This window comes from Ruegeria sp. BA2 (genome assembly GCF_056539605.1).
This window is the reverse complement of the sequence record NZ_JBQFVE010000005.1, coordinates 283,363-329,839: the sequence shown is the minus strand read 5'-3', so window position 1 is coordinate 329,839 and position 46,477 is coordinate 283,363. Positions and strand designations below refer to the sequence as shown.

General features: G+C 59.3%; 49 protein-coding genes and 1 pseudogene (1 of these 50 cut by a window edge). 18 read left to right on the top strand and 32 right to left on the bottom strand.

The features are described from left to right. Nucleotides 1–127: pseudogene (locus tag ACR0NN_RS13900) on the bottom strand (5-aminolevulinate synthase); the annotation flags it as partial. Between the two features lie 301 nt (nucleotides 128–428). On the opposite strand from ACR0NN_RS13900, the gene ACR0NN_RS13895 reads away from it, so the two are divergent. Then, on the top strand, nucleotides 429–1,817 hold the full coding sequence (locus ACR0NN_RS13895; protein ID WP_170724199.1) for a dipeptidase: 1,389 nt from the start codon (nucleotides 429–431) through the stop codon (nucleotides 1,815–1,817). Between the two features lie 137 nt (nucleotides 1,818–1,954). On the opposite strand, the gene lpdA is transcribed toward ACR0NN_RS13895, so the two are convergent. Beyond that, complete coding sequence (lpdA, locus tag ACR0NN_RS13890) at nucleotides 1,955–3,349, bottom strand: dihydrolipoyl dehydrogenase (RefSeq protein ID WP_170724196.1); 1,395 nt, start codon at nucleotides 3,347–3,349, stop codon at nucleotides 1,955–1,957. 211 nt (nucleotides 3,350–3,560) lie between these two features. Between lpdA and ACR0NN_RS13885 the strand changes: the two genes are divergently transcribed. Next, nucleotides 3,561–3,992: a hypothetical protein gene (locus tag ACR0NN_RS13885; RefSeq protein ID WP_170724191.1), complete on the top strand. Its 432-nt coding sequence runs from the start codon at nucleotides 3,561–3,563 to the stop codon at nucleotides 3,990–3,992. Here the strand turns inward: ACR0NN_RS13885 and ACR0NN_RS13880 are convergent. The 4 genes from ACR0NN_RS13880 to ACR0NN_RS13865 all read right to left on the bottom strand — a co-directional run bounded on the left by ACR0NN_RS13880 (nucleotide 3,989) and on the right by ACR0NN_RS13865 (nucleotide 10,527). Beyond that, nucleotides 3,989–4,567, bottom strand: a complete 579-nt coding sequence (locus ACR0NN_RS13880) for a DUF924 family protein (protein WP_170686129.1) — start codon at nucleotides 4,565–4,567, stop codon at nucleotides 3,989–3,991. The genes ACR0NN_RS13885 and ACR0NN_RS13880 overlap by 4 nt on opposite strands. Nucleotides 4,568–4,674: 107 nt before the next feature. Continuing rightward, nucleotides 4,675–5,946, bottom strand: a complete 1,272-nt coding sequence (locus ACR0NN_RS13875; protein WP_170724187.1) for an MFS transporter — start codon at nucleotides 5,944–5,946, stop codon at nucleotides 4,675–4,677. A 100-nt stretch (nucleotides 5,947–6,046) separates the two neighbouring features. Then, nucleotides 6,047–7,099, bottom strand: a complete 1,053-nt coding sequence (gene queA, locus ACR0NN_RS13870; protein ID WP_170724185.1) for a tRNA preQ1(34) S-adenosylmethionine ribosyltransferase-isomerase QueA — start codon at nucleotides 7,097–7,099, stop codon at nucleotides 6,047–6,049. A gap of 44 nt (nucleotides 7,100–7,143) precedes the next feature. Further along, nucleotides 7,144–10,527, bottom strand: a complete 3,384-nt coding sequence (locus tag ACR0NN_RS13865; RefSeq protein WP_480684894.1) for a YhdP family protein — start codon at nucleotides 10,525–10,527, stop codon at nucleotides 7,144–7,146. Nucleotides 10,528–10,595: 68 nt separating this feature from the next. Here ACR0NN_RS13865 and ACR0NN_RS13860 point away from each other — a divergent pair, with 68 nt between their 5' ends. The 7 genes from ACR0NN_RS13860 to ACR0NN_RS13830 all read left to right on the top strand — a co-directional run bounded on the left by ACR0NN_RS13860 (nucleotide 10,596) and on the right by ACR0NN_RS13830 (nucleotide 16,593). Then, a complete protein-coding gene (locus ACR0NN_RS13860; protein WP_170724179.1) occupies nucleotides 10,596–11,057 on the top strand; it encodes a peroxiredoxin family protein in 462 nt (153 codons plus the stop codon). Nucleotides 11,058–11,142: 85 nt separating this feature from the next. Then, on the top strand, nucleotides 11,143–11,961 hold the full coding sequence (locus ACR0NN_RS13855) for a ferritin-like domain-containing protein (RefSeq protein WP_170724267.1): 819 nt from the start codon (nucleotides 11,143–11,145) through the stop codon (nucleotides 11,959–11,961). Between the two features lie 178 nt (nucleotides 11,962–12,139). After that, entirely contained in the window at nucleotides 12,140–13,465 is a 1,326-nt protein-coding gene (locus ACR0NN_RS13850) for a DUF5930 domain-containing protein (RefSeq protein ID WP_170724176.1), read from the top strand. After that, the gene (locus ACR0NN_RS13845) at nucleotides 13,455–13,955 is read left to right on the top strand and encodes a polymer-forming cytoskeletal protein (RefSeq protein ID WP_170585092.1); all 501 of its coding nucleotides are present in this window, start codon (nucleotides 13,455–13,457) and stop codon (nucleotides 13,953–13,955) included. Before ACR0NN_RS13850 ends, ACR0NN_RS13845 begins: the two co-directional genes overlap by 11 nt. A 119-nt stretch (nucleotides 13,956–14,074) precedes the next feature. Beyond that, the gene (locus ACR0NN_RS13840) at nucleotides 14,075–14,854 is read left to right on the top strand and encodes a HalD/BesD family halogenase (protein ID WP_170724174.1); all 780 of its coding nucleotides are present in this window, start codon (nucleotides 14,075–14,077) and stop codon (nucleotides 14,852–14,854) included. Between the two features lie 106 nt (nucleotides 14,855–14,960). After that, entirely contained in the window at nucleotides 14,961–15,650 is a 690-nt protein-coding gene (aqpZ, locus tag ACR0NN_RS13835; protein ID WP_170724171.1) for an aquaporin Z, read from the top strand. A gap of 100 nt (nucleotides 15,651–15,750) precedes the next feature. Further along, nucleotides 15,751–16,593, top strand: a complete 843-nt coding sequence (locus ACR0NN_RS13830) for an alpha/beta fold hydrolase (protein ID WP_170724166.1) — start codon at nucleotides 15,751–15,753, stop codon at nucleotides 16,591–16,593. Nucleotides 16,594–16,632: 39 nt separating this feature from the next. Here the strand turns inward: ACR0NN_RS13830 and ACR0NN_RS13825 are convergent, their stop codons facing one another. Next, nucleotides 16,633–17,181, bottom strand: coding sequence for a peptidylprolyl isomerase (locus ACR0NN_RS13825; RefSeq protein ID WP_170724164.1), 549 nt, complete (start codon nucleotides 17,179–17,181; stop codon nucleotides 16,633–16,635). Beyond that, nucleotides 17,174–17,680 (bottom strand): peptidylprolyl isomerase, encoded by a 507-nt coding sequence (locus ACR0NN_RS13820; RefSeq protein ID WP_170686140.1) that lies wholly within the window; start codon nucleotides 17,678–17,680, stop codon nucleotides 17,174–17,176. Before ACR0NN_RS13820 ends, ACR0NN_RS13825 begins: the two co-directional genes overlap by 8 nt. A 136-nt stretch (nucleotides 17,681–17,816) precedes the next feature. Here ACR0NN_RS13820 and ACR0NN_RS13815 point away from each other — a divergent pair, with 136 nt between their 5' ends. Further along, on the top strand, nucleotides 17,817–19,007 hold the full coding sequence (locus ACR0NN_RS13815) for a phosphoglycerate kinase (RefSeq protein ID WP_170724162.1): 1,191 nt from the start codon (nucleotides 17,817–17,819) through the stop codon (nucleotides 19,005–19,007). A gap of 122 nt (nucleotides 19,008–19,129) precedes the next feature. Continuing rightward, nucleotides 19,130–19,429 carry a septum formation initiator family protein gene (locus ACR0NN_RS13810; protein ID WP_170724160.1) on the top strand — a complete coding sequence of 100 codons (300 nt, stop codon included), beginning with the start codon at nucleotides 19,130–19,132 and terminating at the stop codon, nucleotides 19,427–19,429. 45 nt (nucleotides 19,430–19,474) lie between these two features. On the opposite strand, the gene ACR0NN_RS13805 is transcribed toward ACR0NN_RS13810, so the two are convergent. Then, complete coding sequence (locus ACR0NN_RS13805) at nucleotides 19,475–20,161, bottom strand: sulfotransferase family 2 domain-containing protein (RefSeq protein ID WP_170724158.1); 687 nt, start codon at nucleotides 20,159–20,161, stop codon at nucleotides 19,475–19,477. A 204-nt stretch (nucleotides 20,162–20,365) separates the two neighbouring features. On the opposite strand from ACR0NN_RS13805, the gene pdhA reads away from it, so the two are divergent. The 4 genes from pdhA to ACR0NN_RS13785 are packed head-to-tail and all read left to right on the top strand — an operon-like array spanning nucleotide 20,366 to nucleotide 24,306. Further along, on the top strand, nucleotides 20,366–21,355 hold the full coding sequence (pdhA, locus tag ACR0NN_RS13800; protein WP_170686143.1) for a pyruvate dehydrogenase (acetyl-transferring) E1 component subunit alpha: 990 nt from the start codon (nucleotides 20,366–20,368) through the stop codon (nucleotides 21,353–21,355). A gap of 14 nt (nucleotides 21,356–21,369) precedes the next feature. Then, nucleotides 21,370–22,743 (top strand): pyruvate dehydrogenase complex E1 component subunit beta, encoded by a 1,374-nt coding sequence (locus ACR0NN_RS13795; protein WP_170724155.1) that lies wholly within the window; start codon nucleotides 21,370–21,372, stop codon nucleotides 22,741–22,743. Further along, nucleotides 22,743–23,003 carry a hypothetical protein gene (locus ACR0NN_RS13790; protein WP_170724153.1) on the top strand — a complete coding sequence of 87 codons (261 nt, stop codon included), beginning with the start codon at nucleotides 22,743–22,745 and terminating at the stop codon, nucleotides 23,001–23,003. Before ACR0NN_RS13795 ends, ACR0NN_RS13790 begins: the two co-directional genes overlap by 1 nt. A 1-nt stretch (nucleotide 23,004) precedes the next feature. Then, nucleotides 23,005–24,306 (top strand): pyruvate dehydrogenase complex dihydrolipoamide acetyltransferase, encoded by a 1,302-nt coding sequence (locus ACR0NN_RS13785; protein ID WP_170724138.1) that lies wholly within the window; start codon nucleotides 23,005–23,007, stop codon nucleotides 24,304–24,306. Nucleotides 24,307–24,377: 71 nt separating this feature from the next. On the opposite strand, the gene cysE is transcribed toward ACR0NN_RS13785, so the two are convergent. Then, nucleotides 24,378–25,187, bottom strand: a complete 810-nt coding sequence (cysE, locus tag ACR0NN_RS13780; protein WP_170686147.1) for a serine O-acetyltransferase — start codon at nucleotides 25,185–25,187, stop codon at nucleotides 24,378–24,380. An 86-nt stretch (nucleotides 25,188–25,273) separates the two neighbouring features. On the opposite strand from cysE, the gene ACR0NN_RS13775 reads away from it, so the two are divergent. Continuing rightward, nucleotides 25,274–25,612 (top strand): TraR/DksA C4-type zinc finger protein, encoded by a 339-nt coding sequence (locus ACR0NN_RS13775; RefSeq protein WP_170686148.1) that lies wholly within the window; start codon nucleotides 25,274–25,276, stop codon nucleotides 25,610–25,612. On the opposite strand, the gene ACR0NN_RS13770 is transcribed toward ACR0NN_RS13775, so the two are convergent. The 17 genes from ACR0NN_RS13770 to ACR0NN_RS13690 form a co-directional block, all read right to left on the bottom strand. Continuing rightward, on the bottom strand, nucleotides 25,593–25,889 hold the full coding sequence (locus ACR0NN_RS13770) for a DUF7742 family protein (protein ID WP_480684888.1): 297 nt from the start codon (nucleotides 25,887–25,889) through the stop codon (nucleotides 25,593–25,595). The two genes, ACR0NN_RS13775 and ACR0NN_RS13770, sit on opposite strands and share 20 nt — an antisense overlap. Next, complete coding sequence (locus ACR0NN_RS13765) at nucleotides 25,886–29,872, bottom strand: baseplate multidomain protein megatron (RefSeq protein WP_170724135.1); 3,987 nt, start codon at nucleotides 29,870–29,872, stop codon at nucleotides 25,886–25,888. Before ACR0NN_RS13765 ends, ACR0NN_RS13770 begins: the two co-directional genes overlap by 4 nt. After that, nucleotides 29,872–30,312, bottom strand: coding sequence for an NlpC/P60 family protein (locus ACR0NN_RS13760; RefSeq protein ID WP_170724126.1), 441 nt, complete (start codon nucleotides 30,310–30,312; stop codon nucleotides 29,872–29,874). Before ACR0NN_RS13760 ends, ACR0NN_RS13765 begins: the two co-directional genes overlap by 1 nt. Continuing rightward, nucleotides 30,312–31,196, bottom strand: a complete 885-nt coding sequence (locus ACR0NN_RS13755; RefSeq protein WP_170724123.1) for a baseplate hub domain-containing protein — start codon at nucleotides 31,194–31,196, stop codon at nucleotides 30,312–30,314. Before ACR0NN_RS13755 ends, ACR0NN_RS13760 begins: the two co-directional genes overlap by 1 nt. Then, nucleotides 31,196–31,828, bottom strand: a complete 633-nt coding sequence (locus ACR0NN_RS13750; RefSeq protein ID WP_170724121.1) for a DUF2460 domain-containing protein — start codon at nucleotides 31,826–31,828, stop codon at nucleotides 31,196–31,198. Before ACR0NN_RS13750 ends, ACR0NN_RS13755 begins: the two co-directional genes overlap by 1 nt. Nucleotides 31,829–31,840: 12 nt before the next feature. Further along, a complete protein-coding gene (locus tag ACR0NN_RS13745) occupies nucleotides 31,841–32,503 on the bottom strand; it encodes a phage tail tape measure protein (RefSeq protein ID WP_170724087.1) in 663 nt (220 codons plus the stop codon). Continuing rightward, on the bottom strand, nucleotides 32,490–32,699 hold the full coding sequence (locus ACR0NN_RS13740) for a rcc01693 family protein (protein ID WP_170724079.1): 210 nt from the start codon (nucleotides 32,697–32,699) through the stop codon (nucleotides 32,490–32,492). Before ACR0NN_RS13740 ends, ACR0NN_RS13745 begins: the two co-directional genes overlap by 14 nt. Continuing rightward, on the bottom strand, nucleotides 32,696–33,010 hold the full coding sequence (locus ACR0NN_RS13735; protein ID WP_170724073.1) for a gene transfer agent family protein: 315 nt from the start codon (nucleotides 33,008–33,010) through the stop codon (nucleotides 32,696–32,698). The genes ACR0NN_RS13740 and ACR0NN_RS13735 overlap by 4 nt, the downstream gene beginning before the upstream one ends. Further along, nucleotides 33,010–33,423, bottom strand: coding sequence for a phage major tail protein, TP901-1 family (locus ACR0NN_RS13730; RefSeq protein ID WP_170374021.1), 414 nt, complete (start codon nucleotides 33,421–33,423; stop codon nucleotides 33,010–33,012). Before ACR0NN_RS13730 ends, ACR0NN_RS13735 begins: the two co-directional genes overlap by 1 nt. A gap of 20 nt (nucleotides 33,424–33,443) precedes the next feature. Then, nucleotides 33,444–33,857 carry a DUF3168 domain-containing protein gene (locus tag ACR0NN_RS13725; protein WP_170724071.1) on the bottom strand — a complete coding sequence of 138 codons (414 nt, stop codon included), beginning with the start codon at nucleotides 33,855–33,857 and terminating at the stop codon, nucleotides 33,444–33,446. Further along, nucleotides 33,854–34,192, bottom strand: coding sequence for a phage head closure protein (locus tag ACR0NN_RS13720; RefSeq protein WP_170724055.1), 339 nt, complete (start codon nucleotides 34,190–34,192; stop codon nucleotides 33,854–33,856). Before ACR0NN_RS13720 ends, ACR0NN_RS13725 begins: the two co-directional genes overlap by 4 nt. Further along, entirely contained in the window at nucleotides 34,189–34,788 is a 600-nt protein-coding gene (locus tag ACR0NN_RS13715; RefSeq protein ID WP_480684883.1) for a head-tail connector protein, read from the bottom strand. Before ACR0NN_RS13715 ends, ACR0NN_RS13720 begins: the two co-directional genes overlap by 4 nt. A 172-nt stretch (nucleotides 34,789–34,960) precedes the next feature. Next, on the bottom strand, nucleotides 34,961–36,139 hold the full coding sequence (locus ACR0NN_RS13710) for a phage major capsid protein (protein WP_170724053.1): 1,179 nt from the start codon (nucleotides 36,137–36,139) through the stop codon (nucleotides 34,961–34,963). Nucleotides 36,140–36,168: 29 nt separating this feature from the next. Beyond that, nucleotides 36,169–36,714, bottom strand: coding sequence for an HK97 family phage prohead protease (locus tag ACR0NN_RS13705; protein ID WP_480684881.1), 546 nt, complete (start codon nucleotides 36,712–36,714; stop codon nucleotides 36,169–36,171). Between the two features lie 26 nt (nucleotides 36,715–36,740). Then, nucleotides 36,741–36,959 carry a GTA head formation protein, RCAP_rcc01685 family gene (locus ACR0NN_RS13700; protein WP_170724052.1) on the bottom strand — a complete coding sequence of 73 codons (219 nt, stop codon included), beginning with the start codon at nucleotides 36,957–36,959 and terminating at the stop codon, nucleotides 36,741–36,743. Continuing rightward, nucleotides 36,952–38,112 (bottom strand): phage portal protein, encoded by a 1,161-nt coding sequence (locus ACR0NN_RS13695; RefSeq protein ID WP_170724051.1) that lies wholly within the window; start codon nucleotides 38,110–38,112, stop codon nucleotides 36,952–36,954. Before ACR0NN_RS13695 ends, ACR0NN_RS13700 begins: the two co-directional genes overlap by 8 nt. A 120-nt stretch (nucleotides 38,113–38,232) precedes the next feature. Beyond that, nucleotides 38,233–39,036, bottom strand: coding sequence for a methyltransferase domain-containing protein (locus tag ACR0NN_RS13690; protein WP_170724050.1), 804 nt, complete (start codon nucleotides 39,034–39,036; stop codon nucleotides 38,233–38,235). A 359-nt stretch (nucleotides 39,037–39,395) separates the two neighbouring features. Between ACR0NN_RS13690 and ACR0NN_RS13685 the strand changes: the two genes are divergently transcribed. Next, nucleotides 39,396–39,647 (top strand): hypothetical protein, encoded by a 252-nt coding sequence (locus tag ACR0NN_RS13685; RefSeq protein ID WP_170724049.1) that lies wholly within the window; start codon nucleotides 39,396–39,398, stop codon nucleotides 39,645–39,647. A gap of 32 nt (nucleotides 39,648–39,679) precedes the next feature. Here ACR0NN_RS13685 and ACR0NN_RS13680 read toward each other — a convergent pair whose 3' ends face one another. From ACR0NN_RS13680 to ACR0NN_RS13670, 3 genes are all read right to left on the bottom strand, one after another. Then, nucleotides 39,680–41,050, bottom strand: a complete 1,371-nt coding sequence (locus tag ACR0NN_RS13680) for a DNA-packaging protein (RefSeq protein ID WP_480684879.1) — start codon at nucleotides 41,048–41,050, stop codon at nucleotides 39,680–39,682. Further along, on the bottom strand, nucleotides 40,959–41,303 hold the full coding sequence (locus ACR0NN_RS13675; protein ID WP_039536221.1) for a hypothetical protein: 345 nt from the start codon (nucleotides 41,301–41,303) through the stop codon (nucleotides 40,959–40,961). The genes ACR0NN_RS13680 and ACR0NN_RS13675 overlap by 92 nt, the downstream gene beginning before the upstream one ends. Before the next feature lie 180 nt (nucleotides 41,304–41,483). Then, on the bottom strand, nucleotides 41,484–42,383 hold the full coding sequence (locus ACR0NN_RS13670; RefSeq protein WP_170724048.1) for a DMT family transporter: 900 nt from the start codon (nucleotides 42,381–42,383) through the stop codon (nucleotides 41,484–41,486). A gap of 316 nt (nucleotides 42,384–42,699) precedes the next feature. Here ACR0NN_RS13670 and ACR0NN_RS13665 point away from each other — a divergent pair, with 316 nt between their 5' ends. Then, the gene (locus ACR0NN_RS13665; RefSeq protein WP_170724047.1) at nucleotides 42,700–43,959 is read left to right on the top strand and encodes a DEAD/DEAH box helicase; all 1,260 of its coding nucleotides are present in this window, start codon (nucleotides 42,700–42,702) and stop codon (nucleotides 43,957–43,959) included. Nucleotides 43,960–44,072: 113 nt separating this feature from the next. Here ACR0NN_RS13665 and mltG read toward each other — a convergent pair whose 3' ends face one another. Together mltG and fabF are read right to left on the bottom strand one after the other, a co-directional pair. Further along, nucleotides 44,073–45,230: an endolytic transglycosylase MltG gene (mltG, locus tag ACR0NN_RS13660; RefSeq protein ID WP_170724046.1), complete on the bottom strand. Its 1,158-nt coding sequence runs from the start codon at nucleotides 45,228–45,230 to the stop codon at nucleotides 44,073–44,075. Next, a protein-coding gene (fabF, locus tag ACR0NN_RS13655) for a beta-ketoacyl-ACP synthase II (RefSeq protein ID WP_170724045.1) crosses the window boundary here: on the bottom strand, nucleotides 45,231–46,477 show its 3' portion. The gene runs 19 nt beyond the window's last position; only the last 1,247 of its 1,266 coding nucleotides appear in the window; the start codon falls outside the window, past its right edge; it ends in the stop codon at nucleotides 45,231–45,233.

Sequence of the window (46,477 nt, the reverse complement as noted above, 5' to 3'; positions counted from 1 at the left end):
CGTCCGGACAGGTCCGCACCGCATGCGGGAAATGACCGTTGCGACGTTCAATGTCGATAAAGGTCCGGTAACGGCCTTCGTCATGCAGCCTAGCAATCGCTGTATCGAGCTGAGCAGTATAGTCCAACGGACCCTCCTTGGATGCCCGGTTACTATAGCTCCGGGCGGCTATTTTCGCCACCTTGCTGGCTTGCCGCAAGAATGACGCCGCGTTCATCTGTCCGACCTGCCTACAGCCGAACCGCTGAACCCAACTTTGATTTGCATCAAATAACGTCTAACGCCCAGACCGACAAGCAAAGTTACGGCCAATAAACGCGAGGAAACGACGCAGGTAGATTCATCAGATCGGTTGGTCAAATCGGGCTGGACGGCCCTACCAACGCTGCTAGGCTCTGCGCAAAATCCAGACCTAGTAGGAGAGCCCCATGTCGCTTGATGCCGTACTCAGCCGGATCGACACCGATCTGACCACCTCGATTGACCGCCTGATGGAGTTTCTGCGCATTCCGTCAATCTCAACTGATCCCGCCTACAAAGAACATGTGGACAAGGCGGCCGACTGGTTGGTCGCCGATCTTCAAAGCATCGGTATTGCGGCCGAGAAGCGCGAGACGCCCGGCCATCCCATGGTCGTTGGCCATGTCGGTGAAGACAGCGATGGCCCGCATGTGCTGTTCTACGGACACTACGACGTGCAACCGGTTGATCCGCTGGAGCTGTGGAACCGCGACCCGTTTGACCCGGCCCTGGAGGACACAGCACACGGACAAGTGATCCGGGGACGTGGGTCATCCGACGACAAGGGCCAGTTGATGACCTTTGTCGAGGCCTGCCGTGCTTGGAAAGCAGTCCACGGCTCCCTGCCCTGTCGCATCACCTTCTTCTTCGAGGGTGAGGAAGAATCGGGCTCGCCCTCGCTCGTGCCGTTCCTGGAGGCAAACAAAGCCGAACTTCAGGCCGATCTGGCGCTGGTCTGTGATACCTCGATGGTCTCGCGCGGCGTGCCGTCGATCGCGTCGCAGCTACGTGGTATGCTGAAAGATGAGTTCACCATTATCGGCCCCCGCATCGACCTGCACTCGGGTCACTATGGCGGGCCTGGCCTGAACCCGCTGCGTGAACTGTCACGCCTCGTCGCGTCATTCTATGACGAAGAGACCGGTCGCGTCGCTGTCGAAGGGTTCTACGAAGGTGTGCACGAAGTCCCTGCGGATCAGTTGCGCCAATGGCAGAACTGCGGCTTTGACGAAGCGGAATACCTGAACTCCGTCGGCTACACCGAACCTCATGGCGAAATGGGCTATTCCACACTGGAACAACAATGGGCACGCCCGACGCTCGAAGTAAACGGCCTTTGGGGTGGCTACAATGGTGCTGGCTCTAAAACCGTGATCCCGTCCGAGGCACATTGCAAAATCACCTGCCGTCTTGTCGGCGACATGGACCCGGACGCGCTGCGCGACAAAATTCGCAAACATGTCGAAGACCGCTTGTCGACGGATGCCAAAGTTGTTTGGGATAATGACCTTGAAGGATCTCCTGCGTCGGTCATGAATCTCGACCGCCCCGAATTCGAAGCCGCACGCGGCGCATTGTCTGATGAATGGGATCGCGAAGCCGTCTTTACCGGCATGGGTGGCTCAATTCCCGTCGTTGGATACTTCAACACGGTTCTGGGCCTGGATTCGATGCTGGTCGGCTATGCCAATGATGACGATGCGATCCACTCACCGAATGAGAAATATGACGTCAAAAGCTTCCACAAAGGCATCCGCTCATGGGCGCGTATACTGGAAGCTTTAACCAAGAAATAAACCTGGAATTTTGCGAGGCTCTGCCTCGCGCTCCGGGATATTTTCGGCCAGATGAAGTTCGGATCCCCTGCTTCATCTGGCTATAAATATCCCGGGGGAGTCGCGGTCTGCCGCGGCGGGGGCAGAGCCCCCTTCCCTTACATGTGGATCACGCGCCCATAGGCATCCAGCACACTTTCATGCATCATTTCTGACAGCGTTGGGTGCGGGAAGACGGTGTTCATCAGATCTTCTTCCGTGGTTTCCAACTGGCGGCCAACCACATAGCCCTGGATCAACTCGGTTACTTCGGCGCCGATCATGTGTGCGCCCAGCAACTCTCCGGTCTTGGCATCGAACACAGTCTTGATCAGCCCCTCGGGCTCACCCAATGCGATGGCCTTGCCGTTGCCAATGAACGGGAAGCGTCCGACTTTGATGTCATAGCCCAGCTCTTTGGCCTTGGCTTCGCTGTAACCGACTGAGGCGACCTGCGGCTGGCAGTAGGTACAGCCCGCGATGCTTTCGGGTTTGACCGGATGTGCGTGCTTGCCGGCGATAAGTTCCGCGACCATGACGCCCTCGTGGCTGGCCTTGTGCGCCAGCCAAGGCGCGCCGGCGATGTCTCCGATCGCATAGAGCCCGTCCACACCGGTGCGGCAGAACTCATCCGTTACAACATGGGTGCGGTCGATCTTGACGCCCAGAGCTTCGAGCCCAAGGTTTTCGACATTGCCAACAATACCCACTGCCGAGATTACGGTGTCAAAGTCGTGTTTCTCGACCTTGCCCTTCACCTCGATATGCGCGGTGACTTTGCATGTGGCGCGATCCAGCTGTTTGACCATCGCCTTTTCCATGATGGTCATGCCTTGCTTGGTAAAGGCCTTCTTGGCAAAGGCGCTGATCTCGGCGTCTTCGACCGGCAAAACGCGATCCATAACTTCGACAACGGTCGTGTCCGCGCCTAAGGTATTGTAGAAGCTGGCGAATTCGATGCCGATTGCGCCCGAGCCGATGACCAGCAGTTTCTTTGGCATCCGAGGCGGCTGCAACGCGTGCTTGTAGGTCCAAACCAGATCGCCGTCGGCCTCTAACCCTGGCAATTCGCGCGCACGGGCACCTGTGGCCAGCACGATATTCTTCGCTGTCAGCTCTTCTGTGCCCTTGTCGGTCTTGACGCTAACCTTGCCTTTGGCCGGGATCGATGCTTCACCCATCACAACGGCAACTTTGTTCTTTTTCAGCAAGTGACCGATGCCGCCCGAAAGCTGCGCGGCAACACCGCGTGAGCGTTTAACGACAGCGTCCAGATCATATCCAACCTTGTCCGCCTTCAGACCAAAGTCTTTCGCACGCTCCATCAGATGGAACACTTCTGATGATCGCAGCAGCGCTTTTGTCGGAATGCAGCCCCAGTTCAGACAGATGCCACCCAGATGTTCGCGCTCTACTACGGCGGTTTTCAGCCCCAACTGTGCCGCGCGAATTGCAGCAACATAGCCACCGGGGCCAGCCCCGATTACGATCAGATCATAGGATTGTGCAGCCATGTTTCCCTCTCGGCGCAGGTCGATTTAAAAACTAGTTTACCGTTAAACTATTTTTCTCAGCGCATCAACATGGCAACCCGCGACATATATGACGCAGGGTCAAATCACATGTATCAAGCTGATTTCAGCCTATACCCACTCTTGAACAAAGGCTAGAACCGGGGTTTCAGGACCATCTGATTTTGAATTTCCGATTTCCGAAAGGCGTCTCATGGCTAAAACGCTCAAAGACCTGCTTCTTGCCCTTTTGAATGCGACATTGATATTGCTGGCGATATGCCTCTTTCTGGGCTGGAAGCTGGCGCAATCCGTAGATCAGATCCGATCCGGGTTTGCTGAAAACCTGCAAGTCGTGGCGCCGTTACGCGAAGAGGCGCAAGGAATTCGCGGAGAACTGACCGCGCTGCGCAGCGATCTTGCCTCCCTAAGCGCGGGATCATTGCTAGACGCGACAATGCGACAACAGGTGAATGCCGCCCTGCAACGCCTTAATAATTTGGAAGGTAAACTCGAAGACACACAGACCCGGTTGGCGAAGCTTGTTGAAGAACCGGAAGACCTGATCAACTATGCGATCACGACATCCGCAGACAGCTTCACCGACCGGATTTTGGTCATCAAGGGATGCGAGCCCGCGACCTAAGTCGCGGCCTGCAATTCGCGCACTGTGGAACCATAGCCGCCGTTGCTGACATATGCGGCTTCGTGTTCAGTTGTGGCGCGTTCCAAAGCATCGTTGCGATATGGGAAACGACCAAACTTTCGGATCACCTCGCGATGAGCACGCGCATGCAGCAGGTTGCTATCGCCACCTTCCGGCATCCGTTCGAGCATCAGGCGCACACAACGCTCCTGATCACACAGATTTTCCGAATGCATCATCGGCAAGTAAAAGAACTGCCGCGCCGGTTCATCGATTTTCAGATCCCAGCCTTTGTCGACCGCGCATTTCGCGGCTGCCAACGCTGCCCTATCCGATGCAAAAGCTTGTTTGCTGCCCCGGAACATGTTGCGAGGCAACTGATCCAAAAGGATAATATATGCCAGCGATCCGCTGGGATATGTCAGCCAGAGCGAGAATTTCCCCTCGCACGCATCTTCCCATGTCTTTAGGAATTTTTCCCGGATCCGCGCATCCAGCGCGTCATCCTGTAGGTACCACCCGTCGGGGCCAACCTCATCTAACCAAAAACTCAATACTTCTTCAGGACCTGCCATTGCCCTAGACTCCGTAATTGTCCTCCCCAGGACGTAACGTCATTAAAATCACTTTTACAGATTTGTGACAGTAACATATTGCAACACAAAAGTCACAATTCCGGCGCTCAGGCGGGATCTTGCGTATCCTGCTCATCCTGCGCGGCTTCGATGGCAACCTCTTGCGCTACTTCCAGGGCAACGGGCGACGATGTCGGATAGATCGGCGCAATCGTTCCGGTCTCATCAACGGGTTTGTAGACGCGCTGGGTCATGCGATAGGCGGCATATGCCGCCATCGTAAACATCAGTGCGGCGATGAACAAGAAGAAGCCAGACGGACCGACCACGCCTGCCCCCATCAGCCAACCGGTGATAATCGGACCGGCAATTGCACCAAGCCCGTTGATAAAGATCAACCCGCCCGAGGCCGCAGACATATCGTCATACTCAAGATAGTCGTTGGTATAGGCGATCAGCAGTGAATAGAGCGGGCTTGTCATCCCACCGATGATGAATGCCGCGACCAGAAGCATGGTAAAGGTGACACCGTAAATCATGCCAATCAGCGCGCCCGCGCCACCAACCGCTGCCGTCAGCAAAATCAGCAAACGCCGGTCCATCCGGTCAGAAATCCATCCGATCGGAAACTGTAGCAAAACAGCCCCGATGTAGAACACAGCCACGAAGGTCGAGATCTCGACAAGGCTCAGGCCGACCGATGCGCCGTAAACCGCGCTCATCCCGAATTGCGCCGAAAATATGCCGCCCAACAGGAACATGCCAACACAGCCCAGAGGAGAGGTATCCATCAGCTTGCGCAGGGTCATCGGTTTGGTGGTGTCAAATGCGGGCGTCGGAGAGATCGACAGCAGAATCGGCGCAAAAGAAACCGAAACCAGGATTGATGCGATGACAAAGGTTTCGTACCCGGCTGGATCGCCCACCAACAGCAGGGCCTGTGCGCTGACAACGCCCAACATCTGCACTATCATATAGAGTGACAGTGCCTGCCCCCGGTTCTCATTGTTTGCAGCGTTGTTCAACCAGCTTTCGGCGGTCACATACACGCCCGAGAAACAAAATCCGATGATCACACGGCCCAGCGACCAAGCAATTGGATTGGTCAGCATGGGATACATGATCATGACGGCCGAGATGAACGAAGCGAGCGCCGCAAACACGCGCACATGGCCCACACGGCGGATCATTTCAGGTGCCAGACGCGAGCCGCCCAGAAATCCAAGGAAATAGGCAGACATCACAAAGGACATCTCGAGGGTTGAGAACCCTTCAATCTCTCCGCGCACACCCAGCAACGTGCCCTGCAGGCCGTTGCCAACCATCAGCAACCCCATCCCAAGAAGAAGCGCCCAAGCGCTGGAAAGTACCTGAAGCATTCTGCCTATCCAAAATTGCTGATGTGTTTTGTCCGCTTTGCAATCTTTCCCCAATAACATCGCGCCTGTCTACGACATCATGAAGACGTGGATGGCCAAGTTACGACGATGGGATCAGCAAAGACGCATCTCCATACGAGAAAAAGCGATACTCGCCCGCAACGGCATGGTCATATATTGACTTGACCCGATCTTGCCCCATCAGCGCCGAAACCAGCATCAGCAGGGTGGATTTTGGCAGGTGAAAATTCGTCATCAGCGCATCGGTCACGTTGAATCGGAATCCGGGGTAAATGAAGATATCTGTCTCGCCTTCCCAAGGCTCGATCTGTCCACCACGCGCCGCACTTTCGATCAAGCGCAAAGCAGTCGTTCCCACGGGAATAACCCGTCCGCCTGCTTCTTTGGTTGCCGCGATCTCGGCTGCAGCCCGCGCGCTGACCCGTCCCCATTCAGCATGCATCTTGTGGGTGGTCACGTCTTCGACCTTAACCGGCAGAAAGGTTCCTGCACCTACATGCAGCGTGACATGGGTGAAATCGACGCCGCGCGCCGACAGTGCCTCCAACAACTCGTCGTCGAAATGCAACGACGCCGTTGGGGCCGCAACAGCACCAGAGTTTCGCGCCCAAACGGTCTGGTAGTCGGTTTTATCCTGTTCGTCCGCCGCACGTTTTGCCGCGATATAGGGGGGCAGAGGCATCGCGCCTGCTTGCTCCAATGCCTGATCGAAATCCTCTCCGGTCAGGTTGAAGCGCAAATAGGCCTGGCCATCCGCTACTTTCTCCAAGGTCGCGCTCAGATCATCCGAGAATACGATTTCTTCTCCTGGCTTGACCTTTTTCAGAGGCTTGATCAGCGCCGCCCAGCATCCATCAGATTGCGGGTCAAGCAATGTTGCCTCGATCGCAGCCGAAACCGGCCCCTGCGCGCTGTCCCGGTGTCGCCGACCGCTCAGCCTCGCGGGGATGACACGGGTATCGTTCAGAACCAATCGATCACCGGGCTGCAATATGTCCGGCAGGTCGAACACGTGCCGATCCTGAACAGCTTCGCCTTGAGCAAGCAGCAGCCGTGCTGAGGAGCGTGGGCTGGCAGGCCGCGTGGCAATCAAGTGATCCGGCAGATGGAAGTCAAAATCGCTGAGTTTCATGGCCGCGCCATACATCGGCCCGATAGATTCGGCCACCACTCAGATCAGCGATCCTCACCCCGGGTCTGGAGTGCTGGGTGCTCTTCGTCAGGTCGGTCCGGCGTGGCATTCGGACCATCCGAAACAGTTGGGGCAGGTTCGCGTAGGAGATTGCGAAGGAATAGAGGTGCAAGGCCCGAAAGCGGATTGACGGAAACCTTTGGGTCGCTCAGCGGGCCAGTCAGAGTATAATTGAAGGCAAATATACCTTCGCCCTTTTTAGACAGCACACTGCCAATCGCATTGACCAAGTAGATCGGTGAAATCGCGCCGCGCAGATTCAACATGCCAGCCACCGTATCGATGGTGCCATCAAAGGAAATCCCCATCGACGGCCCTACGGCGCTGCCGCTCAACACCTTAACCTCGCTCGGCGTGATGCGCATCTTGCTGTCGATTGCGGAAAAGAAGATACCCTGCCCCGCCATTTCATCCAGCAAACCAACCAAGCTGATCGCGTTCAAAATCGCCGCCATGGCCGGGGCGTCGGTGATCCGCGTGTTCTTGATCTTTAGATCAACATCATAATTTCCGGGCTCAGCGATCGGATCGAGTTGCAATTGCATCGTTCCACCGCGCGCCTGTGTCAGAACCCCGGCCGAGCGCAGAACTGCACCCGCGTCCTCAGAGGTCAGTCCAACCGCAGATCGCGATGCGCGCGGCGTGACCTGCCCTCTGATCGAAGCACCGCCGTTTACTTGAGCGCTAAAGTCGCCGCTCAGCCCGCCAGTCGTTTGAAACGATCCTTTAAGTCCGGTCAGAGCAACGGTTTCGGTGACCTGCAACCGGTCGAGCGCCACGTCCAGCCTTGGCCCGGGCCCCGCAGCGCCGCCACTGCTGCTCCCTTCGCCAATTGTGGATTTCCCAAGATCGAGCACGCCGCCCAACACGCGGATATCTGGCAGTGCAGAACCGCGTCCAATCAGTTCCGCCGGAACCGCCAACCAATTACCCAACTCGAACGAGCTGAAACGCACTCTGTCAAACCCGCCGTCCCGGAAAGAGATCGCCGCACTTGTCCGCAATCCCGCCGCATCAATTCGCAGTGAATCAACGCTGAGATCCGCACCCAAAGTCGCCTCGGCGGTCAAATTGCCGCTGGTACTAGCCGATTTTCGCCATCCAAGTTCCGGGATTGCCAGCGCAACACCGACCAGATCGGATTCCGCTGACAAACGCGGCGGTTCGCCAGCGCCAAGGCTCAGGCTGAAATCGGCTAACCCTTCTCCGGTTAGCATCCCGCGCGGCAGCCCGGCGTTGATCTGCTCCATCAGACGCGGAGAAAGCTCGATCTGTCCGGTCAATTCGCTTTGCTGCGGAGTTTCTCCGCCAATCGGCTGACGCCACACGGCCTCGACCGGGACAACACCAAACAGACCATCGCCCTGAATCGCCACCTGCGTCTGATCCCCGATCAGATCCAGGCGGTCGGCGCTGACTTCAAATCCTGGGACCAGCCTGCTGCTCTCCAAATTCGATAACTCGCCCGTATAATGGAACCTTGTGTCCTCCAGCTTCAGGCCTTTGATCAGAGGCAAGGAAAGCGTCCCGGTCAGACTGACCTGACCATCGGCCAGATCGACGGGCAGGTTCGCCTTGGTAAGCAATTGCAGCGGCGGTCGATCCAGCAACGACATAGCCGCGGTCACGCTGCCGCTCGCCTCAACCCGCGCAATGGCTGGTGTGGTTTTCTTAATGCCGGTGTCGGGAATGATGAATGACGTGCCCGAGGCATCAACCACTCCGCCTTCATCCGCGATCACGATCCCTTTTTGCGCCGAAACAGTGAAGCGCCGGTTGAGCAGACTAGCCTGTCCTTGTGCATCCTGAATAGGCGGCAAGGTCTTGGCGAACCGAATTTCGGCCTTGTCGAATTCGAAATCCACGTAGATGTCGGGCTTTTCGTCAGGCCGCAAACGCAATGCGAAATCCAGATCCGACATCTCTCCGTAGTTCAGATTTTCAGTGACCCACAGTCGCGGCTTCGGGGCCAGCCGTTCCGGCCAGTAATTCAACAGCTGGTCCGAGCTCATTTGGTCGATCTGGGCATCAATCGCAGCCACCCACCCTTCGGACAACCCGGCCAGAGACCCGCTGAGCCGCGCGCGATGGGCACCGTCTTCGATCGTCATCTGACCCAATTGCATCCGGAAGGGGGCCAGCTTCATCTGGAAGTCCACGTCAGCCCGCGTCAGGTTCAACGCTTCGGGGAACAGATTGGCCGGGTTGATCTCAATCCCGCTCAGGCGAAATTGCCCCGACATACTGTCCAGACCGCCCGCATTGACGCCTTGAAGGAAGGCTTTGCCATCGGCCTGCACCGTACCCCAGGCGGAACGGATCGATACCTCGTTGAAATCAAGCACCTCTTGCGCCGGATCGTAGGTAAAATAAGTGCGCGCCGATTCAAATTTGATCGGCGTCGTCTCGGGCGTGGGCTGCACTGCGCCCGTCCCAAGATTGAGCGTCGCAAAGACCGGGCCCAATGCGCCCTCTGCATCCACGCTGCCGCGCAAGGCACCCGAGATCGGGGTGCGCAGAACCTGCATCCAAGCCAAGGCCGGGCTGTGACCCGCAATATCTTCCGCAGGAAGATCAGTGATCGAAACACCGAATTGGGCGGCAGGGCTGCCGAGCAAACTGGTATAGTTCGCCTCGATCATGCTGACATAATCACGCCCCGCAAGAACCGAGAAACTGGTGGCCAGCCGCACCTCTCCCGCGCTGCGATTAGCTTGAATGCGCCCGCCATCCAACACCCAGGATCGCCCAAGCCGCAGGTCTTGATAGTCCAGCGTGATCGCATCCAACTCGACCGAGGTTAAGGCCGACAGGGCTGGCGACTGGAATACCTCATCCGAGGTCTCGATCAACTGCGCCAGATTTCGGGCCTGCCCAACCGGTGCGCTGCCTGCCCCGACGGTCAGTGAAAGCGCGCCATCAACACCCCGGGTCAACGCAATCTGAGCACCTTGCAGGATGATCCGCTTGGGCCGCACATGTCCGCGCAGCAGTGGGCGCATCGATAGGCTGGCCCGCAGGTCCGAGACTTCTGCAATCTGCTGACCGGCGGCGTCGCTGATACGAACGTCGGTCAGCCGCAAACGCGGGCGCCAGCCTTCATGGATGATAAAGCTGACGTCGCCAAATCGTATCTGCACACCACCCAACGCCTGATCGAGCCGGGCCTCAACCCGATCGCGCAACCAGTCGGGCGCGTGCATGCGCTGACCAACCACCATAAAGCCGGTGAACAGCGCCAGAAATCCAAGGATAAAGACGCCCCGCAATGTCCACAGCCCAGCCGTGCGCCGGCGTGACCTTCGGCGCGGTTTTTTCTCCGCCTCCGTGTCATCCTGCTGTTCTTGCTGGACCAATTTGCGTCCCACGCCTTTCAACCTGCCAACGGAGCCCTATGATAAATGGCAACCGTTAATTTCTCAGCCGGAGTTTGAATATGCCCGAAGTCTCAGACATCGCACCCGACTTTACTCTGCCCCGCGACGGTGGCGGCGAGGTGTCCCTGTCGGAACAGCGCGGCCGCGCAGTCGTTCTGTTTTTCTATCCCCGCGATGATACGCCGGGCTGCACCAAGGAATCCATCGGTTTCTCGGAACAACTGCAGGCCTTTGCGGATGCGGGCGCTAACGTTTTCGGCATTTCGCGCGATACCGTGGCCAAGCATGACAAATTTGTCGCCAAGCACGGCCTGACCACGCCGCTGCTATCCGATGACGGCCAGACCGTGTGCGAGGACTATGGCGTCTGGGTCGAAAAGAACATGTATGGGCGCAAGTATAAGGGCATCGAACGCTCGACCTTTCTAATCGATGCTGAGGGCAAGATCGCCCGCGTCTGGCGCAAGGTAAAAGTGCCCGGGCACGTGGACGAAGTGCTCGAGGCAGCGCGCGCACTCTGACCCCCTCGACCCGCGCGGGCATCAAGGGTATGACCCGCGCGGACTGCAGCGTAAGGGGGCAAGCGTGTCAAAAACACTGACCGAAATGGCGACTGAGGTTCTGACCACATCGGTCGGGCGCGAGAAGACTGCTCTGTCCAAACGCTATGCCGCCGAATGGTTTGCAGCCCGAAAAGGCGAAGCACCCAAGATCAAAGTGGGCTCTGCCGAGCCTCCGCTTTACCCTGCGCGTCCCAATAAACCCGAGCTGTTATCGCCCCGCGATGTACCCCGGCGCAGGCCGGGGTCAGAAGCTGGTCGTATCGCGCTGTTGCACGCCGTTGCCCATATCGAATTGAACGCCGTTGATCTGCACTGGGACATCATCGCCCGGTTTGGGCATGTGCCAATGCCCATCGGTTTCTACGACGATTGGGTGAAATGCGCCGAGGAAGAGTCGCGCCATTTCGAGATGGTCTGCGACTGTCTGGAACACATGGGAAGCCATTATGGCGCCCTGCCCGCCCATGCCGGAATGTGGCGAGCCGCCGAGGACACGGCCGAGGACTTGATGGGTCGACTCGCCGTCGTTCCCATGGTGCTTGAGGCACGCGGGCTCGACGTGACGCCCGGGATGATCGACATCTTCCGCAAGGCGAACGCCGACGATGCCGTCGCCGCGCTGGAAGTGATCTATGCCGAAGAAGTTGGCCACGTAGCCTATGGATCGAAATGGTTTCACTTTCTCTGCGGGCGCGAGAATGCCGATCCCAAGGATGTGTTCCATGCCCTCGTCCGCCGTTATTTTCACGGCGTGCTGAAACCACCCTTCAACGAAGAAAAACGCGCCGAGGCTGGGCTGCCGCCCGATTTCTATTGGCCGCTTACTGAAGACCTGCCACCACCCGGGGTTGTATCAGACTGACAGTAGATGCGCGTTATCGGCAAGTTCTCGCCGATCACACGCGGTAAAACTCCGTTCATAGCACTTGATTGGTTAACAAACTTGCCCGATTGGCCCGTCCCCTTTATGCAATCGCGTCAAGGAGCGGCTACTCACTCACGACCGGCTCCGAGATATGGGGACAATTGAGGTAGGACGCGTGCGGACACGTCTGGCAATTAAACTACACTCACTGCTCGAGCGGCACTTTCCAGAGCGCCGCGTATTCCTGAAATCCGACAATGATACACGGTTCATCCGGCTGAGTTCTGAAACCCAGATCGCCGCCGTCGCCGGTGTATCGGTGATGGTCGCATGGACGGCCATCGCAACGTCGATCCTGCTGATGGACAGCATCGGATCGGGCAATTTCAGAGAACAGGCAAAACGCGATCAAGCCACCTATCAGGAGCGGTTGAACATCCTGTCTGCGGAACGCGACGCGCGCGCGGCCGAAGCCTTGGCCGCCCATGACAGGTTCAATGCCGCGCTGGAACAGATTTCGGTCATGCAATCCGAATTGCTGGAATCCGAAAACCGCCGCCGCGAGCTGGAAACGGGTATCGACGTCATCCAGACCACCTTGCGCGCGACCATGAAACAGCGCGAAGACGCACGGACCGAGCTGGCGGAACTGCAAAACAGCACAGATGGCGACGCAGCTTACATGATGGCATCTGCCAACCCGGCACAGATGGAATTCATGACTGACGCACTGGCCCGGACTGCAGCGCAACGCGACCAGATCGCCGCGGATGCCCAAGGCGCGCTGGACGAACGCGACGAGCTTGAGCTGGAAATTCGTCTGATGCAGGAACGCAGCGACGAGATTTTCCGCCAGTTAGAAGAGGCGATGCTGATCTCGGTTGAGCCTTTGGACAAGATGTTCCGCAGCGCGGGCATGCCAACAGATCGTATCCTCGACGAAGTTCGGCGCGGATATAGCGGTATGGGCGGTCCGCTGACCCCTTTATCCCTGAGCACACGCGGTGAGGAACTGACCCCCGACCAGATCCGCGCCAATATCCTGCTGGAACAGATGGACCAGCTGAACCTCTATCGCATCGCTGCCGAAAAGGCCCCCTTCGCCAGCCCTGTACGCGCCGCCGTTCGTTTTACCAGCGGCTACGGAACCCGTCGCGACCCCAAGACCGGCGGGCGTCGCATGCATAATGGCGCGGACTTTGCCGGCCCCTCAGGCACCGATATCTTCGCGACCGCCGATGGTGTTGTAACTCATGCAGGCTGGCAATCGGGCTTCGGACGGCTGGTTAAGATCAAGCACGCGTTCGGGATTGAGACACTTTACGCTCATAACACCAAGATACGCGTAAAGGTTGGTCAAAGGGTCTCGCGCGGGGATCATATTGCTGATATGGGTAGCACCGGACGGTCGACCGGCACACACCTGCACTATGAGGTGCGCGTGAACGGAAAACCTGTGAACCCAATGACTTACATCAAGGCTGCGAGAAATGTTTTCTAAGAGCAAAATCAACGAACCCGGATCGAAAGAGACTGAGGCAGCAAAACCGGCCGCACCTGCCACCCCCGCGGCCCCTGCACCGGCTGAAACCAAGGCCAGCACTCCGCCCAAGCCCAAGCCGCCCGCATCGGTCCTGTCTTCGGATCTGCACATCACCGGCAACTTGAAGACCTCGGGCGATATCCAGGTTGAGGGCACTGTCGAGGGCGACATCCGCGCCCACCTGCTGACCATCGGCGAGACTGCTACCATCAAAGGCGAAGTCACCGCTGACGACGTTGTTGTCAATGGCCGCATCGTGGGTCGCGTACGTGGCCTTAAGGTCCGCCTGACCTCGACCGCTCGCGTCGAAGGCGACATCATTCACAAGACCATCGCTATCGAAAGCGGCGCCCATTTCGAGGGTTCGGTCCAGCGTCAGGACGACCCCCTGAACCCAGGCCGTAGTGGCAAATCGGGTGCCAATCCGGCAGCGGAAGTCAAACAGTAAGACAAACACTTCTGTCCAACAGAAACGCCGCGATCCTGTTCGCGGCGTTTTTTGTTTCTTGGGTGCTGAGAAAGTTCTACACCAATTGGGTATGACGCAGTCAACGGCATGGAGGTCCGATGGAACTGGCCGATATTGTTGATCTCACCACCTACCCGATCGAGAACCCGGACTTTCGCGCAACGCTCAGACAAAGCTATCAGCGCGATGGTGTGCTGGAGATGCCGGGTTTCGTGACTGAGAGCGCGATATCCTCCATTCGGGCAGAGGGTCTGGCAAACAAAGATAAGGTATATGCCAAGACCGAGAAGCACACGGTCTACCTCAGCCCGCAGGACCCCGCCTATAACCCTGAGCACCCGCGCAACCGGTTGGTGACCTCGTCAAAGGGTTGCTTGACCGATGATCAGATTGCCGAGGCTTCTGCCCTTCGTGCGCTATATGATTCCGATGTATTCCGCGCCTTTCTATGCGATGTGCTGGAAGAAGACGCTCTGTTTGAGTACGCCGATCCATTGTCGTCGATCAATCTCCACTTTGCCGAGCAAGGGCAAGAGCTGGGCTGGCATTTCGACAACTCTTCCTTCGCGATCACGCTGATGGTTCAGCCGCCTGAACAAGGCGGTTCCTTTGAGTATGTCCGCGATGTGCGCGATGCAGATGCTGGTGAGATGAGCTTTGACGCGGTTGGCGACATCCTTGATGGCCGTACCCAAGTTTATCAGCTCGACGCCGAGGCTGGAACTTTGGTATTCTTCCGTGGCCGGAACTCGATCCACCGGGTTGCTCCAAACGAGGGCGAACAAACCCGCATCCTTGCGGTGCTCGCCTATAACACCGAACCCGGCATTTCCTTATCAGAAAGCGCTCGCCAAACATTCTACGGACGCACCGGATAGTTTTCTGGCGCTGAGGAAGAGCCAGAAAAAATCCCCGCAGACGTTAGTTTCACAAAAAGCGATTTTTGAATTAACCTTAAAGCTATTGTTTTCTGGAGGACTTTTCATGTCATCAAAACTCATGGCTGAATTCTTTGGCACATTCTGGCTTGTGCTAGGCGGTTGCGGCAGCGCGGTACTGGCTGCGGGCGTTGCCGATGTAGGCATTGGCTGGCTGGGCGTATCCTTTGCCTTTGGTCTGACGGTTCTGACCATGGCCTATGCGGTCGGGCATATTTCGGGCGGGCATTTCAATCCTGCGGTCAGCCTCGGGCTGATGATCGGTGGACGGTTCGATGCCAAGGATCTGATCCCCTACTGGATTGCCCAAGTGATCGGCGCAATCGCAGCTGCGGCTGTTCTATACCTGATCGTCAGCGGCGCGCCCGGGTTTGAGGGCGTCGGAGGGTTCGCATCGAATGGCTATGGCGAGGCATCGCCCGAAGGCTATTCCATGATGTCCGCTCTGGTCATCGAAATCGTGATGACTGCGTTCTTCATCGTGATCATTCTGGGCGCGACCTCAAGCGGCGCACCTGCCGGGTTTGCACCGATTGCAATTGGTTTGGGGCTGACTCTGATCCACCTGATCTCGATCCCTGTGACCAACACATCCGTAAATCCCGCGCGCTCGACAGGTGTTGCGCTGTTTGCGGATGGTCCGGCTCTGGCGCAGCTTTGGCTGTTCTGGGTGGCCCCGATGATTGGCGGCGCAATTGGCGCGCTGATCTGGAAAGCGATGACCAACGACGACTGATCTGGCGCACAGATAAAATCTACCCGTCGCCCTGAAAATCGCGATACCATCGCGCAGCAGGGCGTCGGCAACCGTCGCGCCCATGATTTGGGAGGACGCAATGAACACACTCACTACAACAGTGTTTCTGGGCTGTCTGGCCTCGGCCGGCTGGGCCTCTGAGCAATGGATGACTATTCCGGAGGCCCCGGCCATGCCCGAGGCCGCGACCTCTGGCACCGCTGCGGTCAACGGCATCGACATGTATTACGCCACTTATGGCAACAGTGACGGCACCCCGATCTTGATGATCCATGGCGGTCTGGCGCACGGGGATATCTGGGCGGCGCAGGTGGCGGATCTTGCGCAGGATCACCCGATCATCGTCGCGGACACGCGTGGCCACGGACGGTCGACCAATGATGGCAGCACCTATGCATATGACCTTCTGGCGCAGGACTATCTGGCCCTGCTGGATCATCTGAATGTCGACAAGGTTCATCTGGTCGGTTGGTCGGACGGGGCCAATATCGGTTACATGATCTCGTCAACCGATCCGGATCGTCTGGCCAGCCACTTTGCCCATGCGGGCAATGTCTCATTGGATGGCATCGATCCGTCGGTTGAAACCAATGAGGTCTTTGGAGCCTATGTCGGAATGATGGCCGAGGACTATGCCCAGATGTCACCCACACCGGACAAGTTCGAAGAGTTCCTCGGCGGGGTCGCGGCCATGTGGGCCACGGAAAAACCCGGCGGTCTTGAGGGGTTGGCCTCGGTCACTGTTCCCACTCTGGTGGTGCAAAGCGCCCATGACGAAGCGATCCTGACCGAGCATTCAAAGGCCATTGCTGAAGCGATCCCCGGTGCCGATCTTCTCATTCTTGAGGATGTGAGCCATTTCGCGTCGTTTCAGGACGCAGCCGGATATACCAAGGCAATCCGGGATTTTATCGAACAATAGAGCGAAGCCCGGCGCTGCAGCCAACGCCGGGCTTATCCGTTATTCCGTAACGGTAACTTTTTTCATCGCGTCTGGCTGGCCGATTACGGCGCCGTTCGGGCCGTCTCCGCGCTTGATCGCATCAACCACGTCCATACCGCCGGTGACCTGTCCCACAACCGTATACTGGCCGTTCAGGAACGGGCCGGGTTCGAACATGATGAAGAATTGTGAATTGGCGCTGTCGGGGTCTTGCGCCCGCGCCATGCCCACTACGCCCCGGTCATAGTTGAAATCCGAGAACTCGGCAGGCAAATCGGGACGGTCCGAACCACCGGTGCCTGCGCGGCGCATATCGCCACCGATACGGCCAAACTCAACATCACCGGTCTGCGCCATGAAGCCATCGATCACGCGGTGAAAGACCACCCCATCATACTGACCTGCAGCGGCAAGGGTGGTGATTTGTTCCACATGTTTGGGCGCAAGGTCTTCGAATAGATCGACGGTAACGGTGCCATTGGCCCCCTCGCCCTCAATCTCGATCTCCAAGCCGGTGGCCAGCGCTGGGCTGGCCAGCAGGGCAAAAGCAGCAGCCAGCTTATGCATCTGCGGCCACCTTGACGCTGATCATGCGGTCAGGGCTTGCTGGCGGCTCACCACGTACGATGGCGTCCACATGCTCCATTCCATCGATGACACGGCCATACACGGTGTACTGACCGTTCAAGAAGTGATTGTCCTTGAAATTGATGAAGAACTGCGAGTTGGCCGAATCCGGGTTCTGCGACCGCGCCGCGCCCAACGTGCCGCGATCATGAGGCAGTTTCGAGAACTCCGCCGGAACGTTCGGCAGCGACGAACCACCAGTGCCCGCCATACGAATGTTGAACCCGTCTTCCATGTCACCATGCTGCACATCGCCGGTTTGCGCCATGAACCCGTCAATCACGCGGTGGAAGGCGACGTTGTCATACTCACCGCCACGGGCCAGCTCTTTCATACGGGCTGAATGCTGAGGGGCCACGTCCGGCAACAGCTCGATGACGACATTGCCGTCTTTCAACTCGATGATGATCGTGTTTTCGGGGTCTTTGATCTCGGCCATTTGGCCCTCCTGTATTTGAAACTTGCGCAAATACCTATGACGCGGACGCGCGAATGCCAAGTGACGCATTGACCTGAAGGCAAAATGCAGGAAAAGAACCGCCTGAAACTGGATGTAATGGGCAAGGATAGACGCGATGGGCTGGAAATCTCTGGACGATATGGATCTGAACGGAAAACGGGTTCTGGTACGGGTAGATATCAACGTGCCTGTCGCAGACGGCGTCGTCACCGATGACACTCGCATCCAACGGATTGTGCCGACCGTGCGCGATATCCTTGCCGCTGGCGGCAAACCGATCCTTCTGGCCCATTTCGGTCGCCCCGGTGGTCGCCATGTTCCAGAGATGTCACTGAAGCAACTGATACCCGCGCTTGAAGCAGCCTTTGGGGTCCCCGTCCACTTTGCCAGCGATTGCGTTGGGTATGAGGCGGAAACCGCTGCTGCCGCCCTAGCTGAAGGTCAGGTTCTGTTACTCGAAAACACCCGCTTCCAGGCCGATGAAACCAAGAACAGCGTCCCTCTTGCCCAAGGCATGGCCAAGTTGGGCGACATCTACTGCAACGACGCTTTTTCAGCCGCGCACCGGGCCCACAGTTCGACCGAGGCACTGGCGCGTCTGCTGCCCGCCTGTGCCGGTCGCCTGATGCAACAGGAACTGAGCGCGCTTGAAGCCGCCCTGGGTGCACCCAAACGGCCCGTCACGGCGGTTGTCGGCGGCGCGAAAGTGTCAACCAAGCTGGACCTGCTGGGCAACCTGATCGAGAAGGTCGATTACCTAGTCATTGGCGGAGGTATGGCGAATACCTTCCTGCTGGCCCAGGGGATCGACATCGGCAAGTCGCTGGCCGAACACGCGTTGACCGACACCGCCGCAGACATCATGAGCAAAGCCGAAACCGCAGGCTGCACCATTGTCTTGCCGCGCGACATCGTGGTTGCAGAAGTTTTCGAAGCCAACGCCCCGCATCAGGTACTACCTGCGGACCAATGCCCCGCGGATGCGATGATCCTGGATGCCGGTGCCGAAAGCGTTGCGGCAGTGTCTGAGGTTTTAGAGAAAAGTCAGACCCTGATCTGGAACGGCCCGCTTGGTGCGTTCGAGCTGACCCCGTTTGACGCCGCCACCAACGCTGCAGCGCTAAAAGCCGCCGCATTGACGCGCGAAGGCAAACTGACCTCGGTCGCAGGCGGGGGTGACACGGTCGCCGCATTGAATGCCTCGGGCGCGGCGGCTGATTTTTCATATATCTCCACCGCTGGCGGCGCCTTCCTGGAATGGATGGAAGGCAAGACCCTGCCGGGCGTTGCGGCGTTGGACCAATAATCGCCAAACCTCAGCTTTTTGGTCACAGGGGATTCACAAGCCGAATCACCTGTGACATAGTGCGTAGAGATACCCGCTAAGGGTACGTTTCTGAGGCAGTTTGTTATACGGCGGTTAACACAGTGACCCGTTCCCATCGGCCCGGTCTTGGGGCATTCATCTTCTTCTCGGTTGCCTTCATGCTGGGAATTTATTTCACCTTTGCCGCCGTGCAGGGGGATTACGGTTTGTTTCGTCGGGTGGAAATCGCAGCGGAACGCGACACACTGTCCCGCGACCTGGATCGGCTCAATAATGAGATCGCGCAGATGGAAAACCTGACCCGCCGTCTGTCTGACACCTATCTGGACCTTGATCTGCTGGACCAACAGGCACGTTCGGTACTTGGCATGATCCGCGCGGACGAGATTGTCATTCGCTGACTAATTGCAATTGGATTGAGAAGGTAATCACCATATTCTCAGTCCTTAGGATTTTGGAATCTGGTAGCCGAATACATCAATTTCTTTGCGGAATACGTCGGCCACTCGCTCTACTGTGTTAAAGCTCCAATCCTCACCGTAAAACTGTTCGAATCTACTGGATTGTCGAATTCCGGATTTTGCCCGCACCCCACTCAACGAGACGCCACCTATCCCCAAGCTTTTCAAGAAACTGTCGAATTCTTCTTGAAGGTTGTCATACTGCAGCACTCTATCGACCGCGATCTGTCCTTCTTCAGAATATAGGTGGAAATCCGAAAAATATCTTAGCTGTGCCCGGCAAAACCGTGCGAACTGTTCGGTCGGGTTCGTAATCTCGGTCTTTCGCTGGTGCATCCAAAAATAGAACGCCGAAACGGCCTTGTCCCATGGATTACGCTCAACGCAAAATCTGGTGCAACCGTCGGCAAGATCGGACAAGTAACCGTTCACAATTTCAATTCCGGCATGCGGATTTCGCACCCGAATTTTACCACCTCCACGCTCACGGAGCATCTTCACCGAGTTCAGGACTATCTTTCGTTTGCCTCTTCGAAGGCTTTCTTCCTCTCTTGTAAGTGGAGAGGCGAAGTCTCCTGCTCTCAATAGTTGACCAAGGGTGATTTCGATAGAAGATCCTCCGGTTTTCTTGGTTTTTATGAATACCAACTTTGGCTCTCTTAGGATCATCATTTTCGTCGGCCCGCATTACCTTTACTGCTTACCTCTCGGTAATACCAAAATAGTGGTTGGTTCAATTACCCAAATTGATCGGCTGGCAGCGTTAAAACACAAGGTATTGCCCCCGCGTCACATTAGCACTCGCCAGATGGAACGAAATGCTTTATGAGATAGTTTAACGCTAAACTATCTGTCCGAGAGGGGGAGATCGCCACGATGGCTGCGCGAAAAACCACAAAGAAACCAAATGTTTCTGCGGAAGAACTCAAGACCTACTACCGCGAGATGTTGCTGATCCGCCGATTCGAAGAAAAGGCCGGCCAACTTTATGGCATGGGTCTGATCGGTGGGTTCTGCCACCTTTACATCGGGCAAGAGGCGGTCGTTGTTGGCCTTGAGGCTGCAGCCCAGGACGGTGACAAGCGGATTACCTCCTATCGTGATCACGGTCATATGCTGGCCTGCGGCATGGAACCGGGCGGCGTGATGGCCGAGCTTACCGGGCGCGAAGGCGGCCTGTCTAAGGGCAAGGGCGGCTCGATGCACATGTTCTCGAAAGAGAAGCACTTCTATGGTGGCCACGGTATCGTTGGCGCTCAGGTCCCGCTGGGTGCGGGTCTGGCCTTTGCCGACAAGTATAAAGAGAATGGCGGCGTCACCTTCACCTATTTCGGAGACGGCGCGGCGAACCAGGGCCAAGTCTACGAGACCTTCAACATGGCCGCGATCTGGGATCTGCCAGTTGTCTTCGTGATCGAGAACAACCAATACGCCATGGGCACCTCGCAGGCGCGTTCAACCTCGACCAAAGACATCTACCACCGTGGCGAAGCGTTCGGCATCCCCGGCGAGATTGTAGATGGCATGGACGTACTGGCGGTCAAAGCTGCCGGAGAAAAGGCCGTCGCGCACTGCCGCGCGGGCAAAGGCCCATACATCCTTGAGGTTAAAACCTACCGCTATCGCGGCCACTCGATGTCAGACCCGGCCAAGTACCGCACGCGCGAAGAAGTTCAAAAGGTTCGCGAGCAAAGCGACCCCATCGAACATGTGCGCGAACTGCTGCTGACCGGCAAACATGCGACCGAGGATGATCTGAAGGCGATCGACAAAGAAATCAAAGAGATCGTCAATCAAGCCGCTGAATTCTCGAAAGAAAGCCCCGAGCCTTCTGTTGAAGAGCTCTGGACAGATATCTACGCCTGAGAGGACGACTAGACATGGCAACCGAAATTCTCATGCCCGCCCTTTCGCCTACCATGGAGGAAGGCACGCTGGCCAAATGGCTGGTCAAGGAAGGCGACACCGTATCGTCCGGAGACATCATGGCCGAGATCGAAACCGACAAGGCCACGATGGAGTTCGAAGCCGTCGATGAAGGCATCGTCGGCAAAATCCTGATCGCTGAAGGCACCGAAGGGGTCAAGGTCAACACCCCCATCGCAATCCTGGTCGAAGAAGGTGAAGACGCCTCTGCCCTGCCCGCGGCTGCTCCTGTAGCCGCTGCGGTAGCCGAGGCCGCCCCAGCGGCGGTTGAGGCCCCCGCACCCGTCGCAGCGGCCCCCGCAGCTCCGGCGGTGGACTTGTCGCCCGACTGGCCTGCGGATGCCGAGATGAAATCTGAAACCGTTCGCGAAGCATTGCGCGACGCGATGGCCGAGGAAATGCGCGGCGACGAAGACGTCTACCTGATGGGTGAAGAAGTCGCCGAATATCAGGGCGCGTATAAAATCTCCCAAGGTCTGCTGGACGAATTCGGCGCCAAGCGCGTGATCGACACCCCGATCACCGAGCACGGTTTCGCCGGTATCGCGGTTGGATCGGCCTTTGGTGGCCTGAAACCGATTGTCGAGTTCATGACCTTCAACTTCGCCATGCAGGCGATTGACCAAATCATCAACTCTGCCGCCAAGACGCTCTATATGTCCGGTGGCCAGATGGGTTGCCCGATCGTGTTCCGGGGCCCCAACGGTGCCGCCGCGCGCGTGGCAGCCCAGCACTCGCAGGACTACGCGGCGTGGTACATGCAGATCCCGGGCCTGAAAGTCGTCATGCCCTACTCGGCTGCGGATGCCAAAGGCCTACTGAAATCAGCGATCCGCGACCCCAACCCGGTGGTCTTCCTGGAAAACGAAATCCTCTACGGTCGCTCCTTTGACATGCCGCAGGTGGATGACCTGACCATCCCACTGGGCAAGGCCCGCATCTGGCGCGAAGGCTCGGATGTAACGATCGTCAGCTTTGGCATCGGCATGCAATACGCGCTCGAAGCCGCAGACAAATTGGCCGAAGAAGGCATCAGCGCCGAAGTGATCGACCTGCGTACCATCCGTCCAATGGACACTGGCGCGATCATCAACTCGGTGATGAAAACCAACCGTCTGGTGACTGTCGAAGAAGGCTGGCCGCAAGGCTCGGTCGGCAGTTACATCAGCTCGGTCGTGATGCAGGAAGCGTTCGACTATCTCGACGCGCCGGTCATCAACTGCACCGGCAAGGATGTTCCGATGCCCTATGCCGCGAACCTGGAAAAACTAGCGCTGATCACCACGGAAGAGGTGATCGCGGCAGTCAAGCAGGTGACCTACCGGTAATGGAGATCAGGGGCCGCGATCCAGCAACCGAATGCTACCGCGTCGAGGTCAATCTCGACGACCGGACCGTGCGGGCGCTTGTGCCTGAACGGCTAGCGGCGGATATGCGGTTGATCGGCGCGCGCCCTTCTCACCAGACGGCCTATGTCTGGATGGCTGAAAACAAAGATAAAATCGAGGCTGCGATTGCGACGCTCGCACGCGGCACCGGGCGCCCAAGGGCGCCCTTTGACCAAATTACTTTGATTGAGGAGCGCTGAGATGCCCACCGAAATCCTGATGCCCGCCCTGTCCCCAACAATGGAGGAAGGCACGCTTGCTAAATGGCTCGTCAAAGAAGGCGACACAGTCTCCTCCGGTGATCTGCTGGCCGAGATCGAAACCGACAAGGCCACGATGGAATTTGAGGCCGTTGACGAAGGCGTCGTCGGCAAGATTCTGATTGCCGAAGGCACCGAAGGGGTCAAGGTCAACACTGCCATCGCAGTTCTGCTGGAAGAGGGCGAAAGCGCCGATGATATCGCGGCCACGCCTGCCGCAGCTCCCGCGGCTGCACCAGCCGCCGCGGGCAACGAGGCTGCCGCGCCAGCGGCACCCGAGGCGCCCGCCCCTGCCCCTGCCACGGCTGCGCCTGCCAAGGCCGACGGTGGACGCATCTTTGCCTCGCCACTGGCCCGTCGTATTGCCGCGCAAAAAGGCCTCGACCTCACGCAGATTGCCGGTTCGGGTCCACATGGCCGCATCGTCAAGGCAGATGTCGAAGGTGCAACAGCATCCGCGCCCGCCCCGGCGGCTGCCGCCGCTGCACCAGCACCTGCCGCTGCTCCGCCCGGCCCGTCAGCCGACATGGTCGTTCGGATGTACGAGGGACGCGAATACGAAGAAATTCAACTCGACGGCATGCGCAAGACCATCGCCGCACGTCTGTCCGAGGCGAAGCAGACAATCCCGCACTTCTACTTGCGCCGGGATATCAAGCTGGATGCACTGCTGAAATTCCGCAGCCAGCTGAACAAGCAACTCGAAGGCCGGGGTGTGAAACTCAGCGTCAACGACTTTATCATCAAAGCCGTCGCCAACGCGCTACAGCAGGTTCCCGAATGCAATGCCGTCTGGGCGGGCGACCGTGTTCTGCAACTGAAGCCCTCGGACGTTGCTGTTGCAGTCGCGATTGAAGGCGGGTTGTTCACGCCGGTTCTACAGGACGCCGACACCAAGTCGCTTTCCGCGCTCTCGACCGAGATGAAAGACCTCGCCGGTCGCGCCCGCGAACGCAAGCTGGCCCCGCATGAGTATCAGGGCGGCACTTTCGCTGTCTCGAACCTCGGCATGTTCGGCATCGACAACTTCGACGCCATCGTGAACCCGCCACACGCAGGCATTCTCGCAGTCGGCACCGGGCTCAAGAAACCCGTCGTCGGAGATGACGGGGAACTGACGGTCGCGACCGTCATGTCCGTCACCATGTCAGTCGATCACCGGGTCATCGACGGCGCGCTTGGCGCTCAGCTGCTGCAAGCCATCGTCGACAATCTGGAAAACCCGATGGTTATGCTGGCCTAAGCCTATCATTACACGCACAAAAAAGGCCGCCTCGATCCACGAGGCGGCCTTTTTCGTCTATTAACTATTAATTACTGGTCTTTCCCCAGCATATGATCCATCGAGATCGACGGCTGATCGCACCCGGCCTCGCCCACGATCTTGGCGGGAATACCAGCAACGGTCGTGCACGCCGGAACCTCTTGCAGAACCACCGAACCAGCGGCGATACGGCTGCAATGGCCGACCTCGATATTACCCAGCACCTTGGCGCCCGCGCCGATCAGAACGCCGTCACCAATGGTGGGATGGCGCTGTTCTTCTTCTTTGCCGGTCCCGCCCAGCGTCACCGAATGCAGCATCGACACATTGTCACCCACAACCGCAGTCTCACCGATCACGATGGAATGCGCATGGTCGATCATGATGCCTTTCCCAATGCGGGCCGCAGGATGGATATCGATCCCGAATATCTCGGATGAGCGCATCTGAAAGAAATAAGCCAGATCATGCCGCCCCTTCTTCCATAACCAATGCGCCACACGATAGGCCTGCATTGCCTGATACCCTTTGAAATAAAGGATCGGTTGCAACAGGCGATGGCACGCCGGATCACGCTCATACACGGCCATCAGGTCGGCGCGCGCGGCTTCGATCAGTGATTTGTCATCGGCATAGGCCTCATCCACGATCTCGCGCAGCACCATCATCGACATTTCGTTCGAACACAGCTTGGCCGAGATACGATAGGATAATGCCCTTTCCAGGCTGCGATGGTGCAGGATACAGGCATGCACCAACCCACCCATCAAGGGCTCTTTTTCAACTGCGGCGTGGGCCTCAGAAGTGATGCGATCCCAAACAGGGTCCACAGGTGTCACTCGGCTGCGCGTTTCAAACATGGCTTTTCATCCTTTGCTGCGCTTAGAATAGCCATCTAGTCGTAAAAATGCCAAACGCAAACCCTTGATATGCATTACAACAAAAAATGAACTCGGCCGATCTTGAACATTTCCGACAACTTATCAGCCAGCGGCTAAGCGATCTCGAGGCACAATCAGCCGCCGGACAGGATGCGCAATCCGTTGTGGAACTGGATCAACAGGCAGTGGGTCGGCTCAGCCGAATGGACGCCCTGCAAAATCAGGCCATGGCCAAGGCTCAGCAAGCCCGGCGCGACACCGAAGTGCATCGGCTTCAGGCCGCTCTGATCCGAATGGATGAAGGCGAATTCGGCTATTGCGAGGACTGCGGCGAGGAAATTGCACGCGGACGGCTGGAATTGGACCTCGCCGCTTCAAAATGCGTCAGCTGCGCCTCTGGCTAGTCTGAAACCGGATCAATTTTCGCAGAACCATCTCGAAACACTGACAATAATCTAGATCGTCGAATCTCGGCTCATCTGCCAGAGGTCGGCTGCGCGCAGCCGCCATAAGTGAGCCATTTCCGTAAATAGGATGCAGCCGCCCGGTTCGGACGACATGCTGATCTGCTGTCTCTGCCTCAGTTATCATAAGCGTACTGAGCCGGTCACGCTCGGGCAGCGGCACGGCCAATAAGGCCCGCGCCGCCGCGCTGATGTCTCCATGCAGAACCGGCTTCACTGTACGCCGACCGAAAGGCGCGCAAACGCGCCGGGCCCATAGGTCGCTGAAACCTGCGCGACTGCAATGTCGTAAGGTCCAGACACCCCGTCATCTGCTTTCATTGCGGTAGAATACTGCCACGCTGGACTGCTCACGACCGTTTCACGCACCAACGCTCCGTCGGCGAAGACCCGGATCAAGTAGGATTCGCTTTCTTCCCCCAAAGGCACATCCAGCGCACCCCAATCGTCGCCATCAATCCGTGTCCGGCGCACCCATGAGATGTCATCGCCAGCGGCAGACCCAGCGAATCGCAAATGCGCAGGCGCATAAGGTCTTAGTCCGTTGCCATCAAACGCTTCGACCAGATGCACATAGGCCGGATCCTCATAGCCGCGGGTTGCAGGACCGATGCGATAATGCTTTGCCACGCGTCGTTCCGTGCGCAGCAATCCGGTCTGATAGACACGTTCATCCAGCAGCACAAAGGTGGATCCTTCAGGCCAGACATCAGGTATCAGGGCATCTGTCCCCAGCTGCCCGCGCAATCGGCCAGACAGGTCGTAGATGCCAGTCTCCTGCAAGGTCGCATCCGAGAACTGAAACACTTCCCAATTGCCCGGCGTCCCATCTCCGATGGCGGCCAGATTTGCCCCGCTTAAGAGCGCCGAGCGGGGACGAGACTCCAGCACGCCATCAATCAGATTGACCCGCAGCGCCGCCCCTTCATCCCAAAGCCCAGCGCCAGCGCGTCGCAAAGGCGTTTCAGTGAACCCGATCACCGCCTGCCCCGCGATCACCTGATGCAGCGTATAGTCCTCATCCTGAGCGGCCGAATAGACAGCCACGTTACCGGGCCACGGCTCGGCCGAGATTGCCAGATAGGGCGCGTGCGGCGCTTCCGACCCGGTGATCAATGGCAGGTCCAGGAACACCGGCAGAACCGGCACCGGAGCGATGAACGGCTTGGCCGCCGCCACATCATCCAGCACATCAGAAGGCGTATAAACTTCGGGTTCGATGCGTACCGCATCCGCCAACTGCATCTCGGCCTGTTCCAACCGGTCGATCCGATAAAGGGCTCCGTCCCCGGCATCCGGCAGACGCACCACATCCCCGGCCCCGACATTCAACAGCGATGGCGGCAGAGCAAAGCGCGCCGTATCTCTCGAAATGCGAGATTCGCTCAGCCAGCGCTCGACCGTTTGCCGCCCCTCAGCGCGGGTCATTGACAGGGGCATTTCGTTGACCGCAACCGCATGAGTTCTGTCGTCCGGCAAAACAGCCTCTTCCGCGACCACATCATGGTCCGCATCCGACTGGACGAACCGCAGACGCACACGCCCGGTCATCTCGGCCTCAGCCTCGCGGCGATGTTCTACTGACCCGTCGATATCCGCGCTGATGGCGATCTGCTCGGGATCAATGTCAACGGCCCGACGCCCATCGCGGGTTCGGAACTTCAGAACCCCGTCCCGCTCGATCGCATCGAACCCATAGCGCAGCATCAGCGGCTGCAAGGCCTGCCGAGCGTTCATTACGTCCTCAACCGCGTAACCGCGCACTACACCGTAGAGCTCGGACACATCAATCGCCGTCACCCCCGCCGCATGGCAAATCTCAGTCACGACCGAGGCCAAAGTCCGCGACCCGGATCGCCCGTTCAGCCAATGCCCACGCGCATAGTTATCTCCATCCGACCATTGCGACCGCAGGTTCGGGAAGGTTGGAAACGGACGCGCATCCCAGGCCCAGACAAAGGCGTTCGACATGTCCACCATCGGACCGTCATAGATGTCCGAGACCGGGTTGATTTCAGGATCACCCCAATAGCCAAGGATGGCCCGGAGGTACTGAACCAAAATAAAGTCGTCCCGCACACCATTGGAATAATTCGGCAAATCCGATTCCGATGATTTCGGGTCAAGAAACTTGTTCGGCTGGTTGGTCCCCTTGTCGATGGCCGCGCAGCCCAGTTCGGTGAACCACATCGGCTTGGCCTCCGGCACCCAATCCGTTGGGATTTCCTGCCGTACGCCCCCGATCCGCTCATGATGTCGGTTGGCCCACCAGTTACGAACATCCTTGTACCGCCAAACCCATGGTTCGCCATGCGCCTCATCCGTGATCGGGCTGCGTATCTGCGCTTCAGCTTCCTCGGGCGAGGCATAGTACCAATCATACCCCTCGCCGCCTTCGATATTGCCGCGCAGATAGTCCAGATCGTAGATCGACCCGTTCGACGCCTCGGCATCCAGATGCGAGGCGCCATCCCGCCAATCAGACAGTGGCATGTAATTATCGATACCGACGAAATCTATGTTCTCATCGGCCCAAAGCGGATCGAGGTGAAAATACCGGTCTCCGCTGCCGTCTTGCGGCTGATATCCGAAATACTCGGTCCAGTCAGCGGCGTAGCCGATCTTGGTCTCCGGCCCCAAAATCACGCGCACGTCTGCCGCCAGAGACCGCAGCTCCTCAACCGCCGCAAAGCCCGACGCGCCCCGGATTTGCGTCAGCCCGCGCATTTCCGAGCCGATACAGAACGACTCAACGCCGCCCGCCGCCTTACACAAGGCCGCGTAATGCAGAATGAACCGCCGCAAGCCCCATTCACCGGGGCCGCTGTAGGCCACGTTCCCGTTGCCGACGGTAAAGTGCGAAGCCCGCGCCGTGCCAAAGAACGCCACCACCTGCGCATCCGCACCTGCGGTCTGATCGGGTGAGCCCGGCCGGCCCGGAGCAACATCCAGCGTAATCCGCCCTCGCCATGGCAAATGCGGCTGATCCGGCGCATCCGACCAGGGATCGGGCAGGCCGTTGCCCTCGGACTGCTCCATCAGAATGAACGGGTAAAACATGACCCGTTTGCCTTGTGCTTTCAGGTGCTGGATCGCCTGCACGACCGCCCTATCCGCCGGCGTGCCGCCATAGACCGGGCGACCATCCTCCCATTTCACCTGCCCAGCCGCTGCGCGGGACAGACCCGAAACGCTCCAGGGCATGTTTGCGCCTTCGATATTCTTGCGCTCAACTTTGGGGCGGATCTGGCATTCCCCGCAGCGCAAATCATCACCGAACCACGACACAATCAATGAGGCCGCCTCGCATCCCGGCAATTCGCGGCTCAGCGCGCGGGTCGAGGTCACAAGATCGGACTTGCCCGACGGCGAATTGACATTCGCTGCCCAACTGCGCCCCCGGCCCTTAGTGTAATTGACCTGTGACGCCGCCAGCGCGTACTCGCCCGTCCCCGGCATCAAGGCCACACCCTTGACGGCCCGAGACAGTGCATCTTCGGCATCCGGCAATCCGTCCTGTTCCTGCCGCACCACCTCGAACGAAAACTGCGGCACCCGGTTGCCAAAGGGGCCCAGCGCCAGATCTTCGATCACCACATAGGCCGTGCCGCGATAGGCAGGCACTGTTCCTGCCCCTTCGACCGCTTCGATTAGTGGATCGGGCAGTTGCTCATGATCCCCGTGATAGATCCGCATGTTCAGCGTTCTACGCTCAACCTCTTCGCCATCGGCCCAAACGCGCGTGACATCCGCAACCTCGCCTGCGCCGACAGCAATCGCCAGTGATGCCGAATAGCTGTAGCTATGGGTCGTCGTAGTCGTCGTCACTTCGACGGGCTTCGGCTTGCCTTTGCCGCCACCGCCACCACCCGAAGTTTGGGTCGAGGTCGAAGTCGAGCGGGTTTCCAGAAAGTCCGAGGCCCAGATGACCTGCCCGCCAACCCGCATGCGGCCAAACACCGTTGCAATTGGCGCGCCTTCACCGGTTTCGGTCAGGCGAAAGCGATCCAGACGGCCGGTCTCAACCACCTCGCTGCCGCCGCCCATCACGGATTGGCTTGCCATCAGGCGGTTATCGATAACCCGGCCCAACGTCGCGCCTACAGCGCGCCCAATCACCGCCGTCGACAGACCCGCAACCGAGCCCCCGATCGAGCCCCCAATTGCCGCCCCGGCGGCAGACAGAACTATTGTAGCCATCAGAGGTCCTCCAGCGGGAATTCAAAGCAAGCGACAACGCGGCGACGCCACGGCTCGCTCAGCGTGTTTTCAACAACCCCATGCCCAGTATAGGCGTGGATGAACCGCGTCGGGTCATGGGCACTCACAATACCCAGATGTTTGGCGACCGCCGCATCCCGCATCCGAAACAGCAGCACATCGCCCAAGGCCATCTCCTCGGGTGATTTCTCGATCAGATGACGACGGGCGGCGGCCCACATGCGTTCCTCACCCTGCGGCTCGGACCAGTCCATGCTGTAGACCGGCACCGCTTCGGGCTCATGCCCCACTGCAGCGCGCCAAACACCCCGCAGCAGGCCCAGGCAATCCGCACCCGCGCCACGCACCGAGGCCTGATGCACATAAGGCGTACCCAGCCATCCGCGTGCCTCGTCCACGATGTCTTGTTTTGTCCGCATCACCGTCTGCTCCCCCCTCTGTGCTGACTGCTGCGCTTGGGTACGGCCATGACCCAATCTTCATGCGGCAAATCCGGGAAACCCTGAAAGTTCAGCATGTTGTTGAATTTCAACTGGCACGTGGTCATGCGCTTGTCGCACCCGGCAGTCAGCTGAACCCGGTCGCCGACCGCCAATCCGCTGCCGATCGTTGACCACACCGTGACATCCCGCCCATCTCGAACCGGTTCATCCAGCTTGATCGACGCCCAGAGGCCCTGCGCCGCCCCGTCCAGCACATCCAGCCTGCCGCGCTCGAACCATCCTGCGTCAGAACTTTCTGCGCCTCGCAAACGCAACGCCGCACCATCCAATGAGGCAATTACGGCCTCGGCACGATAGCCCGGTGTCTCAAGGGCAAACCGGCAGTCGTTATCGCCCAGCACAGCCGTACAGGGCTTCTGATAAATCCGCCCCAAAGGCCGGTTCAGCAGATCGGTTAACCCGCGCAGTTCCGCATGAAACGCCCCGCCCGCGCGCCGCAACTCGCCAATCGAGCCGCGAAACTGCAGCACCCTCTGCTCTGGATCGGCCCAGTTGACCAGCCAGGCCCGCACCTCGGCCCCATCAAAGCGCCCCGCCTCGATATCCTCTTCCCGGACCGAGGCATCAGACAGCGCGCCCATCGCCTCGGAATTGTCGATCGACAAGCCCGTCGCTTGCTCAATCGCCGCGGCCGTCAAACCGGTGCTGGCCTTGAAGACAAGATCGTCAAAGCGCAGCTCCATATCGTGATCCGTGAAGCCATAGACCTGTCCATCGCTGCGCGTGATGGCCCAGCAACGGCAGGTGGTGGTCAGCCCGCTTTGTAAATGCGCCTGCAGCGCCTGTTTGTCCCCGCTCATTAGACCCGTACCTCGACCACCGGCACATTTGGCACGTCACCGGCCTGAAAGCTGGCCACGCTGGTCTGGATCTTGTCGGTGTCGAACCGAACCGGAACGTCGAACTCAAACCCGGCTGTAATCTCGACCTGCTCAGGCGGCGGGGCCGAGAGCATCACGCGCCCGGTCGCCAGATCAACCTCGAAATCCACACCCTCACGCTGCGCGTCCTGATCCAGCCCCAGTGTCACAGTGCCCAGTACCGGCTTCAGGATCGGCCTCACATAGCTGAACCCGCCCGAGCTGTAGGTCTTGATCAGCTGAAAATCGGTCGTCTCACCATCGCCCCGCGCGATCACCTGATCGCCCTTGTCGACCTCAGCCGTTGCTGCGCCCGACTTGAAATCCGACCAGTCCTTCCAGCGAAACCCGAACATCTGGCCCTGCCGCGCCTCAAAGAACGAGATCAACGTCTCGACATCGTCCAGCGACCGCATCCCCAGACCCGCATCATAGCGTCTGCGCGAATGCGCCCAGGGCGTGTTGCGTTCCTCAAACCCATTCGCCAGCGTCACAATATCCGTGCGCCGCTCTGGCCCGCCAACTGAACCGAAACTCAGGCTGGCAGGAAATCTCACCTCATGGAAATTCATCACCTGCTCCCTTTATCTGTTGCGATTGCCACGGCCCAAGGCGCGGCTCATCTGCGCGGCGATCTGACCCTGCGAGCGGCGGAATCCCTGCACATCGGGTGTGGAGATATTCATCACCACATTCACCGCCCGGCCCCCGCCTTGTGTCCGCACGCCCAGCTTGCCATCCGCGCCGCGCGCCAGCGGCATGATCGCCTCGGGACCAGCCTCACCCATTAACCCGGTGCCACCACGCATCGGGAACATGGTCGGGCTGCTGACGATGCCACCATTGGCAAACGGCATCACCCGGCCCTGGGAAAAACTGCCGCCATCGGCAAACGGCAAAATGCCCTGCACCAGACTGCCAACCCCGTTGGCAAGCATCCCGCCAAAGTGATCCGTCACCGGCTTGATTGCCGCCGAATAGGCCGTGCGGATCATCGAGTTCTTCAGCACATCCAGCGCGCCCGACAGGTTCATTCCGTCCAGCACCACGCCATCAAACGCCTTGCGCAACCCGCCCGACATGCCACGCTCCAACGTGGCCACATCTTTGCCAGTCTCTTCAAACGCCGCCCTGATCCGCCGCATCTGGCCATCAAACGCTGATGCCATTGTCGCGGCGTCGCCCAACGCATCACCCAGCGCCTCTCCCCGCTCCTGCAGGTCGTCAAAACCTTCACGATCCGTCATCACGCTCTCCTTGTGTCTTGTCCGGATAGGCCGCCAGCAGCGCATCCAGCCCCGCCCGGTTCATCGCAGGCATCCCCGCGCCCTGCCCCAGCATCAGCCGCAGCTCGACCGGGGTCAGACGCCAAAACTGATCCGGCGTCAGGCGCAGGCCGAGAAACCCGGCCCGCATCAGCACGGGCCAGTCGAACCCGCTCACTCGGGCACCATGAAGGCCCGCGCCAGCAACTCGGCTGCCGCCTTGGCCCCCGCCATCGGCCCGCCCGCGATCTCGGCGTGCAGCAGATCATCGCGGGTGACCTCGGCCCCACCGCCGCGCAACCCAGCGACCAGCAACGCCAGCACATCCCCGCTGGAATAAGCCCCGCCTTCAAACCGCTGCACCAGCTCGACCAAAGACCCGGCCTGCAGCTCTTGTTCCAATTCCGCCAAAGCACCCAACGTCAGCTTGAGCACCCGCTGCTCCCCATCGATGGTCAGCGCCACCTCGCCCGTCCACGGATTGGCCATCAGAGCGCCGTAAAGCTCAGCGCACCGGCACTTGCCATGCTCATCTCATAGGTCGCCTCGCCGTTATGCGAGCCCGCATATTCGATACTGCTCACCTGAAACGGCCCTTCGACGATGCCAAAATCAGGGATGATCACCTGAAACCCAGGCGTCTCACCGTCAAAGAACAGCTGACGCGCACGCTCATCCGTGCCTTCATCCTTGAATACGCCCGAGCCCGAGATCGAGGCCGATTTGACCCCCGCCCCCGACAGCAGCTCACGCCACCCGCCCTGGCTTTCCAGGCTGGTGACATCCACGCTTTCCGCGTTGAAACTGATCCGCGTGGCGCGCAGCCCCGCGATGGTCTCGAACAGGCCGGTGCCGTTCATATCCACTTTGACCAACAGGTCTTTTCCGTTCTGGGCAGCCATATGCTCTCTCCGTTGATTGCTTAGTCGTCTTCCACGCGGGCGCGGAATCTCAGATCGATCTGGCGGATTGCACCGCCGGTTCCCGTGCGCCGGGCGCTAGCGCGTTCAAACCACAGCCCCACCAGATGGCCTCGGTCCAATGTCAACGCCACGTCTTCCAGCGCGTCACACACGGCCCCCGCCAGCGTCTTGGCCGCGCCAAACCCTGCCGCCTCGGACACCACCGAGACCGTGAACCGATGCACCGCGCCTGCGCCCGATCGGTCCGACGCGTCGCGCACCTCTTCCGGGCCAAGTGCCACGTAAGTTTGCGGCAACACTCCCGAAGGCACCGCGTCATAGATCGCACCACCCGAATGGGTGCTGACCTGCGCATCGCCCGCCAATTGTTGAAACACCGCCGCCTGCAAAGCGGCTGCAACGCCATAGCTCATGCCGCCACCTCTTCATCTGCAAAACAGGTCAGGTACTGGCCGCGCAGATCGCGCTCGGCCACTGCACGAATGACAAACCGGCGCGCGCCCTCAACAAATCGCTGATCAGGCGTGGGCCGCATAGATGATCCCTCGGGTGCGCCCCGGACTACGATCCGATAGCCAACCCGCGACACCGAGGCACCACCGACCGCGCGTTCCGCCCCGCTACGTGCCGTCACCTCGGCCCAAAGCGCGCCCAGCGCAGCCCATGTCTCGGTATAGCCGCCCGCGCCGTCCGCGCTGCGCACCGGGGCCTCCAGCACCAGCTTTCGGTTCAACCGCGGCGCGCTCATTGCGTCACCCCTGCGCCGAAGCGCACTGTTCGATAACGCTGGATCAGACTGGTGACACCAAATGGCATGCACCACGCGCCCAGCGCCGTCTCATCGCGATATTCGTAATAATGCGCCGCCAACAGCAGCACGGCCTGGCCCAGATCAGCGGGCAATCCGCCCCAATCCGCAGCCATTCCAGCCGTGAAAACAATCTTAGCCGAACCACCGGTCTGCACCTTGGGCAAACACGAGCCCGTCGAACGCAATCGAGGGCGCTGTGCATCGCGCTCCAACCGGAAGGTCGCTGCATCCAACGCGGTCTCGGCCCCAGCCGCATCCGTCAGCGTAACAGCTCCAATTGCACCCACCGGTGCCACTGGCAGCACCTCGCCCGCCGGGTCGCGCCAGCCGTTCAAGCTCCAGGAAAAATCGCGCTCGATCAGCACCTTGCCAGTCCGCGCCTCGATCGCCGCAAGGGCCGCGCGCAGAAAACTCTTCAGCACCTCATCTTGTACATCATCCTCAGCAAAGCCCGTGCCCAGCCTCAGATGCGCCTTGAACTGATCCACCGGCAGCGCCGCATCCGCGATGGCGGTTTCTTCGATCAACATCATCCATTTACTCCGCAATCTCGGACCCCTCCGGGGCCGTAACTTCAGGAATTGACGGGCACGCGCCGCCCCACGTTGCTCGGACGGAGGGGAGCAGCTAGACAACGCGGGGGATCTCACCCCGGCCCGCGCCCGCCGCCCGAGGGGCCTTGCAGCCCCCCGGATCCGCCACCGCTTAGGCGATGCCGAATTTCAGCAGTTTGATCGCAGCAAAATCGCTCACATCACCGCCCACACGCTTGGTCGCGTAGAACAGGACATGCGGCTTGGCGCTGAACGGATCGCGCAGCACACGCAGGTCAGAACGCTCGGCAATGGTGTAGCCCGACTGGAAATCACCAAAGGCAATCGAGTAGCTGTCGGTCGCTGCATCCGGCATATCCTCGGCGATCAGCACCGGATAGCCCATCAGACGCGCAGGCTCACCCGCCGCCAGGCCATCCGACCACAGGAAGCGGCCATCGCTATCCTTCAGCTTGCGGATCAGACCCGCGGTTTTCGAGTTCATTACGAAAGTGCCGTTCACCCGGTACTGCGCGCCCAGCGCATAAACCACATCCACAATCGCATCGGCATCAACGCCGCCATCGACGCCGGTCGCGATATAGCCCAGGCTGTCCCAATCCCAGCTGTCATTCTCCATCGTGCGGTGGGTTAGAATACCCTTGGGCTTGTCGACACCGTCGCCATTGATAAACGCCGCTGCCTCGGCGCGGGCGAACTTGTCGGCGATGCGACCGGCCAACCAGCCTTCGACGTCGAACGCGCTGTCATCCAGTAGGCGTTGCGAGGCCTTGGGCAGCGCGCTCAGCTCGTGCAGCGGGATCGAGATACGGTCAATCGACGGCGTACCAGTTTCCGCAGTCGCAGAGTTTTCATCCGCCCAGCCCGCACCCACATCAGTATGGTCGATCAGCACGTCGAACGAGTTCGCCTCGACATTCACCACCGACGCAATAGACCGGATCGAAGCGGTCGAATTCAGTACCGATTTGATCGCCTCAGCGGTCTGCGGATCGACCAGAAATCCGCCATCACTGTTCACCGCCGTCGACAGAGATTTCGATTCCATCTCAAGCCCGCGCAGCCCGTCATCCTCGCCCGAACGCACATAGGCATCAAACGCCTTCTGATGCGGGGCTCCGTCTTCGATCGATGCCGCAAGATGCGGACGCGCCGCGATGGTTGATTTACGATCCAGCATGGTCAGTCGCTCTTCTGTCTGTTGCAGTTTTGTTTTAACTTCGGCCTTGAGGCCCTTGAATTCATTCACGAAGCCAGCCATCGCCTGCTTCACCTCCTGAACCAGGGGCGCACCCTCTCCGGTCAAGGCCGGGGTTTCGGTCTTGCTCATCAGCACTTCCTTTTTGGGGGGTTGAGGCGCTAGGTCCGCGCCAGCTCCTGCCGGGCGTTTTGGAACACCTCGGCAATACTGCGCCAGGTGTTTTCAGCGTCAGGCTCAACACCTTTCGCCGCCACCCGCGCACTGGGCAGCATCGGGAACGTCACCAACGACACCTCCCACAGCTCCAGTTCCGTCAGGACCCGCTGGCCCTTGTCATTCTTCACGGCCCGTTTGGTGCGATAGCCAATTGACAGGCCATCCATCGCGCCCGCCCGGATCAACTCCGCCGCCTCACGGCCCTTTTGTGTGGACTCCAGCAGACGCCCCTTGACCCACAGGCCGGTGTCGTCCTCGCGCACTTCATCCCAGACGCCGATGGGCTGCGCCGGATCATGCTGCCACAGCATCTTGACCCGCTGACCCGCTTTGGCGAGTCCCGCGAGCGATCCCTGATACGCGCCGCGCTGCACCACATCGGCGCCCTGATCGACCTGCTCAAACAGGCTGGCATACCCTTCGATCACCGCGTCGTCTGAGACTCGCAGCCCGTCTCCGAACCGTGCGAATTTATGTTCCAAATTCATGAACTTCTCCATGTAACCCACTGACATTATGGCGTTACCGCAAGGAATGATTGAAACGCCTGCGCCAAAATCACCGCCGCCACGCCATAGACCGTCAGCCACAACCGCTTCTCCAGCCGCTCCATCATCTCTTCGATCTGATCCAGACGCCTGCACAAGTGCGCATGCTGGATCTCGGCCACCCGCTCATGTGCGGCCAGACGCAAACCCGGCGCGCAGTCGAACGGAGGATACCCGTCACCCATCGCCACGCTCCGGCAGCCCCAGCAACGCGCGTTTCTCGGCATCCGTCAGGAACTCAGCCCCGCTCACCCGCGCCCATTGCGCATCGCGTTCCGCAGACAGCGCGGGCACCTGATCCAGATCCGGCTTCAGCACCAAATCCTCACCCGAGAACCCCGCCAGCCACTCTGACACCGCCGCCGCCACCCGCGTCACCAGAGGCAGCACGGTCAGGCGATAAAACGCCCGGTTGGCCTCCTGATAGTTCGAATAGGTCGCGTCGCCCTGGATCCCCAGCAGCATCGGCGGGACCCCAAAGGCCAGCGCGATCTCGCGGGCGGCGGCTTCCTTGGTCTTTTGAAACTCCATATCGGAGGGCGAGAACCCCATCGGCTTCCAATCCAGCCCCCCTTCCAGAACCATCGGCCGACCTGCATTGCGCGCCCCGCGATAATTCTGCTCGATCTCGTCCGACAAACGCCGGAACTGATCCTCGGCCATCACCCCATGGCCATCGCCCTTCCACACCAGCGCCCCCGAAGGCCGCGCCGCATTATCCAGCAGCGATTTCGACCAGCGAGACGCGCTGTTATGCACATCAATCGCCATCGCCGCCGCCTGCATCGGCGAAAACCCATAGTGATCGTCCTGAGGGTGGAACGACTTGATATGACAGATATTTTCCGCCGCAAACCGATGCTTTTTCCCGCCGACCGCATAGTCATAGGCCTTGGGCCAGCCATCCGCCCCCGGCACCACGCTCATCCGGTCGGATCGCAACACATGCAGTTCGACCGGCAGGCCTTCCTCGGCGCGTACGGCTTCGACGTAAGCATTGCCCGACAGCAACAACTGCCCGAACAAGGCCTCCATCAACTCCGCCCGCCCCTGCGCCGCATTCGGACGGCGCATGAGGGACAAGATCGGATGGGTATCAAACCTCTGCGCCTGATCCTGCAACACCAGCGGCAAAGCCGCCGCCGCCTCGGCAATCAGCTTGACGGAGCGGAACCCCACCGGGTTCCCCGAAAACCCCGTCCGCGTCAACGACACCGCGTCCCGAGGGCTCCACGCCACGCGCCCACCCGTCTGCCACGCCACCACAGGTCCCGCCGCGCTCGCCTTCGCCTCAGGTGCCTCGCCAGCCGATCCACGACGCAAGAAATCGAATACCATCTGTGCTCCTTTCTGCCGCCGCTCTGCCCGGCTTGTTGAAAGGAGTTATGACGGAAAGAAGTTTAGGCCTTGGGAACAGGGCGTACGGGGGGTGGGCAACGCGAGGGCTTCACCAACCACTCAGGGTTTCCTGCCACTCACAATATAGGCAGATGCCTGAAATACGACCTCACCATCGGCAGTGCGGAACGCTTCTAGCGCATCGTCAGCACAGGCTAAGACACTCGCGATTTTCTCTTCGCTCAGATGAATGTCAAAGAGTGGAAGCCAGCCGCGCAAATCAGCCTCAACCATCGTCCGGGCGTTCGGAAAACGTGCCGGTTCAGTGTCGGTCACCACCTCAATGTCCAAAAATCCAGCCTTTTCATAGATCGAAACAACCTCAGCAGCATTCCCAAGTGAATATGGCAATCTCAGTGCATTCCCCGCCGCGGTGCTGATCTCGGTCTCTAAGAGCTTGATAATGGCGTGATAGGCCGGATTGTGATCCAGATCGTTCCAGACCGCTATGGCCAGCGCGCCGCCCGGCCTGAGGATGCGATGCATTTCCTGTGCTGCCGCATCACGGTCCCGAAAAAACATCATCCCGAACTGTGAAAGCACGGCATCATAAGCCTCGTTTTCTAAACCAGTATCCTCCGCGCCGGCCAAAACCCAGTCAATGCGTGGCTCAACCTCACGCGCAGCCGCGATCATTCCGGGCGCGGGGTCAAGCCCGGTTACATGGCCTGAATCGCCGACCACCGATAGGATATGACGTGCCAAAACGCCGCTGCCGCAAGCAACATCCAGAACTGATTGTCCAGATTGAACTTTGGCGCACTTCACCAAATGCGGGGGCCATGGCGCAAACAGCGCTGGAACAAAGTGGTTCTCATATCCGCGCCCCGCGTCCAATTCCTCTTGCGAAACTGAATCATCCATAGTGTCACTCCGGGTCGGTTTTCATAAGTCCCCGACAGCTGCGAGCTTACACTTTCTCTCGATTCGAAACGAGGTCAGCGACCGTTTGGCCCTTCGTTGCTCGGATCGCTCTACAAACTCTGCACCCTCGGCGGGCGATACGCCCCGCAGACCCGCCATACCTCACGCACCGACCAGACCATCGTGTCGAGCCGGTCGGGCAAACCCCATCCAGCATGTTCTATTGCAAGAGTCGCGGCACACTCGACCTTTAACCCAATTCCTTCGCAATCGCCGCCAAGTTCTTGTGATTTCGTGCCACGGCAATTGTCTGCGTTTCACATGCCCCCACGTGTGCTTCAAATAGAAGAGGCCACCCGATGACTGAAAACGAACCTGCGCCGACCGGACACCCCGATGCGCACAATAATGAACCTACTGCTGCCGACAAACACGTCTACGAGGTGTTTGCCTCCAATGTAGTCGTTCTTGTGCAGCTGCTTGATGACTACAAAACAATGATGTCACCGGATGTCTACGAAAGGTTGTTTTCGTCGCTTCTGGCCCTGTCTCGTTTGCTCGGCGAATACGAGGATAGTTGGAGTCAAAACCAACCAACATCCAGAACCTGATCGCGCCAGCGGTCTATCAACCCTAATGGTCCTCACAAACTCCGCACCCTCGGCCGCCGATACGCCCCCGCAGGCCCCACAACCAACTCATGCAGCGCCCAGACCAAAGCATCAACCCGGTCGGGCGAGCCCTGCCCCTCGAACCCGCGTGCGGTCATCTGGCACATCTGCTCCTCCAGCGCGTCCAGCCCGGCCACATGGCGCACCCGCCCCTGTTCGTATAAGGCCGCCACAGGTTCAGCCCGCGCGACCTTGCCGCGTGAGGCCCTCACCGCGCGATATGGGACCAGAGGGTCCACCTGCCGCACGACCTCTTCCACCAACTGCCCGCCCTGATTGACCTCGGCCACCAGCCGTTCGGCCCCGAACTCGTCCATCGCGTCAATCGCCGCCTTGGCCCAGCCCGCCGGGCCAACGCCCTGCACCGTCCGGTCGGCCAGCACAAAGGCGCGCCACTCCTCCGGCGGCCCCTGAACCTGCGCGCCCACAACCACGATCCCGCAAGCATCCGCATCCGCCCCCGACGTCACAGCCGGGTCCAGCGCCACGACGATACGATCCAACGCTGGCGCCTGCGCACAGCGCGCCGCCTCCAGCATCGAACCCGTCCACAGTGCTCCTTCGGCATCCGACAGTAGCACCCCGTCCAACTCCTGCCGCCCCAGCCACGTGCCTGCATAGCGCGCGCGTACCTCTTCCAAAAAGGAACCCGCCAGATTGGCCCGGTTCGCCTCGGTCGGTGCATGGGTCTGCACCGTAGATGGTGACGCCAGCAAATCTTTCAAAACCTTCACATTGCGCGGCGTCGTGGTCACACAGACCCGAGGCCGATCCCCCAAGCGCAGCGCAAATTGCAACATATCCCAGGTCTCGCCCGCCTTCTTCCACTTGGCCAGTTCATCCACCCAGGCCGCATCAAACTGTGGGCCACGCAGCCCCTCGGGATCATGCGCTGAAAACGCCTGCGCCTCGGCCCCGTTGGGCCAGACCAGCTTGCGTTCGGATGCCTTCCACACAGGCCGCCGATCCGGCGGTGAACACTGCAATATCCCACTATCCCCAAAGATCATCACATCGCGCACCTGATCAAAGGTCTCACCGACCAAAGCCACGCGACTAGCCTCACCCTTGTCCAACGGCAAAGACCCCTCGACCACCGACCGCACCCATTCGGCCCCGGCCCGAGTTTTGCCAGCCCCGCGCCCGCCCATGATCACCCAGGACCGCCAATCCCCTTCAGGCGGCAACTGATGCGGCAGCGCCCAGAACTCGAACAGGAAAGGGAGGGCACACAGCCCCCCCTCCCCGATCTCACTCAGAAATCTGTCCTGCACCGCAGCAGGCGCGGAGGCGAGCCAGCCTGCACCCGATCTCAGATCGTGCCCGATCAAGGTCGAGCGCATAGCCCCCTTGGGCAATTCCGGCTTGTCTGTGATGTTGTTCGACAAAGCTTGTCTCCACTTTCTGGCAACTGCGGATCAGCCCCTCTAGCTGACCCAGTTGCTTGCCTGTTCCGGCAAGGTCTGCATCCTCCCCGGCACCGATCTGTTTTCGCAGTTCTTCCGCTGCTTGGCGCAGATCGCGAATGGATCGCTCAAGCGACTGCAATAAATCAGCCGTCTGAGAAATCCGCTCTTCCGGGGTAATCAAAGTCATGTTTGCCTGTGACCTCATGCGTGAGTTTTTCCGCACGAGAGAAACGAAAAACGGCCACCGGGTCACCCCGGGGCCGCTGCCCACTTCTTCTAGCATGACACAATGCGTACCAATAATAGCGCGCAAAGTCAATATGTTACGCAACATTCCCGCAACACCCAGCGTTCGGTTCGTTAACGATCAGCCCCGCATGACCTCCAAAAACGCAGCACTCACGATCAGTGTCGCACCCAGTGCCTCCCGCACCCCAAACGGCTCGCCCGAGAAGAGCGCAGCTGAGATCAGGCCAACCACAACTTCGCTCATCAGCAGCAGACCCACGCGTGCGGGCGTCAGCTTGGTCGCGGGCCAAATCGTCAGAAAGAACATCGGCAATGTGTACAGAACAGACAGCAAAGCCAACGGACCGATGCGCACCACCATATCGCCGATCATCTCCGAAGATGCCAATCCGCCGCCGAATGGAAGGCTCAGCAAAGACAGCACCAGTGCGCCCGATATAAAGGCAAAGACCTGCCCCGAAACAGAAATGCCGGACGCCCGATAAAGCCCCAGCGAGCCCATTGCCCATGTGATCCCCGAGATCAAAGCCAGCCAATCGCCAGTATTGCGAGGCCAGGGAATCCCCTGCTCTTCGCCAAGCACAATGAACATGCCACCCAAACCGCACAGCAAGCCCAACAGGCGCGCAGGGCTCAGGCGCTCACCCAGAAACACCATCCCAAGGATCGTTCCCCAGACCGGTGTCAGATAAAACAACAGGATTGATCGGACGACATCCGTGTAAACCAGGCTGATGGTAAACAGGCTGAACGCGGCTCCGGTGAACATCCCGCTGAGGATGAGCCCGCGCCAGTCTTTCAAAAGCGCGTGCCGTTCGCGCATCAGAAACGGCGTCAGCACGATCAGCGCGGCGGTATACATCACGATCCCCGGCCAGGGACCGTCCAGCCCCTGATCGACGAAATACCGAACCGGAATCCAGTACAGCCCCCACATCATCCCGCCGATGACAAGGGCGATGCTGGCGGTCCTTAAATCCGCCCCCTGTAATGCTCTGAATGTCATGGTACGACTCATAAAACCCTCCGAACCGTATCTGGCAAACGCGCAACCTCCGCAAGCTCTGGCCCGACACGGCGCTTGACAATCGCGACCGCAAGGCGCATGTGCCGCTCAAACACAGCGCTGAAGCGTGAGCATTGGCGGGTCCACCCCGCCCCCACAGCGCCCGATTCACCCATAGTTCCCCATCACGCAGGGTTCTTGACGCGACGACCGGATGATGCAGGACCCGCCTGCGCGTCCCGAGGTCTCGCATAACCCTGTTGGTTGCGGATGCGGCCTATCACGACTTGCCCGTGGGCCATTGCCTCGGGCTGCAAAGGATAGTTATTTGTTCGACTTCGATATGCTGGGCCTTGCGCCTGCCCTGAACGACGCGCTGCAACGCGCCAATTTCACCCAACCGACCCCGATCCAGAACCAGGCGATCCCGCTGGCCCTGAACGGCCACGACATTCTTGGCCTCGCGCAAACCGGCACCGGCAAAACGCTGGCTTTCGGTCTGCCGCTGATCGACCACCTGCTGGCCCAACCTGGCAAGCCCGCGCCAAAAACGGCCAAGGCCCTGATCCTTGCGCCCACGCGTGAGCTGGTGAACCAGATCGCGGACAGCCTGCGCAACCTGACCAAAAAGACCAAGATCCGTGTCGCTACTGTGGTCGGCGGGCAGTCGATCAACAAACAGGTCATGTTCCTGTCACGCGGGACCGACATTCTTGTTGCTACACCGGGCCGCCTGATCGACTTGATGGAGCGTGGCGCGGTTAATCTGGGTTCAGTCAAGCACCTCGTGTTGGATGAAGCCGACCAGATGCTCGACATGGGCTTCATCCACGCTCTACGCCGCATCGCACCAGAACTTGGCACGCCACGCCAGACCATGCTGTTCTCGGCCACCATGCCGAAGCAAATGGAAGAGCTCAGCCGCGCTTACCTGACCAACCCGCAACGGGTGCAGGTCTCGCCCCCCGGTAAAGCAGCCGACAAGATCACCCAATCGATCCACTTCGTTGAAAAACCTGCAAAGCCCGCCAAGCTGCGCGAGATTCTCTCGGCAGATATGGACGCGCTGACGTTGGTCTTCTCTCGCACCAAACACGGGGCCGAAAAGCTGATGAAGGGGCTGGTCGCGGATGGGTTCAACGCTGCTTCGATCCACGGCAACAAAAGCCAGGGCCAGCGCGACCGCGCCATCAAGGCCTTCCGCGCCGGTGAGGTGAACGTTCTCGTCGCTACCGACGTCGCCGCGCGCGGCATCGACATTCCCGGCGTGGCCTATGTGATCAACTACGACCTGCCCGAAGTGCCCGACAATTATGTCCACCGCATCGGCCGCACGGCTCGCGCAGGCCGCGAGGGTGAGGCCATCGCCTTCTGCTCGGCGGAAGAGGTCGACCTGCTGCTTCAGATTCAGAAGCTGATGAAGATCGAAATCCCGGTCGCCAGCGGCGAGATGCCTGAAGCAATCTCACCAAAGAAAACCCCGCGCCGCCCAAGCAACCGCCGTCGCGGCCCGAAACCTCAGCATTCGGGCGCACCCAAACCCGGCGGTCAGAAACGTCGCCGCCCGCGTCGCGCCAAGGCGGCCTGAATAAAGAACGGCCCGGTCTCTTGACCGGGCCGTTTCGTTATTGGGGCTGTGAATTCAAGTTGTACAAGTCGGACAACATGCCGTTTCAAACCTGTACAACTCGGAAGATCAGATCAGTTCCCTGAATTCCGCTCCGCCTCGATCTCGCGCCATTTGGCGACGTTGCGATTGTGTTCATCCAGGGTTTCGGCAAAGGCATGGCCCCCGGTCCCGTCCGCAACGAAGAACACAAAATCGGTTTCATCCGGAGCCACCGCAGCCTCAAGACTCGCAAGCCCCGGATTGGCGATCGGGGTTGGAGGCAACCCTTCGATAACATAGGTGTTCCATGGCGTTGCACGGCGCAGCTCACTCCGCCGCAGACCACGGCCCAACGTGCCCTGCCCTTTGGTCACGCCATAGATCACGGTCGGGTCTGTCTGCAGCCTCATCCCCTGATTCAGGCGGTTCACAAAGACGCTGGCCACCTGGCCACGCTCATCCGGCACACCGGTTTCTTTTTCGATGATCGACGCCAGGATCAGCATCTCTTCGGGGCTGCCCAAGGGTAGTCCGTCCTGACGCCCTTCCCATGCGGCATTGATCCTAAGCTGCTGTTTTTCCTGCATATCCGCAAGGATTTCATTCCGATCCTCACCGGGCCTGACCTCATAACTGTCAGGCGCCAGCATCCCTTCGGCGGGCAGCTCGGCCACCTCACCGGTCAGCAAATCCATCGCCTTCAGCGACTCAACAACCTGCCAACTGGTGACACCCTCGGCCAAAGAAACCCGATAGCGTGTATCCGCCTCACCACGCTTCTCTGCGTAGACTTCGGGCGCGTCCTCTTCGCCGATCACAAAGGATGCAACCTCATCAAAGTCCAAGGTCGCTGGGTTTAGTTCACGCACACGGGTCTGCATGCGCGTCACACCGATGCGGTATTCGATCTCGGTCCCGCAGGTGCTGGCGCCACTATGGGTGATATCATCGATGATCTGCTCCATCGACGACCCTTCACGCACCAGAAAGCTGCCCGCTTTCAATTGTTGAGATTTTTCTGTGTAATCAGAGGCTAAGCGGAAAATCAGCCCACTGCTGATCGCTCCCTGATCCTCCAGATCACGGCTGACGCGCGTCATGTTGGACCCAGGCTTAACCTGCAGGCAGATCGCGGTTTCCAGCGGACCCGAGGACTTATATTGCGACTGCCCCCAAATGACGACACCGCCAATCAGGAACAGCCCAACGATCAGAACAGTCAGCGCATTCGAGGCCAGAGCCCGCCACATTTAGCTGACCTTTCCGAAGATCACACTGGCATTGGTGCCGCCAAATCCGAACGAATTCGACAGGGCCACGTTGATCTCACGCTCTCGTTTCGCATTCGGGGCCAGATCGATCGGAGTCTCAACCGCAGGATTGTCCAGATTGATGGTCGGCGGAGCAACCTGATCGCGGATCGCAAGGATCGAAAAGATCGCCTCAATCGCGCCAGCGGCCCCCAGCAGGTGCCCGGTTGCAGATTTGGTCGAGGTCATGGTCGCATTGCTGGCATGATCCCCCAACAGACGCTCGACCGCGCCCAATTCAATGGTATCCGCCATGGTCGAGGTGCCATGCGCGTTGATGTAATCCAGATCTTTCGGTTCCAGCCCGGCGCTTCGCAATGCGGCTTTCATCGAGCGTTCAGCTCCGTCGCCATCCTCGGACGGTGCAGTGATGTGATAGGCGTCACCCGACATGCCATAGCCAAGAACCTCGGCATAGATCTTGGCACCACGCGCCTTGGCGTGTTCATAGTCTTCCAGAACAACGATGCCCGCACCCTCGCCCATGACAAAGCCGTCACGGTCAACGTCATAAGGCCGGCTCGCCTTTTTCGGATCGTCCGCATATTTGGTCGACAGCGCCTTACAGGCGTTGAAACCCGCAATGCCGATTTCGCAGATGCAGCCCTCGCCACCGCCTGCGATCATCACGTCGGCGTCTCCGGCACGGATGATGCGGCTAGCGTCGCCTATCGCATGGGCACCGGTCGAACATGCTGTCACAACCGAGTGGTTCGGCCCCTTGAAACCATGACGGATCGATACCTGACCCGAGGCCAGATTGATCAGAGCACCCGGAATAAAGAAGGGCGAGACCCTGCGCGGACCCTTGTCGCGGATCAGGTTCGCGGTGTTGGCAATCGAGCCAAGCCCACCGATCCCGGAACCGATCAGAACACCGGTGCGCAGCCGATCTTCCTCGTCTTCGGGCAGCCAGTCTGCATCCTTGCAGGCCATCTCGGCCGCCGCGATGGAATAGAGGATGAAATCTTCGATCTTGCGCTGCTCTTTCGGTGGCATCCAGTCGTCAGGGTTGAATGTCCCGTCGGTGCCATCACCGCGCGGCACTTCGCAGGCATAGGTCGTAGTGACCCCGCTTGCCTCGGCATCAAATTGCGTGATCGGGCCCGCGCCGGATTCTCCGTCCAGCAGCCGTGACCAGGTTTCCTCGACCCCACTGGCCAAAGGAGTGACCAATCCAAGACCGG

Excerpts from the sequence above, each read along its gene's own strand:
- ACR0NN_RS13895 (WP_170724199.1), top strand. The coding sequence starts at position 429 with ATGTCGCTTGATGCCGTACTCAGCCGGATCGACACCGATCTGACCACC.
- lpdA (WP_170724196.1), bottom strand. The coding sequence starts at position 3,349 with ATGGCTGCACAATCCTATGATCTGATCGTAATCGGGGCTGGCCCCGGT.
- ACR0NN_RS13885 (WP_170724191.1), top strand. The coding sequence starts at position 3,561 with ATGGCTAAAACGCTCAAAGACCTGCTTCTTGCCCTTTTGAATGCGACA.
- ACR0NN_RS13880 (WP_170686129.1), bottom strand. The coding sequence starts at position 4,567 with ATGGCAGGTCCTGAAGAAGTATTGAGTTTTTGGTTAGATGAGGTTGGC.
- ACR0NN_RS13875 (WP_170724187.1), bottom strand. The coding sequence starts at position 5,946 with ATGCTTCAGGTACTTTCCAGCGCTTGGGCGCTTCTTCTTGGGATGGGG.
- queA (WP_170724185.1), bottom strand. The coding sequence starts at position 7,099 with ATGAAACTCAGCGATTTTGACTTCCATCTGCCGGATCACTTGATTGCC.
- ACR0NN_RS13860 (WP_170724179.1), top strand. The coding sequence starts at position 10,596 with ATGCCCGAAGTCTCAGACATCGCACCCGACTTTACTCTGCCCCGCGAC.
- ACR0NN_RS13855 (WP_170724267.1), top strand. The coding sequence starts at position 11,143 with ATGGCGACTGAGGTTCTGACCACATCGGTCGGGCGCGAGAAGACTGCT.
- ACR0NN_RS13845 (WP_170585092.1), top strand. The coding sequence starts at position 13,455 with ATGTTTTCTAAGAGCAAAATCAACGAACCCGGATCGAAAGAGACTGAG.
- ACR0NN_RS13840 (WP_170724174.1), top strand. The coding sequence starts at position 14,075 with ATGGAACTGGCCGATATTGTTGATCTCACCACCTACCCGATCGAGAAC.
- aqpZ (WP_170724171.1), top strand. The coding sequence starts at position 14,961 with ATGTCATCAAAACTCATGGCTGAATTCTTTGGCACATTCTGGCTTGTG.
- ACR0NN_RS13830 (WP_170724166.1), top strand. The coding sequence starts at position 15,751 with ATGAACACACTCACTACAACAGTGTTTCTGGGCTGTCTGGCCTCGGCC.
- ACR0NN_RS13825 (WP_170724164.1), bottom strand. The coding sequence starts at position 17,181 with ATGCATAAGCTGGCTGCTGCTTTTGCCCTGCTGGCCAGCCCAGCGCTG.
- ACR0NN_RS13820 (WP_170686140.1), bottom strand. The coding sequence starts at position 17,680 with ATGGCCGAGATCAAAGACCCCGAAAACACGATCATCATCGAGTTGAAA.
- ACR0NN_RS13815 (WP_170724162.1), top strand. The coding sequence starts at position 17,817 with ATGGGCTGGAAATCTCTGGACGATATGGATCTGAACGGAAAACGGGTT.
- ACR0NN_RS13805 (WP_170724158.1), bottom strand. The coding sequence starts at position 20,161 with ATGATGATCCTAAGAGAGCCAAAGTTGGTATTCATAAAAACCAAGAAA.
- pdhA (WP_170686143.1), top strand. The coding sequence starts at position 20,366 with ATGGCTGCGCGAAAAACCACAAAGAAACCAAATGTTTCTGCGGAAGAA.
- ACR0NN_RS13795 (WP_170724155.1), top strand. The coding sequence starts at position 21,370 with ATGGCAACCGAAATTCTCATGCCCGCCCTTTCGCCTACCATGGAGGAA.
- ACR0NN_RS13790 (WP_170724153.1), top strand. The coding sequence starts at position 22,743 with ATGGAGATCAGGGGCCGCGATCCAGCAACCGAATGCTACCGCGTCGAG.
- ACR0NN_RS13785 (WP_170724138.1), top strand. The coding sequence starts at position 23,005 with ATGCCCACCGAAATCCTGATGCCCGCCCTGTCCCCAACAATGGAGGAA.
- cysE (WP_170686147.1), bottom strand. The coding sequence starts at position 25,187 with ATGTTTGAAACGCGCAGCCGAGTGACACCTGTGGACCCTGTTTGGGAT.
- ACR0NN_RS13775 (WP_170686148.1), top strand. The coding sequence starts at position 25,274 with ATGAACTCGGCCGATCTTGAACATTTCCGACAACTTATCAGCCAGCGG.
- ACR0NN_RS13765 (WP_170724135.1), bottom strand. The coding sequence starts at position 29,872 with ATGGCTACAATAGTTCTGTCTGCCGCCGGGGCGGCAATTGGGGGCTCG.
- ACR0NN_RS13760 (WP_170724126.1), bottom strand. The coding sequence starts at position 30,312 with ATGCGGACAAAACAAGACATCGTGGACGAGGCACGCGGATGGCTGGGT.
- ACR0NN_RS13755 (WP_170724123.1), bottom strand. The coding sequence starts at position 31,196 with ATGAGCGGGGACAAACAGGCGCTGCAGGCGCATTTACAAAGCGGGCTG.
- ACR0NN_RS13750 (WP_170724121.1), bottom strand. The coding sequence starts at position 31,828 with ATGAATTTCCATGAGGTGAGATTTCCTGCCAGCCTGAGTTTCGGTTCA.
- ACR0NN_RS13745 (WP_170724087.1), bottom strand. The coding sequence starts at position 32,503 with ATGACGGATCGTGAAGGTTTTGACGACCTGCAGGAGCGGGGAGAGGCG.
- ACR0NN_RS13735 (WP_170724073.1), bottom strand. The coding sequence starts at position 33,010 with ATGGCCAATCCGTGGACGGGCGAGGTGGCGCTGACCATCGATGGGGAG.
- ACR0NN_RS13730 (WP_170374021.1), bottom strand. The coding sequence starts at position 33,423 with ATGGCTGCCCAGAACGGAAAAGACCTGTTGGTCAAAGTGGATATGAAC.
- ACR0NN_RS13725 (WP_170724071.1), bottom strand. The coding sequence starts at position 33,857 with ATGAGCTATGGCGTTGCAGCCGCTTTGCAGGCGGCGGTGTTTCAACAA.
- ACR0NN_RS13720 (WP_170724055.1), bottom strand. The coding sequence starts at position 34,192 with ATGAGCGCGCCGCGGTTGAACCGAAAGCTGGTGCTGGAGGCCCCGGTG.
- ACR0NN_RS13715 (WP_480684883.1), bottom strand. The coding sequence starts at position 34,788 with ATGATGTTGATCGAAGAAACCGCCATCGCGGATGCGGCGCTGCCGGTG.
- ACR0NN_RS13710 (WP_170724053.1), bottom strand. The coding sequence starts at position 36,139 with ATGAGCAAGACCGAAACCCCGGCCTTGACCGGAGAGGGTGCGCCCCTG.
- ACR0NN_RS13705 (WP_480684881.1), bottom strand. The coding sequence starts at position 36,714 with ATGAATTTGGAACATAAATTCGCACGGTTCGGAGACGGGCTGCGAGTC.
- ACR0NN_RS13700 (WP_170724052.1), bottom strand. The coding sequence starts at position 36,959 with ATGGGTGACGGGTATCCTCCGTTCGACTGCGCGCCGGGTTTGCGTCTG.
- ACR0NN_RS13695 (WP_170724051.1), bottom strand. The coding sequence starts at position 38,112 with ATGGTATTCGATTTCTTGCGTCGTGGATCGGCTGGCGAGGCACCTGAG.
- ACR0NN_RS13690 (WP_170724050.1), bottom strand. The coding sequence starts at position 39,036 with ATGGATGATTCAGTTTCGCAAGAGGAATTGGACGCGGGGCGCGGATAT.
- ACR0NN_RS13685 (WP_170724049.1), top strand. The coding sequence starts at position 39,396 with ATGACTGAAAACGAACCTGCGCCGACCGGACACCCCGATGCGCACAAT.
- ACR0NN_RS13680 (WP_480684879.1), bottom strand. The coding sequence starts at position 41,050 with ATGCGCTCGACCTTGATCGGGCACGATCTGAGATCGGGTGCAGGCTGG.
- ACR0NN_RS13675 (WP_039536221.1), bottom strand. The coding sequence starts at position 41,303 with ATGACTTTGATTACCCCGGAAGAGCGGATTTCTCAGACGGCTGATTTA.
- ACR0NN_RS13670 (WP_170724048.1), bottom strand. The coding sequence starts at position 42,383 with ATGAGTCGTACCATGACATTCAGAGCATTACAGGGGGCGGATTTAAGG.
- mltG (WP_170724046.1), bottom strand. The coding sequence starts at position 45,230 with ATGTGGCGGGCTCTGGCCTCGAATGCGCTGACTGTTCTGATCGTTGGG.